At 71.9% G+C, this 53284-nt stretch carries 39 protein-coding genes, 1 tRNA gene and 2 pseudogenes; 25 read left to right on the plus strand and 17 right to left on the minus strand.

Annotated elements, in window-relative coordinates; all coding sequences use genetic code 11:
• Nucleotides 1-108 (plus strand): annotated as a pseudogene (locus tag ACFXG1_RS23060) (methionine ABC transporter ATP-binding protein); the annotation flags it as partial.
• Between the two features lie 22 nt (nucleotides 109-130).
• Here the strand turns inward: ACFXG1_RS23060 and ACFXG1_RS23065 are convergent.
• Nucleotides 131-430, minus strand: coding sequence for a hypothetical protein (locus ACFXG1_RS23065; protein ID WP_384744347.1), 300 nt, complete (start codon nucleotides 428-430; stop codon nucleotides 131-133).
• A gap of 389 nt (nucleotides 431-819) precedes the next feature.
• On the opposite strand from ACFXG1_RS23065, the gene pepN reads away from it, so the two are divergent.
• The 4 genes from pepN to pyk all read left to right on the plus strand — a co-directional run bounded on the left by pepN (nucleotide 820) and on the right by pyk (nucleotide 7640).
• Nucleotides 820-3381 (plus strand): aminopeptidase N, encoded by a 2562-nt coding sequence (gene pepN, locus ACFXG1_RS23070; protein WP_384744349.1) that lies wholly within the window; start codon nucleotides 820-822, stop codon nucleotides 3379-3381.
• Nucleotides 3382-3670: 289 nt separating this feature from the next.
• Nucleotides 3671-5101: a lysine N(6)-hydroxylase/L-ornithine N(5)-oxygenase family protein gene (locus ACFXG1_RS23075; RefSeq protein WP_384708884.1), complete on the plus strand. Its 1431-nt coding sequence runs from the start codon at nucleotides 3671-3673 to the stop codon at nucleotides 5099-5101.
• A 220-nt stretch (nucleotides 5102-5321) separates the two neighbouring features.
• Nucleotides 5322-6026, plus strand: coding sequence for an SIMPL domain-containing protein (locus tag ACFXG1_RS23080; RefSeq protein ID WP_384708881.1), 705 nt, complete (start codon nucleotides 5322-5324; stop codon nucleotides 6024-6026).
• Between the two features lie 180 nt (nucleotides 6027-6206).
• Entirely contained in the window at nucleotides 6207-7640 is a 1434-nt protein-coding gene (gene pyk, locus ACFXG1_RS23085) for a pyruvate kinase (protein WP_384708878.1), read from the plus strand.
• Between the two features lie 101 nt (nucleotides 7641-7741).
• Here the strand turns inward: pyk and ACFXG1_RS23090 are convergent.
• Nucleotides 7742-7814 (minus strand) — tRNA-Leu (locus ACFXG1_RS23090).
• Between the two features lie 99 nt (nucleotides 7815-7913).
• Between ACFXG1_RS23090 and ACFXG1_RS23095 the strand changes: the two genes are divergently transcribed.
• Nucleotides 7914-8570 carry an ANTAR domain-containing response regulator gene (locus ACFXG1_RS23095; RefSeq protein WP_384708875.1) on the plus strand — a complete coding sequence of 219 codons (657 nt, stop codon included), beginning with the start codon at nucleotides 7914-7916 and terminating at the stop codon, nucleotides 8568-8570.
• A 117-nt stretch (nucleotides 8571-8687) separates the two neighbouring features.
• On the opposite strand, the gene ACFXG1_RS23100 is transcribed toward ACFXG1_RS23095, so the two are convergent.
• The 7 genes from ACFXG1_RS23100 to ACFXG1_RS23130 all read right to left on the minus strand — a co-directional run bounded on the left by ACFXG1_RS23100 (nucleotide 8688) and on the right by ACFXG1_RS23130 (nucleotide 18244).
• On the minus strand, nucleotides 8688-9404 hold the full coding sequence (locus ACFXG1_RS23100) for an ABC transporter ATP-binding protein (RefSeq protein WP_384708872.1): 717 nt from the start codon (nucleotides 9402-9404) through the stop codon (nucleotides 8688-8690).
• Nucleotides 9401-10339 carry an ABC transporter ATP-binding protein gene (locus ACFXG1_RS23105; protein WP_384708869.1) on the minus strand — a complete coding sequence of 313 codons (939 nt, stop codon included), beginning with the start codon at nucleotides 10337-10339 and terminating at the stop codon, nucleotides 9401-9403. The genes ACFXG1_RS23100 and ACFXG1_RS23105 overlap by 4 nt, the downstream gene beginning before the upstream one ends.
• Before the next feature lie 5 nt (nucleotides 10340-10344).
• Nucleotides 10345-12081: a branched-chain amino acid ABC transporter permease gene (locus ACFXG1_RS23110; RefSeq protein WP_384744353.1), complete on the minus strand. Its 1737-nt coding sequence runs from the start codon at nucleotides 12079-12081 to the stop codon at nucleotides 10345-10347.
• Between the two features lie 5 nt (nucleotides 12082-12086).
• The gene (locus ACFXG1_RS23115) at nucleotides 12087-13019 is read right to left on the minus strand and encodes a branched-chain amino acid ABC transporter permease (RefSeq protein WP_384708863.1); all 933 of its coding nucleotides are present in this window, start codon (nucleotides 13017-13019) and stop codon (nucleotides 12087-12089) included.
• A gap of 101 nt (nucleotides 13020-13120) precedes the next feature.
• Entirely contained in the window at nucleotides 13121-14362 is a 1242-nt protein-coding gene (locus ACFXG1_RS23120; protein ID WP_384708860.1) for a branched-chain amino acid ABC transporter substrate-binding protein, read from the minus strand.
• Between the two features lie 977 nt (nucleotides 14363-15339).
• Nucleotides 15340-15801, minus strand: coding sequence for a hotdog fold thioesterase (locus ACFXG1_RS23125; RefSeq protein WP_384708857.1), 462 nt, complete (start codon nucleotides 15799-15801; stop codon nucleotides 15340-15342).
• 166 nt (nucleotides 15802-15967) lie between these two features.
• Nucleotides 15968-18244 carry an FdhF/YdeP family oxidoreductase gene (locus ACFXG1_RS23130; RefSeq protein WP_384744356.1) on the minus strand — a complete coding sequence of 759 codons (2277 nt, stop codon included), beginning with the start codon at nucleotides 18242-18244 and terminating at the stop codon, nucleotides 15968-15970.
• A 282-nt stretch (nucleotides 18245-18526) separates the two neighbouring features.
• On the opposite strand from ACFXG1_RS23130, the gene polA reads away from it, so the two are divergent.
• The 4 genes from polA (at nucleotide 18527) to ACFXG1_RS23150 (ending at nucleotide 24638) form a co-directional block, all read left to right on the plus strand.
• Nucleotides 18527-21262: a DNA polymerase I gene (gene polA / locus ACFXG1_RS23135; protein WP_384708851.1), complete on the plus strand. Its 2736-nt coding sequence runs from the start codon at nucleotides 18527-18529 to the stop codon at nucleotides 21260-21262.
• A 298-nt stretch (nucleotides 21263-21560) separates the two neighbouring features.
• Entirely contained in the window at nucleotides 21561-23330 is a 1770-nt protein-coding gene (locus ACFXG1_RS23140; protein WP_384708848.1) for a lytic transglycosylase domain-containing protein, read from the plus strand.
• Nucleotides 23331-23492: 162 nt separating this feature from the next.
• A complete protein-coding gene (locus tag ACFXG1_RS23145; RefSeq protein ID WP_384708845.1) occupies nucleotides 23493-23630 on the plus strand; it encodes an SPW_0924 family protein in 138 nt (45 codons plus the stop codon).
• A gap of 9 nt (nucleotides 23631-23639) precedes the next feature.
• Nucleotides 23640-24638, plus strand: coding sequence for a DUF3068 domain-containing protein (locus ACFXG1_RS23150; RefSeq protein WP_384708842.1), 999 nt, complete (start codon nucleotides 23640-23642; stop codon nucleotides 24636-24638).
• Between the two features lie 131 nt (nucleotides 24639-24769).
• Here the strand turns inward: ACFXG1_RS23150 and hrpB are convergent, their stop codons facing one another.
• Complete coding sequence (hrpB, locus tag ACFXG1_RS23155; RefSeq protein ID WP_384744359.1) at nucleotides 24770-27313, minus strand: ATP-dependent helicase HrpB; 2544 nt, start codon at nucleotides 27311-27313, stop codon at nucleotides 24770-24772.
• Between the two features lie 143 nt (nucleotides 27314-27456).
• Nucleotides 27457-28284 carry a class I SAM-dependent methyltransferase gene (locus ACFXG1_RS23160; protein WP_384719571.1) on the minus strand — a complete coding sequence of 276 codons (828 nt, stop codon included), beginning with the start codon at nucleotides 28282-28284 and terminating at the stop codon, nucleotides 27457-27459.
• A 531-nt stretch (nucleotides 28285-28815) separates the two neighbouring features.
• Here ACFXG1_RS23160 and rpsA point away from each other — a divergent pair.
• From rpsA to ACFXG1_RS23185, 5 genes are all read left to right on the plus strand, one after another.
• Nucleotides 28816-30306, plus strand: coding sequence for a 30S ribosomal protein S1 (gene rpsA, locus ACFXG1_RS23165; protein ID WP_384719569.1), 1491 nt, complete (start codon nucleotides 28816-28818; stop codon nucleotides 30304-30306).
• A gap of 243 nt (nucleotides 30307-30549) precedes the next feature.
• Nucleotides 30550-31488: a PAC2 family protein gene (locus tag ACFXG1_RS23170; protein ID WP_384718678.1), complete on the plus strand. Its 939-nt coding sequence runs from the start codon at nucleotides 30550-30552 to the stop codon at nucleotides 31486-31488.
• A gap of 56 nt (nucleotides 31489-31544) precedes the next feature.
• On the plus strand, nucleotides 31545-32153 hold the full coding sequence (gene coaE, locus ACFXG1_RS23175) for a dephospho-CoA kinase (protein ID WP_384718676.1): 609 nt from the start codon (nucleotides 31545-31547) through the stop codon (nucleotides 32151-32153).
• A gap of 81 nt (nucleotides 32154-32234) precedes the next feature.
• The gene (locus ACFXG1_RS23180; protein ID WP_384718674.1) at nucleotides 32235-32624 is read left to right on the plus strand and encodes a DUF3592 domain-containing protein; all 390 of its coding nucleotides are present in this window, start codon (nucleotides 32235-32237) and stop codon (nucleotides 32622-32624) included.
• A gap of 95 nt (nucleotides 32625-32719) precedes the next feature.
• The gene (locus tag ACFXG1_RS23185; RefSeq protein ID WP_384718672.1) at nucleotides 32720-33175 is read left to right on the plus strand and encodes a tetratricopeptide repeat protein; all 456 of its coding nucleotides are present in this window, start codon (nucleotides 32720-32722) and stop codon (nucleotides 33173-33175) included.
• A gap of 13 nt (nucleotides 33176-33188) precedes the next feature.
• Here ACFXG1_RS23185 and ACFXG1_RS23190 read toward each other — a convergent pair whose 3' ends face one another.
• Nucleotides 33189-33509, minus strand: a complete 321-nt coding sequence (locus tag ACFXG1_RS23190; RefSeq protein WP_384718670.1) for a DUF6343 family protein — start codon at nucleotides 33507-33509, stop codon at nucleotides 33189-33191.
• A 148-nt stretch (nucleotides 33510-33657) separates the two neighbouring features.
• Between ACFXG1_RS23190 and ACFXG1_RS23195 the strand changes: the two genes are divergently transcribed.
• The 4 genes from ACFXG1_RS23195 (at nucleotide 33658) to ACFXG1_RS23210 (ending at nucleotide 39830) form a co-directional block, all read left to right on the plus strand.
• A complete protein-coding gene (locus ACFXG1_RS23195) occupies nucleotides 33658-34344 on the plus strand; it encodes a class I SAM-dependent methyltransferase (protein ID WP_384718668.1) in 687 nt (228 codons plus the stop codon).
• A 138-nt stretch (nucleotides 34345-34482) separates the two neighbouring features.
• Nucleotides 34483-35451, plus strand: coding sequence for a slipin family protein (locus ACFXG1_RS23200; protein WP_384718666.1), 969 nt, complete (start codon nucleotides 34483-34485; stop codon nucleotides 35449-35451).
• Between the two features lie 171 nt (nucleotides 35452-35622).
• Nucleotides 35623-38526, plus strand: coding sequence for an SNF2-related protein (locus ACFXG1_RS23205; RefSeq protein WP_384744364.1), 2904 nt, complete (start codon nucleotides 35623-35625; stop codon nucleotides 38524-38526).
• Nucleotides 38523-39830 carry an SWIM zinc finger family protein gene (locus tag ACFXG1_RS23210; protein WP_384717170.1) on the plus strand — a complete coding sequence of 436 codons (1308 nt, stop codon included), beginning with the start codon at nucleotides 38523-38525 and terminating at the stop codon, nucleotides 39828-39830. Before ACFXG1_RS23205 ends, ACFXG1_RS23210 begins: the two co-directional genes overlap by 4 nt.
• Before the next feature lie 42 nt (nucleotides 39831-39872).
• On the opposite strand, the gene ACFXG1_RS23215 is transcribed toward ACFXG1_RS23210, so the two are convergent.
• Nucleotides 39873-40406 (minus strand): hypothetical protein, encoded by a 534-nt coding sequence (locus ACFXG1_RS23215; RefSeq protein WP_384717167.1) that lies wholly within the window; start codon nucleotides 40404-40406, stop codon nucleotides 39873-39875.
• Nucleotides 40407-40463: 57 nt separating this feature from the next.
• Between ACFXG1_RS23215 and ACFXG1_RS23220 the strand changes: the two genes are divergently transcribed.
• Nucleotides 40464-41117: a uridine kinase gene (locus tag ACFXG1_RS23220; protein ID WP_384717164.1), complete on the plus strand. Its 654-nt coding sequence runs from the start codon at nucleotides 40464-40466 to the stop codon at nucleotides 41115-41117.
• A gap of 6 nt (nucleotides 41118-41123) precedes the next feature.
• Here the strand turns inward: ACFXG1_RS23220 and ACFXG1_RS23225 are convergent, their stop codons facing one another.
• From ACFXG1_RS23225 to ACFXG1_RS23240, 4 genes are all read right to left on the minus strand, one after another.
• Nucleotides 41124-42101 (minus strand): carbohydrate kinase family protein, encoded by a 978-nt coding sequence (locus tag ACFXG1_RS23225; protein ID WP_384717161.1) that lies wholly within the window; start codon nucleotides 42099-42101, stop codon nucleotides 41124-41126.
• A 62-nt stretch (nucleotides 42102-42163) separates the two neighbouring features.
• Nucleotides 42164-43066: a pseudouridine-5'-phosphate glycosidase gene (locus ACFXG1_RS23230; protein WP_384744369.1), complete on the minus strand. Its 903-nt coding sequence runs from the start codon at nucleotides 43064-43066 to the stop codon at nucleotides 42164-42166.
• Nucleotides 43067-43136: 70 nt separating this feature from the next.
• Nucleotides 43137-44351: an MFS transporter gene (locus ACFXG1_RS23235; RefSeq protein ID WP_384744374.1), complete on the minus strand. Its 1215-nt coding sequence runs from the start codon at nucleotides 44349-44351 to the stop codon at nucleotides 43137-43139.
• A gap of 249 nt (nucleotides 44352-44600) precedes the next feature.
• Entirely contained in the window at nucleotides 44601-45158 is a 558-nt protein-coding gene (locus ACFXG1_RS23240; protein WP_384719452.1) for a methylated-DNA--[protein]-cysteine S-methyltransferase, read from the minus strand.
• 466 nt (nucleotides 45159-45624) lie between these two features.
• Between ACFXG1_RS23240 and ACFXG1_RS23245 the strand changes: the two are divergent.
• The 5 genes and pseudogenes from ACFXG1_RS23245 to ACFXG1_RS23265 all read left to right on the plus strand — a co-directional run.
• Nucleotides 45625-46458, plus strand: a pseudogene (locus tag ACFXG1_RS23245) (MHYT domain-containing protein); the annotation flags it as partial.
• A gap of 303 nt (nucleotides 46459-46761) precedes the next feature.
• Nucleotides 46762-48918 (plus strand): excinuclease ABC subunit UvrB, encoded by a 2157-nt coding sequence (uvrB, locus tag ACFXG1_RS23250; protein WP_384744371.1) that lies wholly within the window; start codon nucleotides 46762-46764, stop codon nucleotides 48916-48918.
• 144 nt (nucleotides 48919-49062) lie between these two features.
• Nucleotides 49063-49641: a TerD family protein gene (locus tag ACFXG1_RS23255; RefSeq protein ID WP_384719338.1), complete on the plus strand. Its 579-nt coding sequence runs from the start codon at nucleotides 49063-49065 to the stop codon at nucleotides 49639-49641.
• 215 nt (nucleotides 49642-49856) lie between these two features.
• Complete coding sequence (locus ACFXG1_RS23260; RefSeq protein WP_384719340.1) at nucleotides 49857-51893, plus strand: TerD family protein; 2037 nt, start codon at nucleotides 49857-49859, stop codon at nucleotides 51891-51893.
• 221 nt (nucleotides 51894-52114) lie between these two features.
• On the plus strand, nucleotides 52115-53182 hold the full coding sequence (locus ACFXG1_RS23265; RefSeq protein WP_384719342.1) for a TerC family protein: 1068 nt from the start codon (nucleotides 52115-52117) through the stop codon (nucleotides 53180-53182).
• Nucleotides 53183-53284 lie beyond the last annotated feature (102 nt).

Consider the following 53284-nt stretch of genomic DNA (forward strand, 5'->3'; position numbering starts at 1 on the left):
AGGGACGCCAAGAAGAAGGCGATCGAGCTGATGGACCGGGTGAAGATCCCGGCCGCGGCGGCGCGCGTCGACGACTACCCCGCGCACGGCGGAGAACAAGGCGTCCGGGGGAGCGGGTCGGCCGGCGGGCCTAGTAAATGTTGACGAAGCCCCACCAGCGCCCGTTGTAGCTCTGGCAGTAGCCGCTGGTCGCCGGGGTGACCGCGATGTTCCGCTCGACCCCCGCCTGGCACTGGGCCAGCGTCGTGTACGGCGACAGACAGCGGTAACCCGGCGACGCCGGGGGCTCACCGCCCGGACAGGACAGGATTCCCACATCGGGTACCGGCGCCGGCGCCTGCGCGGGCGCGGCCTGAGCCGGGGAGACCAGTACGCCGAAGGCGAGCACGGCACCGACTCCCGCACCCGCGAGCAGTTTGCGAACAGCCATGATGCTTTCTCCTTCTCGGAAAGGAAAGAAAAAAGGGGTAATCTGCGGCCATGAAAAGCGGGGAATGCCTCTTCTTCCCCCCGGCCTTTCGTGACCGGCGAAGACCTACCCGAGGCTTCTGAACATCAGTCTTATCCCCGCTTATCGCGACGCCGGCCACCATTACCGCGGGATAAGCCCGGGGATATGTTTGGCCCCCGTCCGGCGGCCGGGTTCCCGAGGCGCCGCCGCCGGTCGCACGGCCCGGCGCACCCCCGTCCCCCGTACCGCCCCCGGTCGCACGGTGCCGCGCCGACGGGCGCACCGCGGACGGCGCCGCGGGCCCCGTGCGCTCAGAGCGGAACCCCCACCCCGTGTGCGAACCGGCCCCCATCAGGCAGCATGGCTCCATGCCCGTACTGACGCGTGACGAAGCACAGAATCGAGCCCGGCTCCTCGACGTCCACCACTACACGATCGGTCTCGACCTGACCGCACGTGCCGCCGCGACCGGCACGGGGCAGTCGCCGGGAGCGGACGGCGGTGGCACCACCGACGAGGAGATCTTCGGATCGCGGACCGTCATACGGTTCACCGCCCGGGCCGACGGGGACACCTTCGTCGAGCTGAAGCCCGCCGTCCTGCGCTCGATCACCCTCGACGGCCGGTCCCTGGACCCGGCCGCGCTCGACGACAACCGGTACCCGCTGGCCGGGCTGACCGCCGGCGAGCACGAGCTGATCGTCGAGACGGACATGCGCTACTCCCGCACGGGCGAGGGCATGCACCGCTTCACCGACCCCAGCGACGGTGAGACGTACGTCTACACCCAGCTCTTCCTCGACGACGTCCAGCGCGTCTTCGCCGCCTTCGACCAGCCCGACCTCAAGGCGGTTTTCGAGGTCACCGTCGTCGCGCCGGAGCGCTGGACGGTCCTCGGCAACGGGATCGCCACCCACCGGGGCGACGGTGTCTGGACCTGCGCGCCCACCCCGCCGCTCGCCACCTACTTCGTCGCCGTCGCGGCCGGTCCCTGGCACTCCGTCCGTACCGAGCACGCGGGCCTCCCCTTCGGGCTGCACTGCCGCCGGTCCCTCGCCGAGCACCTCGACGCCGACACGGACGAGCTGTTCGAGATCACCCGTCAGTGCTTCGACCGGTACCACGAGAAGTTCGAGGAGCCGTACCCCTTCGACTCGTACGACCAGGCGTTCGTCCCCGAGTTCAACGCGGGCGCCATGGAGAACCCCGGACTGGTCACCTTCCGCGACGAGTTCGTCTACCGCTCCGCCGTCACCGACACCGAACGGCAGACCCGGGCCATGGTCGTCGCCCACGAGATGGCCCATATGTGGTTCGGCGACCTGGTCACCCTCACCTGGTGGGACGACATCTGGCTGAACGAGTCCTTCGCCGAGTACATGGGCTACCAGACCCTCACCGAGGCCACCCGCTTCACCGACACCTGGACCGACTTCGCGGCCAACCGCAAGCGCTGGGGTTACGACGCCGACCAGCGGCCCACCACCCACCCCGTGGCACCCGCCCCCGGCGCCGTCCCCGACACCGCGTCCGCGCTGCTCAATTTCGACGGCATCTCCTACGCCAAGGGCGCCTCGGCCCTGCGCCAGCTGGTGGCCTGGATGGGCGAGAAGGACTTCCTCGCCGGGATCAACATCCATTTCTCCCGCCACCGGTTCGGCAACGCCACCCTCGCCGACTTCATCGACTCCCTCGCCCGCGCCACCGACCGCGACGTCCACGCCTGGGCCGAGGCCTGGCTCGGCACCAGCGGCGTCGACACCCTGCGGCCGGCCGTCACCGACGAGGCCGGCAGCTGGACGCTCACCGTCGACCGCGACGGCGGCCGACCGCACCGCGTCGCCGTCGGCGCGTACGACACCGACCCCGTCGACCCCACCCGGCTCGTACCGCGGGGCCGCTTCGACATCGACGTACCGGCCGACGGCACCCCGGCCGAGCCCCGGCCCGGCCGGCGCCCGGCCCTGGTCGTCCTCAACGAGAACGACACCACCTACGCCAAGATCCGCTTCGACCGGGTCTCCTGGGAGACGGTCCGCGGCGCCCTGTCCTGTCTGCCCGAACCGCTGACCCGCGCCGTCGTGTGGAACGCGGCCCGCGACATGGTCCGCGACGGCGAGCTGGCACCCGCCGACTATCTGGAGACCGCGCGCACCCATCTGCCGCGCGAGAGCGATCTCGCGGTCGTCCAGAGCGTCCTCGTCTTCTGCCGGGTCCAGATCGCCGACCGGCTGCTGTCCGCGGCGGAGCGGCCCGCCGCGCTCGCCACGATCCGGGCCGTGTGCCGGGACATCCTCCGCAGGACCGAGGACGGCAGCGACAGCGGACTGCGTCTGATCGCGGTCCGCCAGATCATCGACGCCACCTCCCAGCCCGAGACGATCAAGGAGTGGCTCTCCGACGGCGCCGTCACCGGCGGCCCCGAACTCGACCCCGAACTCCGGTGGCGGATCCTGCACCGGCTGGCCGTCCTCGGCGCGGTCGGCGAGGACGAGATCGCCGCGGAACTGGTCGCCGACCCCAGCGCCACCGGCCGCGAAGGCGCGGCCCGCTGCCGGGCCGCCCTGCCGTCGCCCGAGGCCAAGGCCGCGGCCTGGGACCTCCTCTTCGGCTCCGACACCCTGTCGAACTACCTGTTCACCGCGGTCGCCCAGGGGTTCTGGCACCCGGAACAGGACGAGCTGGTACGGGAGTACGTGCCGCGCTTCTTCCACGACGTGGTGGCACTCGCCGCCCGCCGCGGCCCCGCGATCGCCGCCGCGGCGGGCCAGGACGCGTTCCCGGCGTACGCGGTCTCCCCCGAGACGCTCGCCCTCGGCCGGACGACCCTGGAGGACCCGGACCTGACCCCGTCCCTCCGCCGCCGCCTCGCCGACCAACTGGACGACCTCCACCGCGCCCTGACCCACCACCCCCGAGAGACCCGATAGCCCCGCAACTCCCCCCGCGCCCCGGAGTTCCAGGGGCGCGGGGAACTGCCCGACGAGCCACAACGCGCGCGCACCCGGCACACCACCGCCACCCCTCTGGCGCTCCCCGAACCCCTCTTCGGCACCCCACCCGTGAGGACAACCACACCGCCTTCCCGTCGTTGAACACCACGGCACCCCGCCAAGGGGACCGGCGCCCCCGCCCGGGGGACCGCTCCGGGGAACCGCCCGGACCCCGGACCCCGCCGGAGGCGAACCCGCCCCCGCCCGTGGAAGGCACACACCCACCATGACCGGCACCCCACCATCCGCCGACCACGACCGCGACCACCCCTTCGACCTCGTCGGAATCGGCGTCGGCCCGGCCAATCTCTCCCTCGCCGCCCTCGCCCACGGCGTCCCCGGCGGTCTGCGGACCGCCTTCTACGAGCAGCGCCACCACTTCGGCACCCCCACCGCCCCGCCCGCCGTCCCTCTCACCGACGGCGCCACCCGCCGGGTGCCCTTCCTCGCCGATCTGGTCAGCCTCGCCGACCCGGCGAGCCCGTGGAGCTTTCTGCGCTATCTCCACGCCCACGACCGCCTGTTCCCCTTCTGCGTGGCCGGAACGTTCCATATCGACCGCGCCGAGTACGACACCTACTGCCGCTGGGTCGCCGGGAACCTGCCCGGACTCCACTTCGGCCACCAGGTCGACGCGGTCCGCTGGAACCCCGAACGCGCGCTCTTCGAGGTCGACTTCACCCGGCTCGACGACAACGGCGACGCCGCCGCCCTCGGCCGTGCCCACACCCGTGCCGTCGCCGTCGGGATCGGTACCGAACCCCATGTGCCCGAGCCGCTGCGCCCGCTCGCCGACGCGCCCGCCGTCCCCGTCCTGCACTCCGCCGACTACCTCCGCCATCGCGACACCCTCCTCGCCGCGGAACACATCACCGTCGTCGGCTCCGGCCAGTCCGGCGCCGAGGTCTTCCTCGATCTGCTGCGGGCCCGCCCCGAAGGGCGCGAACGGCTCCACTGGATCGGCAGGACGGAGTCGTTCGCGCCGGCGGAGCACTCCAGGCTCGGTCTCGAACACCTCACCCCCGACCACGCCCGCTACCTCCACGCCCTCCCGCCGGAGGCCCGCGACGCCCTGGTGTCCCGTCAGCGCCGGCTCCACCGGGGCATCGACCCGGCCACCGTCGACGCCGTCCACGCCGAGCTGTACCGCCGCACCCTGAACGGCGGCGGGCCGGACGCCGTGCTCGTCCCCGGCGTCCGGGTCCGCACCGCGGGCCGTGTCGCCACCACCCGCGTCGAACTCCACCTCGAACACGTCCGCCAGGGCACCCGTTCCCGGCTCACCACCGACGCCGTCGTCCTCGCCACCGGCTACCGCGAACGCCCCGTCGGCCGGGTGCTCGCCGGTCTCGACCCGTATCTGCGCCGCGACCCCGAAGGACGGCCCAGGACCGACGAGTCCTACCGGCTGACGCTCGACCCCTCGGTGACCGGCGCGGTCTACGTGCAGGGCGGCGGGACCCGCACCCACGACATCGGCGCCCCCGGCCCCTGGCTCACGGCCTGGCGCGGCGCGACCGTCCTCAACGCCCTCACCGGCCGCGAGCCGTACCCGCTGCCGCGCCGTACCGCCTTCACCACCTTCGGCCTGGAACGGCCCGAGCCGCCCCACGTCCCCGGACAGGGCCGGCGACTGACCCCCCTGGCCCAGACCTGAGCGTCCGGGGCACCACCCGAGGGCCCACGGCACCACGGCGTACGGCGCCGGATCCGGCGCACCCGCGCCGTCACCCCGTACGGGATGGCAGAGTTGGCGTACACCGACCGCGCCCGCCGACCCCGACCCTGCGCCGTCCCCGACCCTGCGCCGTCCCCAACGCCCCGCCGCGCGCCCCGAGCGCGTCGCGCGCCGCGCCGCCCCGAAGGAGTCCGAGGCCATGACCGACGCGTCCCCCGCCCCGTTCCCGCCCCACGGCACCCCCGACGCGCCCCGGATCGCGGTCCGCGGCGAGGCCGTGCTGGAGGTCGATCCCGAGATCGCCCGGATCACCGTCGTCGTCCGGGCCCGCGGTACCGACCGGCGCGCGGCGCTGGAGGATCTGACCCGGCGCAACCAGGCCGCCCTCGACCTGGTCAAGTCCTACGGCGACGCGGTCGAGAAGCTGGAGACCGGGCTCTTCTCGATCACCCCCGAGCTGTCCCGGCGCGGCCGGGGAGAACAGGTGCGCGCCTACCACGGACAGGTCAACCTCGAAGCCGAGTTCTCCGACTTCACGGCCCTCGGCGAGCTGACCACCCGCCTCGCCGATCTGGACCTGACCTCCGTCGGCGGCCCCTGGTGGGCGCTGCGGCCCGCATCGCCCGCCTACGGCGAGGCCCGCCGCCGCGCGGTGCGGGAGGCGGTCAAACGGGCCCGGGAGTACGCGGAGGCGCTCGGCGCCAGGCCCGTCGCGCTGGTGGAGCTGTCCGACACGGGGGCGGACGCCGTCGAACCGTACGGCATGCCGCTCGCCGGCGCCCGGATGGGCGGGGGGTACGAGATGGCCGCCGACGCCGCCCCCGCACTGGATCTCGAACCCCGCCGCCAGACCGTCCGGGCACAGGTGAACGCCCGCTTCGTGATCACGCCGCCGGAGCTGTGAACGGCCCCGTGACGCCGCCCTCGAAACCCGCCCCCGAACCCGTCCCCGCACCCCGCCCGACCGCTCATCGGAGCAGCCGCTCGCACACTTCGCCGGTTGTCAACAGCCTTTCACGCAATGATTGTTGGGGAGTCATCCGGACGACAGGTGCTACCGATCGGTACGGCATAGGCTCGCCCCATGCGCCGAGCAAAGATCGTTTGTACCCTGGGCCCAGCCACCGACTCCTACGACCAGATCAAGGCGCTGGTCGAGGCCGGAATGGACGTGGCCCGCCTCAACCTCAGCCACGGCTCCTACGCCGAGCACGAGGAGCGTTACCACCGCGTTCGCAAGGCGTCCGACGAGACGGGACGCAGTGTCGGGATCCTCGTCGACCTCCAGGGACCGAAGATCCGGCTCGGCCGGTTCCGGGAGGGGCCCGTTCTGCTCGAACGCGGTGACGTCTTCACCATCACGGTCGAGGAGACGGCGGGCGACCGCCATCTCTGCGGCACCACTTACAGCGGGCTCGCCGCCGATGTCACCCCGGGGGAGCGCATCCTCGTCGACGACGGAAAGGTCGCCCTGGAGGTCACTTCGGTCGAAGGACCCCGGGTGTGCACCACCGTCGTCGAGGGCGGCATGGTCTCCGACAACAAGGGGCTGAACCTTCCCGGCGTCGCCGTCTCCGTGCCCGCGCTCTCCGAGAAGGACGTCGAGGACCTGCGCTGGGCGCTGCGTACCGGCGCCGATGTGATCGCCCTGTCCTTCGTCCGCGGCGGCGGGGACATCGAGGACGTCCACCGGATCATGGACGAGGAGGGCCGCCGCCTTCCGGTGATCGCCAAGATCGAGAAGCCGCAGGCGGTCGAGAACATCGAGGAGATCGTCGCCGCCTTCGACGGCATCATGGTGGCCCGGGGCGACCTCGGTGTGGAGATGCCGCTGGAGCAGGTCCCGATCGTCCAGAAGCGGGCGATCAAGCTGGCGAAGCGGAACGCCAAACCGGTCATCGTCGCCACCCAGATGCTGGACTCGATGATCGACAACTCCCGGCCCACCCGGGCCGAGGCGTCCGACGTGGCCAACGCCGTCATCGACGGCACCGACGCGGTGATGCTCTCGGGCGAGACCAGCGTCGGCAAGTACGCGGTGGAGACGGTCCGGACGATGAGCCGGATCGTCGCGGCGGCCGAGGAGGACGTCCTGGCCACCGGGCTGCCGCCGCTGACCGAGCGGAACAAGCCCCGTACCCAGGGCGGCGCGGTGGCCCGCGCGGCGGCCGAGATGGGCGACTTCCTCGGTGCCGAGTTCCTGGTCGCCTTCACCCAGTCCGGGGACACGGTGCGACGGCTCTCCCGCTATCGCTCCCCGATCCCGCTGCTGGCCTTCACGCCCGACCCGGCCACCCGCTCCCAGCTCACCCTCACCTGGGGGGTGGAGACCTTCCTCGGGCCCCGGGTGGAGTCGACCGACGCGATGGTGGCCCAGGTGGACGAGGAGCTGCTGAGGATCGGCCGCTGCCGGTCCGGGGACACCGTGGTGATCACCGCGGGCTCCCCGCCCGGAGTGTCCGGTTCGACCAATCTGGTCCGGGTCCATCACATCGGTGATGCCGTCAGCTCGTCCTGATCCCGCGGCGATCGGCGGGGTGCCGTACGACTCTCCGTACGACGCACTGAGGCCCCTCCGGGGAGGGGCCTCAGGTCGTGACCTTGGAATAGAAGGTAAAGTACCCCGGGTGGGATTCGAACCCACGCTGGATGGTGTTTGAGACCACTGCCTCTACCGCTGGGCTACCGGGGCTTCCTTGGAAACAAAGGACGGGCGCCACCCTTTGTGCCCCAACCATACAGGAGCTGGGTAGTCTCATGGGGAGCACCCTGCCTTGGAATGAGGAGTCCCGTGACCGCCCCCGACCAGCCGACACCCGCCCCCGACGACGACACCTCGCACATCCCGCCGCAGACGACCCGTGTGGTGATCGCTGAGGACGAGGCCCTCATCCGGCTCGACCTCAAGGAGATGCTGCAGGAGGAGGGTTACACCGTCGTCGGTGAGGCCGGGGACGGCCAGAAGGCCGTGGAACTCGCCCGTGAACACCGCCCGGACCTCGTCATCCTCGATGTGAAGATGCCCGTGCTCGACGGCATCTCCGCCGCCGAGAAGATCGCCGGGGAGTCCATCGCGCCCGTCCTGATGCTGACCGCCTTCTCCCAGCGCGATCTGGTCGAACGGGCCCGGGACGCCGGAGCGATGGCCTATCTCGTCAAGCCGTTCAGCAAGAGCGACGTGGTGCCCGCCATCGAGATGGCGGTCTCCCGGTTCGCCGAGCTGAAGGCGCTGGAGAAGGAGGTCGCCGACCTCTCCCAGCGTCTGGAGACCCGTAAGCTCGTCGACCGCGCCAAGAGCGTGCTCCAGACCGAGTACGGCCTCACCGAGCCCGCCGCCTTCCGCTGGATCCAGAAGACCTCCATGGACCGGCGGCTGTCGATGCAGCAGGTCGCCGAGGCCGTCATCGCGGACTCCGCCGAGAAGAAGGCGGCGAAGGGCGGCCAGTAGCCGACGCCGTACGAGCCCTCTGTACGGCCTTCTATACGGCCCTCGATACGAGCCCTGATACGTCCGGGGGCCCGCGTCCCTCACGGGAGGCGGGCCCCTGGGCCGTATCGCGGTCGCTCAGTCCTCGCCGAGGTACGCCTTGCGGACGGACTCGTCGTGGAGCAGCTCCTCGCCCGAGCCCGACAGCACCACCTTGCCGACCTCCATCACATGGCCGTGGTCGGCCAGCGACAGCGCCGCCTGGGCGTTCTGCTCGACCAGCAGGATCGTGGTGCCCTGCGACCGCAGCTCCGTGATCGTCGACATGATCTTCTGCATCATGATCGGCGACAGACCCATGGACGGCTCGTCCAGCATCAGCAGCTTCGGCCGGGACATCAGCGCCCGGCCCATGGCCAGCATCTGCTGCTCGCCGCCGGAGAGGGTGCCCGCGGCCTGCTTGCTCCGCTCCCGCAGGATCGGGAACAGCTCGTAGGCCCGCTCGATGTCCTGGGCGATCCCCGCCTTGTCCGACCGGAGAAACGCCCCGAGCTGGAGGTTCTCGGCGATCGAGAGACGCGGGAAGATATGCCGGCCCTCGGGGGAGTGGGCCAGCCCCAGCGCCACGATCTTATGGGCCGGGATGCCCGACAGCGGCTTGCCGTCGAAGACGATCCGCCCCCCGGCCGGCTTCAGCAGCCCGGACAGGGTCCGCAGGGTCGTCGTCTTGCCCGCGCCGTTGGTCCCGATGAGGGTGACGACCTGACCGGCCTCCACACTGAAGGAGATGCCCTTCACGGCCTCGATCTTGCCGTAGGCGACACGGAGGTCCTCGACCTCGAGCAGTGCGGTCACGGGGTGCCCCCTTCCGGGCCGGTGGTGCCGGTGGTGCCCTTGGTGCCGGAGTCCGGAGTGTCGACGACGGCCTCCGCCGCCTCCTCGGCGGCTTCCACCTCCGCCACCTCCTCGGCACCGGGAGCGCCCTCGAACGGCGTCCCCAGATACGCGGCGACCACCCGTTCGTCGCCCTGGACGACCTCGGGCGAGCCCTCCACGAGCTTCTCGCCCTGCACCAGACAGGCCACCCGGTCGCAGAGGTTGAAGATGAACCGCATGTCGTGCTCGATCACCAGGACCGCGATGCCCTGGTCCCTGATGGCGAAGATCAGGTCCTCGGCGGCCCTGGTCTCCTGCGGGTTCATCCCCGCCGTCGGCTCGTCGAGCAGCAGCAGCCCCGGATCGCTCGCCAGCGCGCGGGCGATCTCCAGCTTGCGCTGCTCGCCGTAGGGCAGGTTGCGCGCCAGATGGTCCGCCTTGGCGTCCAGACCGGTGAACGCGAGCAGCTCCATGGCCCGGCTACGGGACTCGGCCTCCGCCTTCTTGAAGCCGGGGCCGCGCAGCAGCGCCGACCACAGCCCCTCCTTGGTCCTGGTGTGCCGTCCGACGAGGACGTTCTCCAGGACCGTCATATTGGAGAAGAGCCGGATGTTCTGGAACGTCCGGGCGACTCCGGCCTGGGTGACCAGATGCGGTTTGGGCGGCAGTACGGTGCCCTTGTAGCTGACCCGACCCTCCGTGGGGATGTACAGCCCGGTCAGACAGTTGAAGAACGTGGTCTTCCCGGCGCCGTTGGGGCCGATCAGCCCGACGATCTCGCCGGAGTTGACCGTGAGGTCCACGGAGCGTACGGCCGTCAGACCGCCGAAGCGCATCGTCACGCCGCTGGCGTCCAGGACCGTCGTCGCCCCGGCCGGCGCGTCGTTCGGCGTGTCGGTTGTCGTGGTCGTCATATCGGTCACGCCCCCGCCTTGGTGAGGCCGACGCCGGGACCGGAGAGGCCCTTGTCGGACGGGTCGGACGCGTCGCCCTCGTGGTACTCCAGCTGGGCCCGTCGATTGGCGATCAGGCCCTCCGGGCGGAAGCGCATCAGCAGGATCAGCGCGATGCCGAAGCCGAGGAGCTGGTAGTCGGCGAGGAAGTCGAGCTTCGCCGGGATCATATAGAGCAGGGCGGCGCCGAGCAGCGGACCGCTGACCGTCCCCATACCGCCGAGGATGACCGCGGCCAGCAGGAACGCCGAGTTCGGCGGTACGGGACCGGCGAACTGGTACATCTCCGGGACGACGGTGTGCTGGACATGGGCCTGGACCGTACCGGCGAGACCGGCGAGGAAGGCACCGAGGGCGAAGGCGATCAGCTTCACCCGGAAGCCGTTGATGCCCATCGCGGTGGCCGCGGTCTCGTCCTCGCGGATCGCGACCCAGGCACGGCCGATCCGGGAGTCCTCGGACCGCTTGAAGACCGTCACCACGATCGCGGTGACCACCAGCATCAGCAGGTAGTAGTTGGCGTAGCTGCCCAGCTCGAAGCCGAGGACCGTATGCGGCTCGCCGAAGTTGAACCCGAAGAACTCCAGATCGGGGATGTTCGGCACACCGTTGGGGCCGTTGGTGATGTCGGGGCCCGAGTCGCCGTCGAGGTTGAGCATCGCGATCCGGAAGATCTCGCCGAAGCCCAGGGTCACGATGGCGAGGTAGTCGCCGCGCAGCCGCAGGGTCGGGGCGCCGATGATGACACCGAAGATCAACGAGACCACGCCACCGGTGATGACGGCGGCCCAGAACGGGAACTGGACGTCGAACGCGGAGGCCGTGGAGCCGGAGACCAGGGCCGCGGTGTACGCGCCGACGCCGAGGAAGGCGACGTAACCGAGGTCGAGCAGACCGGCGAGACCGACGACGATGTTCAGACCCAGCGCCACGGTCGCGAAGATCAGGATGTTGACCGCGATCAGGGTGTAGGTGTCGGCTTCCTGGGTGAACGGGAACGCCGCGGCGGCGGCGAACGCCGCGATGACGGTGATCTGCCGGTAGCGGGCGGTCAGGCCCGAGAGCCGGGCGAGCAGCCCCGCCTTGTTCAGCCCGGCCATCGCGAAGCCGACCAGGACCAGATAGCCCACGAACAGCTCGGCGTACTCGGTGTCGATGCCGTACGTGATCACGTAGAGACCGAGGCCGAAGACCGCGACGATGATCAGGATCTCCGCCCAGGACGGCAGCGGCCGGGGGCGGACCGCCGGCCGGGTGTCGTCGGGGAGCGCGAAGGCGGCCAGCGGCACGGCGGCGGCGACCAACGCCACGAACGCGCCGGGCTCCAGATGGACCAGGCCGTCCAGCTTCACGGCGATGGCGACGACGGTGTAGCCGGTGACGCCGAGCGCGCCGAGGGCGAGCATCCGCAGGGCACGGGTGGACCCGGCCGGGATCAGCCAGCCGAGGCCCTTCACGCCGAGGGACGCCAGGGCGAACAGGACGACCAGCGCGCCCGCGATCAGGCTGAGGATCTGGAGGCCGCCGGGGTAGCCGTAGACCGTGAGATCGCCCGGGAACTCGTCGGTGTAGGTCCAGGCGAGGAAGGTGCCGACGACGGTGGCCAGACCACCGGCGGCCGTCACCATCCGGAGCGTACGGGTACGGGACTCGGTGTCCACGGGCGTGGCGGAGCCGGTGGTGGGAGTGGTTTCTGTGGTCATCGCTCTCACGCCCGATCCGCGACGCGCTCGCCGAGCAGCCCCTGGGGCCGGACGAGGAGCACAAGGATGAGAAGGACGAAGGCCCAGACATTGGCCCAGGCACCGCCGCCCAACTGCTGCATGCCGGGGATCTCGGCGACGTACGCGATCGACAGCGACTCGGCCACGCCGAGCACGACACCGCCGACCATGGCGCCGTAGATATTGCCGATACCGCCGAGCACGGCCGCGGTGAAGGCCTTCAGTCCGAGGATGAAGCCCATCTCGAACTGGATCTGGCCCTTGTCGAGACCGTAGGCGACCGCCGCGATCGCGGCGAAGCCGGCGCCGATGGCGAAGGCCATCACGATGATGCGGTCGGTGTTGATCCCCATCAGCTTGGCCGTGTCCGGGTCCTGCGCGGTGGCCTGCATGGCCCGGCCGCTACGGCTCTTGGAGACGAACATCCCGAGCGCGAGCATGCACAGCGGGGCCAGGACCAGCACGAAGGCGTCCGCCCGCTGAAGGTGCAGATGCTCGGTGATCTGGAACGAGTCGCCGGGGAACTCGGGGAAGCTCCGGGCCTTCTTGGCGTCCGGGTACCAGGCCCAGACGATCTGCTGGAGGGCGATGGACAGGCCGATCGCGGTGATCAGCGGGGCCAGCCTGGGGGCACCTCGGAGAGGCCGATAGGCGAACCGTTCCGCCGCGGTCGCGACCGCGACCGCCGTGAGGGCTCCGCCGATGATCATGACGGGGATCGCGACGATCAGCGAACTCCCGTCGGGGAGGATCAGATAGGCGGTGAGGGCGCCGAAGCCCCCGATCATAAAGATCTCGCCGTGGGCGAAATTGATGAGCTGGACGATGCCGTAGACCATGGTGTACCCGATGGCTATGAGGCCGTAGAGGGCACCGAGGGCAAGGCCGTTCGCCAGCTGTTGCGGCAGTTCGTTCACCGCAGAGCCTCCGATGAGCGTGTCGGATATGACTCCGCGCGAGGGTGCTGTGGCACCCTCGCGCGGCTGGGGTCAGATGCTGCGGGGTCTGGCGGTGAGGCTCAGTCCTCGAAGGTCGCGTTCTTGATGGACTTCCACGCGCCCTTCTCGACGGTGTAGACCGTGAGCTGCTTGTTCGTGGTGTCGCCGAACTCGTCGAAGGAGACCTTGCCGGTCACACCTTCGAAGGAGACCTTGCTCAGGGCCTCGGTGACCTTGGCGCGGGCGTCGCTCGGGACCTTGCCGCCGTTCCCGTCGACGACCGCCTTCACGGCCTGGATGATGGCCCAGGCAGCGTCGTAGGAGTAGCCGCCGTAAGCCGCGTACGGGTCCTTGTAGCCACCCGCCTTGTAGTCCTCGATGAACTTCTTCGCGGTCGGCAGCATCTCGACCGGGTAGCCGACGGAGGTCGCCAGGTCACCGTCGTTCGACTGACCGGACGCCTTGATGAAGGCGGGGTCGTAGAGCGCGTCGCCGCCCATGGTGGGGATGTTGGCCCCGGCCTTCTTGATCTGGTCGGCGAGCAGACCGCCCTCGGGGTACTGGCCGCCGAAGAAGACCGAGTCGGCGCCGGACGCCTTGATCTTGTCGGCGGTGGGGGAGAAGTCGGTCTCCTTGACCGTCACCTTGTCGGTGCCCGCCACGGTGCCGCCGAGCTTCTTGAACTCGTCGGCGAAGATGGACGCGAGACCGGCGCCGTAGGTCTGCTTGTCGTCGACGACGAAGACCTTCTTCTTCTTGGCCTCGTTGAAGAGGTATTGCGCCGCGAACTTGCCCTGGATCACATCCGTGGTGGCGGTGCGGAAATACGTCTTGAAGGGCCGCTTCTTCTCGCCCGAACCCCACTTGTCGCCCTGCGACAGCGCCGGGTTGGTGTTGGCGGGCGAGATCTGCGCCAGGTCAGCCTTGGCGAAGTCGCCCTGCATCGACTGGGCGACACCCGAGTTCAGCGGGCCGACGACACCGAGGACGTTCTTGTTGGACACCAGCTTGATGGCGTTCTGCTGACCCGAGGCGGGCAGCGCCTGGTCGTCGTAGGCCTCGACCTTGAACTCGACGCCGGGGACGACGTTCTCCTTGTTCGCGGTCTTGGCCGCGAGGTCCACCGAGTTCTTGATGCCCTGGCCGAGCGCGGAGAGCGAACCGGTCAGCGGTGCGTCGATGCCGATGACCACGGTGGTTTTGTCACCGCCGCTGCTGTTGCTGTTGTCCTTCTTGTCATCGTCGCGCGATCCGCAGGCGGTGAGGGTGAGCGCTCCCGTGGTGACCACGGCGGTAAGTATGAGCAAGGAACGGTTTCGCACGATCTGTCCTTTCCCTGGCACGACACCTCCCCCTAGAGGTGTCGTTCGTCGCCGGGCCGTTCCGCAATGCGTGGTGTTGATATGCGCCCGGCGGCGCGGTGACTGGCGGTGACTCTAGGCGGAGGTGGTTGGACACGGCACTAGGGAAGTCAGGATGTGACGCTCTTGTTATCGAGGTCGGATATCGGTGCACCCGAATGAGGGCACATCGGGGCGTCCTTCCCCGCCTTCCGGCTGCTCACATGGTGAGAACGCCCTGTTCCGCTCAGGCCCTTGAGGCGATCTTGCTCCTGTCGGGACCCCTATCACGTTCCACGGGAACCGCCGACCACGGGGCGAGGGGAAACAGGGCGGAAGGGCTGCTTCCGCCACCTCTCGATGATTACTCTGTGTAAGAATTCGATCGGGGCGGGATATCTTATATGGCATATGCATTCATCTCCCCGCTACGGATGGCGGGGAACGGCCGGGCGATGTACGGGTGTTCGGGCGGGGGTTCGACGCGAGGGGCGAAGCCCGGCCGGAGGGTGGGGTATTGACCCGCGTAGACGCATCGCGACTGGTGAGATGTCCATGCCGCCACCGGCCCCCACCTGCCCGGCCCCGCGCGACGCCCTCCGAACGCCCGTACGATCCCCGGTGGGTTGCCCGCCCCCCGGGGATCGTCGGTGACCGCGGTGTGACACCTGTGTTTCACCCACCGGAAGCGCCCCTCCGCCCCCTCACCCCCGAAGATCACACAGAGTGCGTACCCGGCCACGACACCCCGCCCGGCTGATCCGCCCCCGCCGCCCGGCCGGGACTGGGCGATCAACCACTCACTGTGGCGCGCCCGACAACGATGCTGCTCGGGGCGGCCGACTCTCTCCGGCGACGGGAAGGCCGGCCGCCTAGGGGCGCGAGGAACTGCGCGACCAGCCACGGACGACGCGCGGTCGGCAACGCAACCGGACCTCATCCCCCGGGCCCCGCCGGGGCTACGCGGCCCCGACCTCCCGCAAAAGGCACGTCAGCCGTGCCGTGCACACCCGCTTCTCCTGCTCGTCCGTGATCACGATCTCGTACGTCGCCGTGGTCCGCCCCCGGTGCACCGGCGTCGCGACCCCGGTGACCAGGCCGGACCGTACGCCCCTGTGGTGCGTGCAGTTGAGGTCCACCCCCACCGCCATCTTGCCGCTGCGGCCGTGCAGCATCGCGCCCACCGACCCCAGGGTCTCCGCCAGTACCGCCGAAGCGCCGCCGTGCAGCAGCCCGTACGGCTGGGTGTTGCCCTCGACCGGCATCGTGCCGACGATCCGCTCGGCCGACGCCTCCAGGATCCGTACGCCCATCCGATCGCCCAGGTGCCCCGCCGAGAAGAGCGCGGGGAGGTCCACCCCCAGCGCCGCGTACTCGTCGACGATGTCCTGCGTGAACTTCACGGTGTGCTGCTCGCCCATGGGGCCGGCTCCGATCTCGGTCGTTCCAGTGCGTTGTTGCGTGCTTGCTGCACCGTCATATCAGATGCCTGAGCGCACGCTTAGGCTGCCGACAGTGCCGTGGCGCACACTCGCACCCCCGGCCCGCACCCCCGGCCCGCAACCCGCCCGCGCCGCGCGGCGCCCGTCAGTCGCACCGCTCCAACCGCACCACCACCGACTTGCTGGCGGGCGTGTTGCTGGTGTCCGCCGTCGAGTCCAGCGGCACCAGCACATTGGTCTCGGGGTAGTACGCCGCGGCGCACCCCCGCGCGGTCGGGTAGTGCACCACACGGAATCCCGGCGCGCGTCGCTCCACCCCGTCCTTCCACTCGCCCACCAGATCCGCGTACGACCCGTCCGGCAACCCCAGTTCGCGGGCGTCCTCCGGATGCACCAGCACCACACGGCGGCCGCCCCGCACCCCCCGGTAACGGTCGTCGAGGCCGTACACCGTCGTGTTGTACTGGTCGTGCGAGCGCAGCGTCTGGAGCAGCAGCCGCCCCCGCGGCACCCGGGGGTACTCCACCGGCGCCGCCGTGAAGTTCGCCCGGCCCGTCGCGGTGGGGAACCGCCGCTCGTCCCTCGGCGCGTGCGGCAGGACGAAACCGCTCGGCCGCGCCGCCTTCTCGTTGAAGTCCTCGAAACCGGGCACGACCCGCGCGATCCGGTCCCGGACCGCCCCGTAGTCCCGTTCGAACTCCTCCCACGGGGTGCGCGACCCGTCGCCCAGGACCGCGCGGGCCAGCCGCGCCACGATCGCCGGCTCGGACAGCAGCGCCGGGCTCGCGGGCGGCAGATTGCCGCGCGACGCGTGCACCATCCCCATCGAGTCCTCGACGGTCACGAACTGGCGCCCGCCCGCCTGGACGTCCCGGTCGGTACGCCCCAGCGTCGGCAGGATCAGTGCCCGGCGGCCGGTCACCACATGGGACCGGTTCAGCTTCGTCGACACCTGTACCGTCAACCGGGCCCGGCGCATCGCGTCCTCGGTCACGGCCGTGTCCGGCGAGGCGGCCACGAAATTGCCGCCCATGGCGAAGAACACCTTCGCGTCGCCGTCGCGCAGCGCCCGGATCGCCCGGACCACGTCGTACCCGTGCCGACGCGGCGGCGCGAAGCCGAACTCCTTCTCCAGCGCGTCCAGGAACGCGGGCGCGGGCCGCTCGAAGATGCCCATCGTCCGGTCGCCCTGCACATTGGAGTGGCCCCGGACCGGGCAGACCCCGGCGCCCGGACGGCCCACGGCCCCGCGCAGCAGCAGCAGATTGACCACCTCGCGGATCGTCGCCACCGCGTGCTTGTGCTGGGTCAGTCCCATCGCCCAGCACACCACGGTCCGCTCCGACGCCAGCAGCATCGCGGCCGCCCGCTCGATCTCCGCCCGCTCGAGACCGGTGGCCGCCAGGGTCTCGTCCCACTCCGCCGCCCGCGCCACCGCCGCGAACTCCTCGAAGCCATGGGTGTGGGTGCGGACGAACTCCTCGTCCACGCCCCCGTCGGCTTCGAGGACCAGTCGGTTCCACATCCGGAACAGCGCCTGGTCCCCGCCGATCCGGATCTGGAGGAACAGATCGGCCAGCGCCGTGCCGCGCAGCAGTCCGCGCGCCGTCTGCGGATTCCGGAACCGTTCGAGGCCGGCCTCCGGCAGCGGGTTCACCGAGATGATCCGCGCCCCGGCGGCCTTCGCCTTCTCCAGGGCGCTCAGCATCCGGGGGTGGTTGGTGCCGGGATTCTGCCCGGCGACCACGATCAGATCGGCCCGGTGGAGATCCTCCAGGGACACACTGCCCTTGCCGACGCCGAGCGTCTCCGTCAGCGCCGAGCCCGACGACTCGTGGCACATATTCGAGCAGTCCGGCAGATTGTTCGTCCCGAACTCCCGCACGAACAGCTGGAACAGGAACGCCGCCTCGTTGCTCGTCCGCCCCGAGGTGTAGAACACCGCCTCGTCGGGCGAGTCCAGCGCGCGCAACTCCTCGGCCACGATCGCGAACGCCCGCTCCCAGCTCACCGGCTCGTAACGGTCGCCGCCCTCCGGCAGATACACGGGCTCCGTGATCCGGCCCTGCTGCCCCAGCCAGTAACCGCTGCGGCCGGCCAGGTCGGACAGCGGATGGGCGGCGAAGAACTCCGGTGTCACCCGGCGCAGCGTCGCCTCCTCGGCGACCGCCTTCGCCCCGTTCTCGCAGAACTCCGCGAGATGCCGCTTCTCGGCGTCCTCGGGCCAGGCGCAGCCCGGGCAGTCGAAGCCGTCCTTCTGGTTGACCTTGAGGAGCGTCCGTACGGAACGGGCCACGCCCATCTGCTCCCGGGCCACCTTGAGGGTGTGCGCGACGGCCGGGAACCCGGCGGCCGTGCGCCCGGGCGGGCCGACCTCCGGGGCGTCCTGCGCCGGGTCGTCCGCGGGCGGTCTCGTGGCCATCGTGCTCCCCTTTCGCCGGGACCGGACGGCACCGGACAACCGGTCCGCACCCGGCCCGCCGCGCCGACGGGCTGTGACGTACGCCATCCTGCCACGCCCCACCGACACCGCCGCCGCGCGCGCCGGCCGGCCCACGGGCACGCCCAGGGCCGCGCCGGGGCGACCCGATGGGCTCCCGGGCGTCACCGCCGGGGATCCGTGCGCGGCCCTTCTTCCGAGGCCCCTCTTACGAGCGAACCGGCCGTGGACGTCATTGTCAGTGGGGCGTGGCAGGATCGTCCCGTGGCCGAGACAGCATCGAAGAAGACCCCAGCCGACACCCGCGACGGCCGTCGGGAGCGACCGCGCCTGCTCCTCATGGACGGGCACTCCCTGGCGTACCGGGCGTTCTTCGCGCTGCCCGCGGAGAACTTCACCACCGGGAGCGGCCAGACGACCAATGCCGTCTACGGCTTCGCGTCGATGCTGGCGAACACCCTGCGTGACGAGGCGCCCACGCATTTCGCGGTCGCGTTCGACGTGTCCCGCAAGACATGGCGTTCGAAGGACTATCCGGAGTACAAGGCGAACCGCTCCGCCACCCCCGACGAGTTCAAGGGGCAGGTGGAGCTGATCGGCGAGCTGCTGGACACGATGAACGCCGTCCGGTTCGCCGTCGACGGGTTCGAGGCCGACGACATCATCGCCACGCTCGCGACCCGGGCCGAGGCCGCCGGATTCGAGGTGCTCATCGTCACCGGCGACCGGGACTCCTTCCAGCTGGTCTCCGAGCACACCACCGTGCTGTACCCCACCAAGGGCGTCTCGGAGCTGACCCGCTTCACCCCGGAGAAGGTCCAGGAGAAATACGGGCTGACCCCCGGGCAGTATCCGGACTTCGCGGCCCTGCGGGGCGACCCGTCCGACAACCTCCCCGGCATCCCCGGCGTCGGCGAGAAGACCGCGACCAAGTGGATCAACCAGTTCGGTTCCTTCGCCGAGCTGGTCGAGCGCGCCGACGAGGTCAAGGGGAAGGTCGGCCAGTCCCTCCGGGACCACCTCGACGCCGTCAAGCTCAACCGCCATCTGACCGAGCTGGTCCGCGATGTGGAGCTGCCCCGGGCCGTCGGCGAGCTGGAGCGCGCGCCTTACGACCGGACGGCCCTCCAGGGCTTCCTCGAAGTGCTGGAGATCCGCAACCCCAGCCTCCGCGAGCGCCTCCTGGCCGTCGACCCCGGAGCCGCCGAGGAAGCGGCCCCGGCCCCCGCGGCGGGTATCGAGCTGGACGGCGCCGCCCTCGGCACCGGTGAGGTCGCCCCCTGGCTCGCCGCCCACGGCGGACAGCCCCTCGGTGTGGCCACCGTCGCCCGCTGGAGCCTCGGCACCGGTGAGGTCACCGAGATCGCCCTCGCCGCCGCCGACGGCAAGGCCGCCTGGATCGACCCCACCCGCCTCGACGAGGCCGACGAGCGCGCCTTCGCCGACTGGGCCGCCGACCCCGCCCGCCCCAAGGTGCTCCACGGCGCCAAGGAGGCCCTCCGCGTCTTCCCCGAGCGGGGCTGGCGGCTCGACGGCATCACCATGGACACGGCGCTCGCCGCCTATCTGGTGAAGCCCGGCCGCCGCTCGTTCGCCCTCGACGCCCTCTCCGTCGAATATCTGGGCCGTGAGCTGGCCCCGCCGGCCGCCGACGGCCAGCTCGCCTTCGGCACCGACGAGGACGAGCACGCCGAGGCCGACGCCCTGATGGCGCAGGCCCGAGCCGTCCTCGACCTCGGCGACGCCCTCGGCGCCCGGCTGGCCGAGGTCGGCGCCACCGACCTCCTCCACGACATGGAGCTGCCGACGTCGCTCCTCCTCGCCCGGATGGAACGCCACGGCATCGCCGCCGACCGCGCCCATCTGGAAGCCATGGAGCAGCTGTTCGCCGGAGCCGTCCAGCAGGCCGTCAAGGAGGCCCACGCCGCGGTCGGCCACGAGTTCAACCTCGGCTCGCCCAAGCAGCTCCAGGAAGTCTTCTTCGGGGAGCTGAACCTCCCCAAGACCAAGAAGACCAAGACGGGCTACACGACGGACGCCGACGCCCTCGCGTGGCTCGCCGGACAGACCGATCACGAACTGCCCGTGATCATGCTCCGCCACCGGGAGCAGGCCAGGCTGCGCTCCACCGTCGAGGGCCTCATCAAGACGGTCGCCGCCGACGGCCGGATCCACACCACCTTCAGCCAGACGGTGGCCGCGACGGGACGGCTCTCCTCCACCGACCCCAATCTGCAGAACGTGCCGGTCCGCACCGACGAAGGCCGGGCGATCCGCCGCGGCTTCGTCGTCGGCGAGGGCTTCGCGTCCCTCATGACCGCCGACTACAGCCAGATCGAACTCCGGGTGATGGCCCACCTCTCCCAGGACGAGGGCCTCATCCGGGCGTTCACCTCCGGCGAGGACCTGCACAACACCGTCGCCTCCCAGGTCTTCGGCGTCGCCACCTCCGATGTCGACGCCGAGATGCGCCGCAAGATCAAGGCCATGTCGTACGGCCTGGCGTACGGGCTCTCCGCCTTCGGGCTCTCCCAGCAGCTGAACATCGATGCGGGCGAGGCCCGGGCCCTGATGGACACCTACTTCGAGCGGTTCGGCGGCGTCCGGGACTATCTCCACGATGTGGTCGAGGAGGCCCGCGCCACCGGCTACACGGCCACCATGTTCGGCCGCCGCCGCTATCTGCCCGACCTCACCAGCGACAATCGTCAGCGTCGCGAGGCCGCCGAGCGGATGGCGCTCAACGCCCCGATCCAGGGCACTGCCGCGGATATCGTCAAGATCGCCATGCTGCGGGTGGACGACGCGCTCCGGGACGCCGGACACACCTCGCGGCTGCTGCTCCAGGTCCACGACGAAATCGTGCTGGAGATCTCGCCCGGCGAGCGCGCCGCTGTGGAGGCCCTGGTGCGCCGGGAGATGTCCGGCGCGGCCGAACTCACCGCCCCCCTGGACGTATCGGTCGGCGTCGGCGCCGACTGGGAGTCCGCCGCCCACTGACCCGTTCGCACCCCGGCCCCCGGCCGTGCCGCCCGCGTCGGCCGGCCGGAGGCCGTTTCCCGCCGCTCCGGCATACCGGTACGCAGGTGAAGGCCCCGGCCTCCGGGTGCGTACGGCCGTCGTCGTCCGTTCCCGAAGGGCCCGGCCGGTGGAGCCGGTCCGACTCCCCGGCCATCACGAGGTGGCGAAGTGGTGAAAAACGGTCAGGCGCTCCTGCCCCGTGGCGCCCGGTGACGTAAGGTCGGCCGGGTCGAGGCACTTGGGGAGCGGGGAGAACCGCCGCGGGAGGGGACACTACATGGGAGCGCGATTCGGTCGTCGGCTGCGCAGAGGAGCGACCACCACGGCCGTGGCGGCCGCCGCCGTCGCCGCGCTCTCGGCGTCCCAGGCACCCGGTGTCACACAGGCGATATCGGGGGACAGCCAGTCGACCCCGGACGAACTCTCCGACGGCGTCACCCCACCACCCGGCACCCCCGTCAGCGGTGACTCCCCCTACTACACGGATCTGCCGCCCCTGAAGTCCCCCACGCCCACCGGCTCCAACGGCGCCCCGGGCCCCGCGGGACAGGCGGAGTCGGGTATCCCCGCGACGGTCCTCGCCGCCTACAAGCGCGCAGAGGAGACCATCGCCACCTCCGACCCGGGCTGCAAGGTCCCCTGGCAGTTGCTCGCCGCCATCGGCAAGGTCGAGTCCGGCCAGGCGCGCGGCGGCCGGGTCGACGCCAACGGCACCACCATCTCCCCGATCCGGGGACCGGTCCTCAACGGTGTCGGCTTCGCCAACATCCCCGACACCGACGACGGCGCCTACGACGGCGACACCGTCTACGACCGTGCCGTCGGCCCCATGCAGTTCATCCCGTCCACCTGGGCCACCTGGGGCCAGGACGCCAACGGCGACGGGCGCAAGGACCCCAACAACATCTACGACGCGGCGCTCGCGGCCGGACGCTACCTCTGCGCCAACGACCGCGACCTCACCCAGCCGCGCGATCTCGAACGGGCCATACTCGGCTACAACCGGTCCCGGGAGTATCTGAACACCGTCCTGTCCTGGTTCGAGTACTACAAGCGGGGCACCCACACCGTCCCCGACGGCACCGGAGTCCTCCCCGGCACGGGCACCCCCGACAGCAACCGGGGGAGCGGCAGCGGTAGTGCCGGTGGCACCGGCGGCACCGGTGGCGGTGGCTCCACCACCCCGCCCACCACCGAGCCCGGACCGCCGCAGAAGCCGGGGCCGGGGCAGAACCCGTCGCCCGGCGGCGGCACCAACAAGCCGCCCCAGAGGCCGAAGCCCCAAGTCCCGCCGACCCTGCCGCCCCTCAACCCCGCGCCCGTCGGCTCCATCGTGAACGCCGGCACCGGTCCGCTGACCGTCATGGCCGGCCGGGACGCCGAAGAGCGCGTCACCGTCCGGGTCAGGAGCGGCGTGGGCCGCCCGGTCGCCGGACAGGAGGTCCGCTTCGACATCTCCGGCCTCACCGGCACCGTCTTCGCCGGAGGCAAGAAGACGGTCACCCTGCGCACCGCCGCCGACGGCACGGTCACCGCGCCCGTCATCGAGGCAGGCGACCGGACCGGCGCCTTCACCGTGCGCGCCGCGGTCGTCGGGCACACCGTGTCCCCCATCACCTTCGCCGGGAAGGTCACCCAGCGCGCCGCCGACAAGGCCGTGTGGACCGACGGCAAGGACATGACGGCGGCCCCCGGCGCGGAGTTCGCCCACACCGTCGTCGTCAAGGCCACCTACCGCGACACCGACGCGCCCGAGGTGGCCGCCCGGGTCGTCGTCGAGGAGGCCACCGCGGACGGCACGTGGGTTCCCGCGGAGACGGGCCCCTACTTCAAGGGCGCCGACGAGGCCCCGGTGCGGACCCTCGACGGGCTGACCACCGACTCCAAGGGACTCCTCACCCTCCCCAAGCTCCACGCCGACGACCGGACCGGCACCTTCCGCCTCCGGGTGGAGCTGGTGGGCGGCGCGGTCGCCCACATCGACCTCGAGGTCGCCGCGTCCATCGCACCCACCCCGTCCTCCTCGGCCACGGGAACGGCCGGCTGACCCGGCCCCGCGGCATCGCACCGCCCCCGCGCCACCACCCGGCGCGGGGGCGGTGCCGTATCCCGGCTCCGCGCGGGTTCTCATCTCCGCCCCCGGTTGCTACGGTGCCCCGGCCCTGACGCACCATCAGATGCAGGGGATCCGAACCCCGGGAGGCCGACCATGCGCGCCCTCGTCGCCGCCGCCGTCGGACTGGCCGCCGCCTTCGCCCTCGTCCTCACCGCGACCGCGATCGGCGCGCCACCGGGCGAGACCTCCCCGAAACCCCTGCTGACGACCGTGCCGGGCCCCAAGAAGTAGGGGGCGGAGATGCAGCGCCGAGCCGGTCTCGTCCTCCTCGCCCTCGCCGTCTTCTTCGCGACCCTCGCGCCCCTGCTGCGCTTCTACGCCTTCCCCCGGCTCGCCAAGGTCCCCCCGAGCCAGTACCAGGAAGTCGTCCTGGAGGCCCGGCCCGCGACCCTGCTGAACTACGGCACCCTCCAGGCGGAGGAAGTCGAGAAGATCACCATCGTCCAGACCCTCAAGGGGAACGTGGCGGAGTCCGAACGGATCGAACGCGACGCGGGCCGCGACGTCGTCGTCTGGGACGCCCTCAGCCATATCCAGGGGCCGGACGGCAAGATGGTCTCCCAGATCCCCGAGCGCTATATCTTCGACGCCCACAGCCAGGCCCCCGTCCACGCCACCGGCGAATCCGTCGACGGCGAACCGGTCCGCCGCGAAGGCATCGAGTACAAGTGGCCCTTCCTCACCGAGAAACGGGACTACCAGTACTTCGACGCCCAGACCCGTACCTCCGCCCCCATCCACTACCGGGGCACCCGCACCTTCCGCGGGCTGGAGGTCTACTACTTCGAACAGACCATCCCCTGGACCAAGGTCCCCTTCCCGAAGAAGATGCCCATCCCCGGTGTCGACGCCACGACCCTGGAGAAGCAGACCGGCACCACCCGCTGGTACACCACCCGGCGGATGTTCTGGGTCGACCCCGTCACCGGAGCCCCCGTCAACGGCGAGGAGATCCACAAGGAGGAACTCCGCGGCGGCACCCTCCTCGGCGGCCGGGACCGCGTCACCGCCTTCGAGGGCCATGTGAAGATGCGCCCCGACTACCTCGAACACACCGTCGAGCTGGTGAAGTCCCAGCGTCTGCTGGTTCTGCTGATGACCTCCTATCTGCCCCGGGGCTTCCTCGGTCTGGCGGTGGTCCTGCTGGCCCTGGCGCTCTGGCTGGAAGCCCGCGGCCGCCCCGCCGACGCGCCACCACCCCGCCCCCTCCGGACCCCGGCCGCCGCTTCCCGCCCCTGATCCCCGACCCCGGCCCCGGCTGGCGCCCGGCCGGTGCTGGTCCATCTGCTCTCCCCGCCATGGCCCGACCCGACCCGACCCGACCCGGCCCGCGCCTGCCCGCCCGTGGCACCGGCACCGCCGGCCGGTCCTCATCTCCCCCCGGCCGCGCGCGCCCGGGTATGACGGGTGGGCTCGGCCGTCGACGGATCCTCCGGCCAGGGGTGCCGGGGATAGCGGCCGCGCAACTCCGCGCGGACGGAGCGATAGCCGTCCCGCCAGAAGGAGGCCAGATCGGCGGTGACGGCGGCCGGTCTCCCGGCCGGGGAGAGCAGATGGATCAGCACCGGCACCCCCGCCACCTCGGGCGTCTCCCGCAGCCCGAACAACTCCTGGAGCTTCACCGCCAGCACCGGCTGCTCCCCGCCGTACTCCACCCGGATCCGGGAGCCGCTCGGCACCTCGATCCGCTCCGGCGCCAACTCCTCCAGACGGGCCGCGTCGCCGGTCGCCCAGGGCAGCAGCCGCCGCAGACCCGTCCCGGCGTGGATACGGCCCAGATCCGCCGTCCGCCGCACCCGGGACAGCTCCGGCTCCAGCCACTCCCCGGCCCGCTCCACCAGCGCCGTGTCCGCCATGTCCGGCCAGGGATCACCCACCGCGCGGTGCAGAAAGGCCAGCCGGTCCCTGAGCTCCCGGGCCTCCCGCGTCCAGTGCAGCAGTTCGAGTCCCTCCCGGCGGATACCGTCGAGCACCGCGGCCCGCACCAGCGCCGGATCCGGCTTCGCCAGCGGCCGGACCGACAGCTCCACCGCCCCCAGCCGCCGCACCGCGCGGGCGATCAGCGCACCGTCCTCCCAGCGCACCTCCTCATCCGAGGCCAGCAGATGACCGGCGGCCGATACGGCGGTCGCCTCGTCGACCGGTGCCGCCAGCCGGATCCGGGCCGAAGCCGCCGACACCGGCCGGTCCGCCACGGCCACCGCCAGCCAGGGGGCACCCCGCACCGCGGATCCCTCACCCACCTCGCCCCGGGTGCCCGACGCCATCAGGAACGAGCCCTCACCACGGGCCCGCGCCACCCGCTCCGGATAGGCCAGCGCCGTGACGAGTCCCGTCACCGCATCGTCCGGGAGATCCCGGCCCGCCCCGGCCCCCGGCCCGTCCGGTTCGACCGCACGGAGCGCCGCCGCCAGCCGCCGGGTCTCCGTACGCCAGCGCGCCGCGTAGCCGTCCCCGCCGCGCCGGGCGGCGCGCAGCACCGCGGGGAGATCGTCGCCGTACTCCCGGGGCGGCTCCTCACTCAACAGCGCCACCACGGCCGCCGCCCGGTCGGCGCCGACCCGCCGGGCGCCGTCCAGCAGGGCCCGGGCCAGCCGCGGGTGCACCCCCAGCCGGGCCATCCGGGTGCCGCGCTCCGTCGCCCGGCCCTCGCCGTCCACCGCCCCCACCGCCCGCAGCACGGAGACCGCCGCGGCCATCGCCCCGCCCGGCGGCGCGTCCAGCAGTGCGAGACCCCGCGCCGATGGATCACCCCAGCACGCCACGCGCAGGGCGAACGCGGTCAGATCCGCGACCCGGATCTCGGGCGCGGGAAAGCGGGCCCGCCGGGTGTCGTCCGCCTCCGCCCAGCAGCGGTAGACCGTGCCCGGGGCCTCCCGGCCGGCCCGGCCCAGCCGCTGCGCCGCCCCCGCCATGGATACGGGGACCGTGGCCAGCGACCCCAGGCCGCGGGCGTGATCCGTCCGCGGCTCGCGGGCCAGCCCCGAATCGACGACGATCCGGACGCCCGGCACGGTCAGGCTCGACTCCGCGACCGAGGTCGACAGGACCACCCGCCGGCGCTCCCCGCCACCGCGCAGCACCGCGTCCTGCACGGACGCCGGAGCCCGCCCGTGGAGCTGGAGCACCTCCGCTTCCCCATCGCCCAGCAGGGCGGCGGTCCTGGCGATCTCCCCGGTGCCGGGGAGGAAGCACAGCACATCGCCCTCGTGCCGGGCGAGCGCCGTCCGGACGGTCGCCGCGACATGGCGGAGCAGCGCCGGATCCACCCGGGTCCCGTGCGCGGGCCGGATCCCGGCGGGCGGCGGCGCGAAGTGGACCGTACAGCCGAAGCCCTCGCCCGATGCGCGGACCACGGGCGCGGGTCCGGAGCCGTCCACCGAGGTGAGCAACGCGGACCAGGCGTCCGAATCGCTGGTCGCGGACGCCGCCACCAGCCGCAGCTCCGGCCTCAGGGCGGCGCGTACGTCGACGAGGAAGGCGAGTGCCGTATCGGCGTCGAGATGGCGCTCGTGACACTCGTCGAGCAGCACGACATCCACCCCGGGAAGCTCGGGATCGCGCTGCAGCCGCTGGAGCAGCACCCCGGTCGTGACCACCTCGACCCGGGTCGACGGCCCGGCCCGGCGGTCGCCGCGGACCGTGTAGCCGACCACGTCGCCGACCTCCTGACCCAGCAGCCAGGCCATCCGGCGGGCCGCCGCGCGTACCGCCATCCGGCGGGGCTCGGCCACCAGGACCCTCCGGCCGGGACCGGTCCCGGTCAGCCCGGCCAGCGCCAGCGGTACCAGCGTCGTCTTGCCCGTGCCCGGCGGGGCGTGCAGCACTGCCGTGCCGCGGGATTCGAGCGCGGCCAGCAGCTCGGGTACGCAGGCACGGACCGGGAGCCGGTCGAGCGCGTCGGTTCGGATCATGCGTTCAGTGTCACCCGCTCCCGCGAGCCGGGGCGCCGGTTGTCCACACTCACGATCTGTTCATCGGTTCATATGAAGAATGGGGGGCGCGGTCGGATCCCGCGCCCCCCTTCTCCCTTCGCCCGGCTCGTCCCGGGCGGCGTTCAGTCCCGGATACAGACGAAGATCGCCGTGCCGGGGATCAGATTCCCCCGCAGCGGGGACCAGCCGCCCCACTCCTGGGCGTTCCACGCGGGCCACTCCGGCTCCACCAGGTCCACCAGGCGGAAGCCGCCCGCCACCACGTCCCGCACCCGGTCGCCGAGGGTCCGGTGGTGCTCCACGTACACCGCGCGCCCCTCCTCGTCCTGCTCGACGTACGGCGTGCGGTCGAAGTAGGAGGCGGCGACGCTCAGCCCCTCCGGGCCGGGCTCGTCGGGAAACGCCCAGCGGATCGGATGGGTCACCGAGAAGACCCACCGCCCGCCCGGCCGCAGCACCCGGCGGATCTCGGCGAAGACCGCGACCGGGTCCGCGACGAACGGAATCGCCCCGTAGGCGGAGCACGCCAGGTCGAAGGAGCCGTCACGGAAGGGCAGCGCCCCCGCGTCCGCCTCGACCAGCGGCAGCCCGTCGCCGATCCGCAGCGCGTGCTGCAACTGGCGGTGCGAGAGGTCGAGCGCCACCGGGCGCGCGCCCCGCGCCGCGAGCCAGCGGGAGCACTGCGCCGCGCCCGCCCCGATCTCCAGGACGTCGAGCCCCTTCAACGACTCCGGCGGCCCGAGCAGCGCCGCGTCCTCCTCGTCGAGCCCCTCGGGCCCCCAGACGAAACGGTCGTCCCCCAGGAACGCGCCGTGGTCGTGCTGGTACTCGTCGGCGTTCCGGTCCCACCAGCCCCGGTTCGCCCGGCTGCTCTCGGCCGTCCCGGCCGTACGGCGGGTGGCCTCGGCCTCGGTCTCCGCCGGGTCCGTACTGTCCGTCGTGTGCGTCATACCTACCGTGTCTATGGGGTCTGCCGGGGCTGCTGTGTCCGCTGCGCCTGCTGGTTCTACTGGGGCCGCCGCGTCCCCCGTGGGGGACACGTGCCGTGCGGGCGGGCCGGGAGAGCGCTCCGGGGGTCGGACGTCTTGGCTCATCTTCACCGTCGTTGTAGTTTGCGTTCAGCGTGACCACCGGCGGCCATGATGGCCTCCGCAAACCTCAGTTGTGCCGGGTATGGGGCGTTCCGCCCCCGGTAGGCGTCTTCGCGCATTGACCGTCCTCGGCTGCCCCCGTATGCTACAAGTTGCGCTGCGGGCCTGCGTGCCTCAGACAGAGCAGGCCGCGCTCGCATCTGTGATGTATGTCCCCTCGGTTCACGAGGCGCCTCCGGACGGAGTCGTTCTCCGAGGAGCTCGAAAGAGCCCCTCGGTGATCGTCCGGGCTGGTGCCTCCTAGGCTGTCCGGCTTATTGCAGCTGCGATACGGGCTCTCGGCGTAGCAGTACCTACGACTTCAATGTCCGTACCGGAGCCCTTTCCCACATGACGAGCAGCACCGAGACCACCGCCACTCCGCAGGTAGCGGTCAACGACATCGGTAACGAGGAAGCCTTCCTCGCCGCGATCGACGAGACGATCAAGTACTTCAACGACGGCGACATCGTCGACGGCGTCATCGTGAAGGTCGACCGGGACGAGGTCCTGCTCGACATCGGTTACAAGACCGAAGGTGTCATCCCGAGCCGCGAGCTCTCGATCAAGCACGACGTCGACCCGAACGAGGTCGTCAAGGTCGGCGACGAGATCGAGGCCCTTGTCCTTCAGAAGGAGGACAAGGAAGGCCGCCTGATCCTCTCGAAGAAGCGCGCCCAGTACGAGCGTGCCTGGGGCACCATCGAGAAGATCAAGGAAGAAGACGGGATCGTCACCGGTACCGTCATCGAGGTCGTCAAGGGTGGTCTCATCCTCGACATCGGCCTCCGCGGCTTCCTCCCGGCCTCCCTGGTCGAGATGCGCCGTGTTCGCGACCTCCAGCCGTACGTCGGCAAGGAGCTCGAGGCGAAGATCATCGAGCTGGACAAGAACCGCAACAACGTGGTCCTGTCCCGCCGTGCCTGGCTGGAGCAGACCCAGTCCGAGGTCCGCCAGACCTTCCTCACCACCCTCCAGAAGGGCCAGGTGCGGTCCGGTGTGGTGTCCTCGATCGTCAACTTCGGTGCCTTCGTGGACCTGGGTGGCGTCGACGGTCTGGTCCACGTCTCCGAGCTTTCCTGGAAGCACATCGACCACCCCTCCGAGGTCGTCGAGGTCGGCCAGGAGGTCACGGTCGAGGTCCTCGACGTCGACATGGACCGCGAGCGCGTCTCCCTGTCGCTGAAGGCGACCCAGGAAGACCCGTGGCAGCAGTTCGCCCGGACGCACCAGATCGGCCAGGTCGTTCCCGGCAAGGTCACCAAGCTGGTTCCGTTCGGTGCGTTCGTCCGCGTGGACGAGGGCATCGAGGGTCTGGTCCACATCTCCGAGCTGGCCGAGCGCCACGTGGAGATCCCGGAGCAGGTCGTCCAGGTCAACGACGAGATCTTCGTCAAGGTCATCGACATCGACCTCGAGCGTCGCCGGATCTCCCTGTCGCTGAAGCAGGCCAACGAGTCCTTCGGTGCCGACCCGGCGTCGGTCGAGTTCGACCCGACCCTGTACGGCATGGCCGCGTCCTACGACGACCAGGGGAACTACATCTACCCCGAGGGCTTCGACCCGGAGACCAACGACTGGCTGCCGGGCTTCGAGACCCAGCGCGAGGCGTGGGAGACCCAGTACGCCGAGGCGCAGCAGCGCTTCGAGCAGCACCAGGCCCAGGTCATCAAGTCCCGCGAGGCCGACGAGGCCGCCGCTGCCGAGGGTGGCACCGCCGCTCCGGCCGCCGCGCCGACCGGTGGTTCGTACTCCTCGGAGTCGGACGACAACTCCGGCGCCCTGGCGTCGGACGAGGCCCTCGCCGCCCTGCGTGAGAAGCTGGCCGGCGGCCAGAGCTGACGCTCTGACCTGCTGACCGACGGCTGAGACATCGGGCCCACCCCTCCGGGGGTGGGCCCGATGTCGTTTCCCTCCGTTTCCCGTGCCCTCCCCGCGGATCCGCTCCCGGCGCCCTGTGCCCCCTGCGGCCCCTGTGGCGCCCGTGTCCGTCGTCCGGGTGGCCGGCCGCCGACCACGGGGGGCGGGGAATGCCGCGCCGTCACTCCGTGTTCTTGTGTGAGAACACGAGGAGGAGCGGTAATCGTGGCTGATCCGCAGGATTTGTACACATGGGACCCCAAGGGCCTCGCCGTTGTCGACATGGCGCTCGCACAGGAGTCGGCCGGTCTGGTGATGCTCTACCACTTCGACGGCTACATCGACGCGGGCGAGACCGGTGAGCAGATCGTCGACCATCTCCTGGCCACCCTGCCGCATCAGCCGGTGGCGGTCTTCGACCACGACCGGCTGGTGGACTACCGCGCCCGCCGCCCCCTGCTGACGTTCCGGCGCGACCGCTGGACGGCGTACGAGACGCCCGCCATCGAGGTCCGGCTCGTCCAGGACGCCACCGGCGCCCCGTTCCTGCTGCTGTCCGGCCCCGAGCCCGATGTCGAGTGGGAGCTGTTCGCCGCCGCCGTCGCCCAGATCGTGAAGCGCCTCGGCGTCCGGCTCTCCGTCAACTTCCACGGCATTCCCATGGGCGTACCGCACACCCGCCCGGTGGGTCTGACCCCGCACGGCAATCGCACCGATCTGATGCCGGGCCACCGCAGCCCCTTCGACGAGGCCCAGGTGCCGGGCAGCGCCGAGTCCCTCATCGAATACCGGCTGATGAAAGCCGGACGGGACGTGCTCGGGGTCGCCGCCCATGTGCCGCATTACGTCGCCCGCTCCGCCTACCCCGACGCGGCGCTGACCTCCCTGGAGGCGATCACGGCAGCCACCGGGCTCGTGCTCCCCGGAGTCGCCCACGCCCTGCGGACCGCCGCCCACCGCACACAGAACGAGATCGAGCGCCAGATCGGCGAGGGCGACGAAGAGCTGACGGCCCTCGTCCAGGGGCTGGAGCACCAGTACGACGCGGTGGCGGGTGCCGAGACCAGGGGCAATCTCGTCGCCGAGCCGGTGGATCTGCCGTCCGCCGACGAGATCGGGCTGGAGTTCGAGCGCTTTCTCGCGGAACGCGAGGGCGACGGCTGACCGGGGTCCTCGGGCCCGCCCCGCCCCCCGGCCGGCAAGGGCCTAAGCTGCTGCCCATGCTGTCAGTGGGTCTGACCGGTGGAATCGGCGCCGGCAAAAGTGAGATCGCCCGGATGCTGGAGTCGTACGGAGCGGTGCGCATCGACGCCGACCGGATCGCCCGTGAGGTCGTCGAGCCCGGCACCGAGGGGTTCGCCGCGGTCGTCGCCGAGTTCGGCGACGGCATCCTCCGCCCCGACGGCACGCTGGACCGGCCCAAGCTGGGCTCCGTGGTCTTCGCCGATCCCGAGCGCCTCGCCGCCCTCAACGCCATCGTCCACCCCCTGGTGCGGGCCCGGTCGGCGGAGCTGGCGGCGGCGGCCGACCCGGACGCCATCGTCGTCCACGAAGTCCCCCTGCTCACCGAGAACGGACTCGCGCCGCTCTACGACCTCGTCGTCGTGGTCGACGCCGACCCCGCGACCCAGTTGGACCGGCTGATCCGCCACCGGGGCATGACCGAGCCCGAGGCGACGGCCCGGATGGCGGCCCAGGCCACCCGGGAGGAGCGGCGCGCCGTCGCCGATCTGATCATCGACAACGACGGCCCGCTGGAGGATCTCGAACCCAGGGTCCGCACGGTCTGGGCCGAGCTGAACCGCCGCGCCGCCACGGCTGCCCGCTGACGGCCCGCCTCCGGGGCGTTTTCGCGTCAGGGTCCCGTCAAACGGCCCGCCCCGCCGATTGCCACCACTAGCATCGGCGCGATGCAGACCGTCTTCGCCTCCTTCACCGTCCTCGGAGGGCTGATCGCCGTTCTCGCGGGCGCTCATGGGCTGCGCAGGACCCGGCGGATCCGCCACTTCGGCCGGACCGCGGGAGCGCTGGTGAAACCCCCGCCACCGGGGGCCGACCGCGAGCTCCTGGAGTACGAGACGGGAGACGGCCGCGTCGTGGAGATCCCGTCCCCGGTGCCGCTGGCCGCCGTACCGGCCGGAGGTACGGTCGCGATCTCCTACGACCCCGCCGACCCCCGGGACGTCGTGGTCCGGGGCCGTGAGCGGACCGGCCTGGACCGGGCGTTCGTCGTCGCCGGGCTGCTGCTCATAGCCGCCGGCCCGGTGGTGACGGCCCTTCCGGCACCGGCCGGGGGCTGACCCCCGCCCCCACCGGGATCACATGTTGTCCCAGGCGGGGAAGAGCGGTGGTGGTACCGGTGTTGGAACCGTGTGTCGAGGGGAAGGATGCGACCGTGCCCACAAGTGATCCGCACACCCATGTCGTCGACTACCGCGCGGCGGAGCGACTGCTCGCCGCGAGGGATCCGCGTGGCGCCGTGAAGCTGCTGGACTCGGTCATCGCGGCCCACCCCGAGAACACGGCGGCGCGGTTGCTGCGCGCCAGAGCGTTCTTCGCCGCCGCCCAACTGCGTCCGGCGGAGCTCGAATTCGAACTCGTCCTGGAACGCGAACCCGACAACGCCTTCGCCCACTTCGCCCTCGCCCGTACCTTCGAGCGCTCCGGCCGGCCGGAGCAGGCGAAACGACACTTCCGGCTGGCCGCAGCCCTCGATCCGAAGCCCGAGTATCTGCGGGCGGCCCGGTTCGACACCCGGCCCGGCACCACGACCGGCACCACGACCGGTACCGACGCCGATCACGAACGAGGCGGCCCGGCGCACGGGGAGCCGGGGGACGGCGGAGCCTGAACCGTCCGGCGGGTCACCGCGCGGGCGGCCCGGCCCCCGGAGGCGGCCGTCCGTCCGGATCCGGACGTGTCCGGTGCTCCTCGCGCACGGGCTCGTAAGGCGGTATGTCCCGTCCCGGCTGGAAGTGCGGACCCTGGCGGATGTGCCGTACCACCACGACCAGGTCCACCAGGACGATCAGCAGCAGGGCCCCGCAGAAGGCCGCCCATCCCGGGTGCGACGTCAGCAGGAACACCGCCGTGCCGCCACCGGCCCAGATCAGCCCCCACACACCCAGCCAGAACCGCATGCGCAGCGGACTGCGCGCGGTCACCGGCTCACTACCCGTACGCATGGTCGTCGCTCCTTCCCCTCCAGCATGCACCCGTGCCGGCGCGAGAGGAGGATCCCCGGCCGGGGCCACCGTAAAGACCGGTGGCGAGAAGGCGCCGTCGGGGAACGGCCCCGGCGGGGGCGTTCGTTGACCGGGTATGACCGAACAGATGCGTGAGGGATACGAAGGAACAGGCCCGGGACCGATCACTCCGGACGGCTGCGCCGTCGATATGTACGACCGGATGCCCGAAGGGGGCGAACCGGACATCATCGAAGCCGCCGTGCCTCCGGGCGCCTCCATCCTCGAGCTCGGCTCGGGAGCGGGCCGGGTGACCCATCCGCTCGTCGCCAGGGGCTTCGCCGTCACGGCCGTGGACGAGTCGGCCGATATGCTCGCCAGGATCCGCGGGGCGCGCCGTACCGTCCGGTCCTCGATCGAGGACCTCGACCTCGACGAGCGGTTCGACGTCGTCATGCTGGCGTCGTTCCTCGTCCACACCGGCGACCCCGCCGTACGGCGGGGCATGCTGCGCGCCTGTCGCAAGCACCTCAAGGAGGGCGGCCGGGTCCTCATCCAGCGCGAGGGCGCGGACTGGCATACCAACGTCCCCCGCGAGCGGGCCGACCCGTCGGGCTACCGGGTCCGCATCGTCTCCTCGGAGCCGGTCGGCGACGGTGTGCACTCCGTGCACGGGGAGTACACCTTTGAGGACGCGACCTGGACCCAGACGTTCCGCTCCCGGCCCATGACCCCCGCTGAGCTGGAGGAGTGCCTGGTCGAGGCGGGTCTCGAGACGGAGGAGGTACTGACGGACGACGGCACCTGGATCAAGGTCCGTCCGCTGGCGGCCTGATTCCCCGACGGGATTCCCCGACGGGCGGCACCGGAGCCCTTCCCGGCCGGGAGGGCTCCGGCGGGCCCTCGCCCGCGGGCGGCGGCGGGCATACCGTGGAGTGGGGCGTACCGGCCCGGACGGAAGGGGGTGCCCCCCATGGTCGAGGAGCTGGTGGTCGCCGGTCTGGCGGCAGTGTCCGGAATAGCGGTGTACACGGCCGCCGCAGCCAAGGTCGTCAAACAGTTCGAACGCGGTGTGGTCTTCCGGCTCGGCCGGCTGCACGGAGGGATCAGGCCGGCCGGCTTCACCATGATCCTTCCGCTGGTGGACCGGCTGCAGAAGGTCAATATGCAGATCGTGACCATGCCTGTGCCCGCCCAGGAGGGCATCACCCGGGACAATGTCACGGTCCGGGTCGACGCGGTCGTCTACTTCCGGGTGGTGGAGCCGGCGGCCGCCCTCATCGCGGTCGAGGACTACCGCTTCGCGGTCTCGCAGATGGCGCAGACCTCCCTCCGCTCCATCATCGGCAAGAGCGACCTCGACGATCTGCTCTCCAACCGCGAGAAGCTCAACGAGGGACTGGAGCTGATGATCGACAGCCCGGCCATGGGATGGGGCGTTCAGATCGACCGGGTGGAGATCAAGGACGTATCGCTGCCCGAGGCGATGAAGCGTTCCATGGCGCGGCAGGCGGAGGCCGACCGTGAGCGCCGTGCCCGGGTGATCAACGCGGACGCCGAACTCCAGGCGTCCAAGAAGCTGGCCGAGGCCGCCAAGGCGATGTCGGTGGAGCCGGCGGCGCTGCAACTCCGGCTGCTCCAGACCGTCGTCGCCGTGGCCGCCGAGAAGAACTCCACCCTGGTACTCCCGTTCCCCGTGGAGTTGTTGCGCTTCCTGGAGCGGGCCGCGCCCACAGCTCCGCCCGTCCCGCCACCGGACCCCCGGGCCGGGGCCGGACGGCCCGCGCAGCCGCCCGTCGAGGCGGCGCCGGGACCGGCCGCCGAGGTGGCGCCGCCGGAGCCCGCCGAGGAACCGCCGTCCGCCCTGGAACCGGGCGGCACCGGCGCCGGGCAGGACCCGGAGCAGGACCCGGAGCAGGACCGTCCGCCGTCCGCCGCCTGAACGCTCCTGGAGGCACTCCGGAGGCCGGGGACACGCACCGGCCGGTCACGCCGGAAGCCGTGCCGCCGCACGTTGTCAGACCCCGCCCGTATCGTCGTGGACACAGATACTCCGACGACTCCGGCTGTCTCGACCACTCCGACAGACGGCGAACCCGGCGGGAGGTGACCCATGACGCCCACGACATCCCTGACGCCGCCGACGACGGCGACCGCCCCGGCACCCGCGGCACCGCCCCCGGTGCCCTCGCCCGCATGGGCGGCGGTCTTCCTGCCCGCCGCACTGCCGCGCGAAGGGAGGATGGCGTTCTGGGCGCCCGGCGGCGGCCTTCCGTACGACACCGGTGACACCATCACCGTCGTCGAGCCCGGCCCACCGCCCGCCTCCGGCGCCGTCGCGCGTACCGTCCCCGCGCTGCTGCTCCCCGTCGCGGACGCCCTGCCCGCCCTCGTCCGGGCGCGCGGCCAAGCCGTCGCGCATCCCGCCGCCGCCTGCTGGGGAGCGGCGGCGCTGCACGCCCTGCATCTGGTGGCCCGCGGCCGGCTGCTGCCCGGCCTGACCGCGGACGATCACGACACCTGGCGGGCCGGACCGCTCGACGCCGATGACATCGCCCAACTGAGGGCCGTCGCCGCCGCCATGCCGTACGAGGCGTACGGCACGGTCGTGCCCGGCCCCGGCCCCCTGGCGGTGCCCGAGCCGGAAGCCCTCGTCCGGGCCTTCCTCGACGCCGTCGCCGACACCCTGCCCAGGACACCCGCCGCCGCACACGCGGCGGGCGCGCCCTTCGCCGCTCCCGGAGCACACCACCTGCCCCGGGCCCGTGCCTGGGCCGAGCGCGCCGCCGCGGGCATGGACGCCGGGGTACGGATCTCCCTCCGGCTGGATCTGTCGGCCCTGACGCTGTTCGACACCCCGGACACCAGCGACACCCCCGACGGGGACGACACCCCGGACGGCGATTCGCGGGAGCGCCGGGCGGGTGCCGCCCTGGTCCAGGTGCACAGCATCGCCGACCCGACGCTCGTCATCGACGCCGCCCGGCTGTGGGCGGGGGACGGCGAGTCCGACTTCGGGCCCCGCGCCCGGGTCGACGCCCTCCTCGCGCTGCGGCGGGCCGCCCGGGTCTGGCCGCCCCTCGCCGCACTGCTCGACCGGGACGTTCCCGATGTCCTCGCCCTCACCGAGGAGGAGCTGTACGACCTGCTGGGGCCCGCGGCGGCCCGGCTGGACGCGGCGGGCGTCACCCTGCACTGGCCCAAGGAGCTCGCCCGCGGCCTGACGGCCACCGCCGTCGTCCGGCCCGCGCCCGGTTCGGCGACCGACGGGACACCGTTCTTCGACAGCGCCGAACTGCTCCGCTTCGGCTGGCGGATCGCCCTCGGCGGCGACCCGCTGACGGAGCGGGAGCTGGACGCCCTGGCCGAGGCCCACCGACCGGTCGTGCGCCTGCGCGACCAGTGGGTGGTCGTCGACCCGGACCTCGTCCGCAAGGCCCGCAAGCGGGAACTGGGCCTGCTGAGCCCGGCCGACGCCCTGAACGCCGCGCTCACCGGCACCGCCGAGATCGACGGCGAGACCGTCGAAGCCGTCCCCGTGGAGGCCCTCGCCGCCCTCCGTGACCGGATCACCGCGGGCCCGGCGCCCGTCCCGGCACCCCCGGGGCTGACCGCGACCCTGCGCGACTACCAGCTCCACGGCCTGGCCTGGCTCGACGGGATGACCCGCCTCGGCCTCGGCGGCTGCCTCGCCGACGACATGGGCCTGGGCAAGACCGTCACGGTCATCGCGCTCCATCTGCACCGGGCCAGGACCGAACCCACCCTGGTGGTCTGCCCCGCGTCCCTCCTCGGCAACTGGCAGCGGGAGATCACCCGCTTCGCGCCCGGCACCCCCGTCCACCGCTTCCACGGCACGGAGAAACACCTGCCGGACGGCGGGGGCGGCTTCGTCCTCACCACCTACGGCACGATGCGCACCGGTGCGGAACGGCTCGCCGGACACCCCTGGGGCCTGGTCGTCGCCGACGAGGCCCAGCACGTCAAGAATCCGTACTCCGCCACCGCCAAGGCCCTGCGGACCATCCCCGCGCCCGCCCGGGTGGCCCTCACCGGCACCCCCGTCGAGAACAACCTCTCCGAGCTGTGGGCCCTGCTGGACTGGACGACCCCCGGCCTCCTCGGTCCCCTCAAGGCGTTCCGGGCCCGCCACGCCCGCCCGGTCGAACTCGGTGAGGAGGACGGCGCGGCGGAGCGGTTGTCCCGCCTCGTGCGGCCCTTTCTGCTGCGCCGCCGTAAATCCGACCCCGGCATCGTGCCCGAACTGCCGCCCAAGACGGAGTCCGACCACGTCGTCGCGCTCACCCGCGAACAGACGTCCCTCTACGAGGCCGTGGTGCGGGAGGCGATGGCGGTCATCGAGTCCTCCGAGGGCATCGCCCGCCGGGGCCTGGTGATGAAGCTGCTCACCGACCTCAAGCAGATCTGCAACCATCCGGCGCAGTATCTGAAGGAGTACGGCGGACCCGGCCCCGTCCGGCTCGCAGGCCGCTCCGGGAAGCTGGCCCTCCTCGACGAACTGCTGGACACGATCGTCGCCGAGGACGACTCGGTCCTCGTCTTCACCCAGTACGTGTCCATGGCCCGGCTGCTGACCCGGCATCTGACCGCCCGCGGGGTCCCCTCGACGCTGCTGCACGGCGGCACCCCGGTCGCCGAGCGCCAGCGCATGGTCGACCACTTCCAGTCCGGCGGCACACCCGTCTTCGTCCTCTCCCTCAAGGCCGCGGGCACCGGCCTCAATCTGACCCGGGCCGGACACGTCGTCCACTTCGACCGCTGGTGGAACCCGGCCGTCGAGGAGCAGGCCACGGACCGCGCCTACCGCATCGGCCAGACCCGGCCCGTCCAGGTCCACCGGCTGATCACCGAGGGCACCGTCGAGGACCGCATCGCCGAGATGCTCGCCGCCAAACGGGCCCTCGCGGACGCCGTCCTGGGCTCCGGGGAAACGGCCCTCACCGAACTGACCGACCGCGAGCTGGCCGATCTCGTATCCCTGCGGAGGAGCGCATGACGCCGCCGCCCGACCGCGGCCGTCCGACGCCGGCCCGGACCCGACGCTCCCGGCCGTCCGCCGCCGGGCACGAGGACCGCAGGCGCACCTTTCCCGCCGTCCCGCCCCGGACCGGTGAGGAGACGGCGGCCAGTTGGTGGGGAGCCGCCTGGGTACGGGCGCTGGAGGAGAGCGCCCTCGATCCCGCCCGGCTGGCCCGCGGCCGGGCGTACGCGCGCCGCGGCCTGGTCGACGCGATCACCGTCACCCCCGGCCTGATCACCGCCTACGTCCACGGCAGCCGCCCCCGCCCCTACCGCACCAGGATCCGACTGCGGGTCCTCGGCGACGGCGAATGGGACGACCTGCTGACCGCCGCGGCGGGGCCCGAACACATCGCCGCCCTCCTCGACAAGGACATCCCCCGGGCACTGGCCGCCACCGCCGATCTGCTGCCGGGCTCCGGCGACCTGGTCCCGGACTGCTCCTGTCCCGACGACGGATTCCCCTGCAAGCACGCGGCGGCCCTCTGCTACCAGGCCGCGCGCCTGCTGGACGAGGACCCGTTCGCGCTGTTCCTGCTCCGCGGCCGGGGGGAGCGGGAGATCCTGGACGCCCTCACCCGGCGCGACCCGGGCATGCCCGCCCTCCCCGGCGCCCCCGCGGCGGGGGAGACCGCCGGGAGCCTCCGTCTGCCGACGGTTCCGGCGGACACGGCGCTGGCCGCCGCCCGGGGGACGGGTGTGCTGCCGCCGCCGTTCCCCGTGCCCGCGCGTCCCGGCAGACCGCCCGCCGGGATCGAGGAGCCCGGCGCCCCCGATCCGCTCGCCATCGACCTGCTGGCCACCGAGGCCGCCCAGCGCGCCCACGCCCTGCTGACCACCGGAGTCGATCCCGTCGCCGGGCTGACGGTCTGGGAGGACACCGTCCGGCTGGCCGCCGCCCACCCCGGCGCCGGACTGACCGCGTCCACCCGGGCGCTCTACCGCGACCTCGCCGGAGCCGTCGGCCGTACCGCCGTCGACCTCGCCCGTGCCGTCGCCGCCTGGCACCAGGGCGGCCGGGCCGCCCTGGCCGTCCTGGAGGAGCCCTGGGACCCGCCCGCGGGACCCTTCGACCGGGCCGGTCCGGCTCTCACCGCCGCGGGTCTCCCCGGCTTCCGCCCGCTGCGCAACCGGCTGTCCACCCCGGCCGTCCAGCTCAGACTCGGCCGGGACGGACGGTGGTACGGCTATGAATCGGACCCGGGCCGTGACGAGTGGTGGCCCCGCGGCACACCCGACACCGATCCCGTGGGCGCGGCCACCGCCCTCCTCGGCCCCTGACGCGACCCGCCCGGGTTCCCGCCGCCGGGGCGCGGGTTCCGTTCACAGGGTGGCGGCCCAGGAGCGGAGCTGCGCGAAGTCGGCCTCCCGCAACCCCCATCGGGGCGATATCCGCATCAACAGCGCCGGGGCGTCATGGTGCTCCGCGACATGGGCGGCGTCCTCGGCCGTCACCATGTCGTCCACCCAGGCGAACGGCCGCCCCGCCGCCCAGCGCAGCAGCGGACGGGTCTTCCAGCACAGCCCGTCCGGATCGGCGCCCGCCGGTGTCGGCCACTCCACCACCGGCAGGTCGCCCGGCAGCCCGATCCTGGGCGAGACCAGGGCGTTGGCCTCGTGCGACCAGGCGGTGGCCCAGGCCAGGGCGAACGGCAGCCCCGTGAGGCGCTCCCCGTGCGAGGCGTTGAGCCGGACCCGCAGCCCCCGCCGGTGACGGCGCGACCCGGGCACCTGGCGCGACAGCCACACCTCGGGGCGGAGCCGGTGGGTGGTGTAGCCGCGCAACCGGGGACACCGTGCCGCGAACGGGTTCAGCGGGCCGTCGATGTCGAGAAGCAGCAGCGGGCGGTCTGTCATGAGGGAGAACTCTCCCATCCCCGAACCGGATACGGCACCTGCGGCGATGATGAACCGGTGAGACTCGAACCGATCACCTGGGAGCGGCTGACCGAAGCCGTCGCCGACCGGGCCCTGGCGGCAGGGGCCACGACCGACGGAGCGGAGGGCGACGGCTCCCGGGTACGTATCGGGATCGACGGAGCCCCCGCCGCGCGGTCCGGGGAGTTCGCCGCCCTGGTCGAGGACGCGCTGCGGCTGCGCGGGCGGCCCGGACTCGTCGTCGGCACCGGCGGATTCCTGCGCCCCGCGTCGCTGCGGTACGAGTACGGGCGCGAGGACCCCGACACGTACTACGACGACTGGTTCGACACGGGTGCCCTGTGGCGGGAGGTCATCGGGCCCTTGGACGAGGGCGGCACGGGCCGGGTACTGCCCGATCTGTGGGATCCGGTGACCGACCGGGCGACCCGCAGCCCGGCGGTGCGGCTGCCGCGTGGCGGAGTGCTGCTGCTCTACGGCCCGTTCCTGCTGGGGCGGGGGTTCCCGTTCGATCTGACCGTGCATCTGCGGCTCTCCCCGGCCGCGCTGAGACGGCGCACCCGACAGGACGAGCAGTGGACGCTGCCCGCGTTCCGGCGGTACGAGGACGAGGTGGGTCCGGAGGAGACGGCCGATGTCGTCGTCCGGGTCGACGACCCGCGACACCCCGCGTGGGGCGTCCCGGGCTGAACGGTCTCACCCGGGTGGGCCGTACGGCGGTTCAGGGGTACGGGGCCGGCCGCCGGTCAGGGTCACCGCCTCGGCACCCGCCCGGCAGCCCTCGACGGCCGCGGTGGCGGGGTCGGCGCCCGCCGTCCAGGCGCTGAGAAAGGCACCGGTGAAGGCGTCGCCGGCGCCGGTGGTGTCCACGGCGTCGGCCGCGTGAGCCGGGACACGGGCCGTGACCCCGCCCGACTCGGCGACCACGGCACCGCCGGGACCCAGGGTGACCACGGCCAGGGGAAAGCGCCGGCTGAGCGCGGCGGCGGCCGCCGCCGCGTCCGTCACCCCGGTCAGCAGCCCGGCCTCGTCGGCGTTGGGGACGAGGAGGTCGACACCGTCGAGCGCGGCCAGCACCGGCTCGACGCCCCGCCGGGCGATGAACCCCGCCGACGCCGGGTCCACGCTCACCGTGACGCCCCTGGCCCGGGCCGACTCCAGGGCCAGCCGTATGAACCGGCAACTGGAGTCGGAGAAGAGGAGGTAGCCGGAGAGGTGGAGATGCCGTACGCCGTCCAGCAGGTCGGGCGACCAGTCGTCGGGCCCGATCCGCAGCACCGCCCCGCTGTCGGTGAGGAAGGTCCGCTCACCGCCCGCACCGGCGTCGACGAGCGCGACGACGACCGCCGTCGGAGCGGAGTCGTCCGGGATCAGCAGCGGTCGCACTCCCGCCGCCCGCAGCTGTTCGGCATGCCGGTCCGCGTCGGCTCGCCCCACCCGGCCCAGGAGGCGTATGTCGGGGCCGGTACCCCGGCCGTCCCGGGAACGGGCCGCCCAGCAGGCCGCATTGGCCCCGGCGCCGCCGGGCAGGATCCGGATCCGGGCCGCGGTGTCGGTGCCGGGCACGAGCGGGGTGGTGTGCCGGACCACGACATCCGTCACGACATCGCCGACGACGAGGAGCGCGCCGCTTCCCGCGGGCGAACCACCGGAGCGGTCCGCGGCGGGCTCCACCGGCGGTCCTGGGACGCGCGTGCCCGCCGGCGGGCCGGGGCGTCGGGTCACAGGGCGTCGGGTCACAGGGCGGCCGCGATCAGGGACGCGAGGCGGACATTGCCCCGTACCGCCGCCACATTCGCCTCCAAGGACGCGCCGTCGGTGTGCCGGGAGAGATAGTCCAGCAGGAACGGCGTGACCGCCTGGCCCACGATGCCGTGCTCCGCGCACGCGTCGAGTGCCGCGCCCAGGACCCGGTCGTGGAGGTCCGGGTCGAGCTGTGCCGACTCGGGGACGGGGTTCGCCACGATCAGCGCCGACGCGGGGCCGCCGAGCCGTTCACGGGCGCGGATCACCGCCGCGGCTTCCTCGGGGGAGCCCACGGTCCAGTCCACCGGCTCGCCCGACGAAGTGAGGTAGAACCCGGGGAAGCGGTCGGTGCCGTAGCCGACGACGCCGACCCCGAGGGTCTCCAGCCGCTGGAGCGTCGCCGGGACGTCCAGGACGGACTTCACCCCCGCGCACACCACCGCGATCCCGGTTCGTGCCAGCTCCGGCAGGTCCGCCGACTCGTCCTGGGAGTGCGTCCAGTCCCGGTGCACCCCGCCGAGCCCGCCCGTGGCGAAGACCCGGATCCCGGCCCGCGCGGCCAGAAAGGCCGTCGCGGAGACGGTCGTCGCGCCGTCGGCACCGGTCGCGAGTGCGGGCGCCAGATCCCGGCGGCCCAGCTTGCGGATGCCGTCGCCGCCGGCGATCCGGGCCAGTCGGGCGGCGTCGAGCCCGACGCGGGCCCGGCCGTCGAGTACGGCGATCGTGGCGGGGACGGCGCCCAGGGACCGTACGATCTCCTCCAACTCGACGGCCACGTCGAGATTGCGCGGCCGGGGCAGACCATGAGCGATGATCGTGGACTCCAGGGCGACGACCGGCCGCCCGGTGGCGAGGGCGTCGCGAACTTCCTCGGAAACCTCCGTGAGCACCATGTCCCCATCCCTGGCACCGGGAACACCCGCGCAAACACCCCGACCCGGCGGGTGGCGCGGGCAGCGGTGTTCAGGCGCGGGCGATCGAGCTCCGGACCGCCAGCGCGGCCAGCGGCAGAAGCATCAGGGCGCCGATCAGATTGAGGGTGCCGTAGCCCAGTTGCGACACCACCAGTCCCGAGAGGGCGCCGCCGATGCCGGCCGAGGCGTTCATGGCCAGGTCGGACAGTCCCTGGACGGGAGCCCGCGCGGCCTGCGGGACCGAGTCCGTCAGCAGCGCCGAACCGGCGACCACCCCGGCCGACCAGCCGAGCCCCAGGACGAACAGTCCGGCGGCGACCAGGGAATGACTGTCCCCGGCCGTCCCGGCGAGCAGGGCGGCCACCGCCAGCAGCGCGACCGCGAGCCCGATCACGCTCACCCTCCCGTAACGGTCCGCCAGCCAGCCCATCACCGGCGAGAAGGCGTACATCCCCGCGATATGGCCGCTGATCACCAGGCCGATCAGCTCGATCCCGGCGCCGTGGTGCTTCAGCGCCACCGGGGTCATCGACATGATCGACACCATCACGGTGTGCGAGACGGCGATGGCCACCAGGGCGAGCAGCGCCGCCGGGGACTCCCGTACGACCCGGACGGCCGTCCGCAGGGAGCCGTCCGCGGCGCCCTCGGACTCCTGGGCCAGGGCTCTGGCCGTCAGCAGAGGGTCGGGCCTCAGCATCACCTGGAGCACCACCGCCGACACCAGGAACACCCCGCCCGCCCAGATGAAGGGGCCCGCCTCGGCGGGGACGCCGAGCCCGGAGACGCTGCGGCCCGCGGGCGCGGCGATGTTCGGGCCCAGTACGGCCCCGATCGTGGTCGCCCACACCACGAGGGAGATCGCCCGGCCCCGCCGCTCGGGCGGGGCGAGGTCGGCGGCGGCGAACCGGGCCTGGAGGTTCGCCGAACTCCCGGCGCCGAACGCCGCCAGCCCCACCAGGAGCAGCGGGAAGTTGTCGGCGACCGCGCCCAGCACCACCACACCCGCGCCGACGGTTCCGATCCCGTAGGCCAGGACGAGCCCGGCCCGTCGCCCGCGTGCCGTCATCAGCGCCGCCAGCGGTACCGACAGCAGGGCCGTGCCCACCACGGACGCCGTGGAGGCGAGCCCGGAGAGCGCGTCCGTACCACTGACCTCCTGGGCCAGTACCGCCGCCAGCGCGACCCCGGTCGCGATCCCGAGCCCGCCGAGGATCTGGCTGATGACCAGGGCGATGGTGATCCGCCGCCGCAGGGCGGGCAGTTCGGCCTCCGAGACCGCCGGGGCGGGCGGTGACCCGACCGGCCGGGGCGCGGGGACGACGGTGGTGTCGGCGTCGGCGCCGGAACCGGTCGCGGCTATCGCAGATATGTCGGACTGATCAGGGGTGGGGGTCACTGACGCAGTGTGCCAGCTCACCCCCGGCCGCGAAACCGCTTCCCACCCCTCTCACCTGCGGATCCGATCACACCCCTGACACACCCCGGCACACCCCCTGACACCGGGCACGGCCTAGAACAACGGTTGTGGAAGGACGCCTTCCAAGGCCAGCAGCCGCCGCTTGGTCTCCAGCCCGCCGCCGAAGCCGCCGAGCCCGCCGCCCGTCTCCACCACCCGGTGGCACGCCACGACCACCGGCAGCGGGTTCGACCCCATGGCCGCCCCCACGGCCTGCGCGGCGCCCGGCTGGCCCACCCGGGCCGCAAGATCGCCGTAGCCGACGACCGAGCCGTACGGGACGTCTTCGTCCAGCCGCTTCAGCACCTCCCGGTTGAAGCCCCCGGAGAGCGACCAGTCCAGTGGCAGTGAGAACGTCGTCAGATCGCCCGCGAAATACGCCGTGAGCTGGCGTATCGGCTCGGCGAGACGGCCCGGTGCCGCGCCGGAGACCTCGACGGGCTCCGCCCCGAACCGCCCGGTGAGCCGGCGCAGGGCGGAGGGCCGTATCCGCTCGTCGGCGTGGAAGACGACATTCACCAGCCCCCGCTCGGTCGCGGCCAGGAGCAGGGGGCCGATGTCCGTGTCCAGGACGGTCCACTCGACGGTGCTCGCCCGTTCGGCGGTGCCCACCCGGCCGGGCGCGCCAAGCCGGTTGGGCGCGTCCACGGGGCCGGCGGGGCTCGCTTGGCCGGTGGTCTTCGAGCGGTCCGCGGTGTTCGTACCGTCGGTGTCGACGGCGTTCGTACGGCTCATACCGCCCACCGTACGACCGGCCACCGACAACGGGCCCGCCGTCGCGCACCCCGGCCCCCGGAACCGGCCCTCACCGGCCCCTCCCCGGCCGTTGCCCCGGGCTCCGACGGAAGACGGAAACGCTCACGAACCAACGCCGACATGCGACTCCTCGGCCCGAAAAAGCAACTGAACGCACAGAATGCGGCATGCGTATGCCTCCGGACCGATAAAGCGACCCCTCGTGTTCTGCGCCGGCGCGGCAGGTCATACCCTCGGCCCCTGGACATGTACAGACGTTCCACCGGGGGATCGCGGATCACACCAGGGGATCGCGCGAGAGCTGGGAGCAAGGACGCACGCCATGCAGGGAACCATCGACGGATTCAGCTATGGGATCGTCACACCGCTGGCCGCCTATGTGATGGCGTGCCTGGGTGCCGCCCTCGGTCTGCGCTGCACCACACGGTCGCTCCGCAACACCCACTCGTTCAAGGCGGGCTGGCTCGCCATGGGAGCGACGGCGATCGGTTCCGGCATCTGGACGATGCACTTCATCGCCATGATCGGTTTCTCGGTCGACGGCGCCCCGATCACCTATGACCCGATGATCACCTTCGCCAGCCTCGGGGTGGCGATCGTCATGGTCGGTATCGGGATCTTCATCGTCGGCTATCGCGGCGCCACCGCCATGTCCCTGGTCACCGGCGGGACGATCACCGGGCTCGGCGTCGCCTCCATGCACTATCTCGGGATGGCCGGGATGCGGCTCCGGGGCACCCTGGCGTACGACACCGTGACCGTCGGCCTCTCCGTGATCATCGCCGTGGTCGCCGCCACCGCCGCCCTGTGGGCCGCCGTCTCCATCCACGGCTTCCTCGCCAGCCTCGGCGCGAGCCTGGTGATGGGCATCGCGGTGACCGGTATGCACTACACGGGTATGGCCGCCGTCAGCGTCCATCTGCACGGCGCGTCCGGCGCGGCGCGGGGCGGTGAGTCGGCGGCGACCCTGCTCCTGCCCCTGCTGATCGGACCGCTGGCCTTCCTGCTCATCGCCGGTGTGGTGGTGATGTTCGACCCGCTGCTGGTGATGGGCGATGAGCGGGAGTGGCAGGGCTCCCGGCCGGGCACCGAGCCCGCGCCGGGCATCCCGGCCGACACCGCGTGGCGTACGACGGGCGCGGGGACCGCGGGCGCCGGACACCACCACGGGCACGGGCACGGACCCGCGTACGGACAGGAGCCGGGGCAAGGGCACGGGCACGGATCCGGCTACGGCGAGGGATCCGCGGCCGGATACGGATCCGGAGCCGGGTACGGATACGGGTTCGGCGATCCCGGCGGAGCGCCCGAGGCGGGTCGGGCCTCCGGCGACGGCGCCCCGCGCCCGCGCTCGCAGCAGTACGACGGCTGGTGATCCCGGGCGGTCGCGGCACGCGCCGTGACCGTACCGCGCCGGTCCGTGGCCCCGATTGTCAGTGGGGGGTCGTACGGTGGATCCATGCGGCCCGTTTCCGATATCGAACGTACGGTGGCGCCTTTCGAGGTCGTCAGCCCCTTCAGCCCCAGTGGTGACCAGCCCACGGCCATCGCCGACCTGGAGCGGCGCATTCGCGCGGGGGAGAAGGACGTCGTCCTGCTCGGTGCCACCGGCACCGGCAAGTCCGCCACCACCGCGTGGATGATCGAAAAGCTCCAGCGCCCGACCCTGGTCATGGCGCCGAACAAGACCCTGGCCGCCCAGCTCGCCAACGAGTTCCGCGAGCTGCTGCCGAACAACGCCGTCGAGTACTTCGTCTCGTACTACGACTACTACCAGCCCGAGGCGTACGTCCCGCAGTCCGACACCTACATCGAGAAGGACTCCTCGATCAACGAGGAGGTCGAGCGGCTGCGCCACTCCGCGACGAACTCCCTGCTCACCCGGCGCGATGTGATCGTCGTCGCCTCCGTGTCCTGCATCTACGGCCTCGGCACCCCGCAGGAGTACGTCGACCGGATGGTGCAGCTCCGCGTCGGTGAGGAGATCGACCGCGACCAGCTGCTCCGCCGCTTCGTCGACATCCAGTACACGCGCAACGACGCGGCGTTCGCCCGGGGCACGTTCCGGGTCCGCGGCGACACCATCGAGATCTTCCCGGTCTACGAGGAGCTGGCGGTCCGGATCGAGATGTTCGGCGACGAGATCGAGGCCCTCTCCACCCTCCATCCCCTCACCGGCGAGATCATCGACGACCACCGGTCGCTCCATGTCTTCCCCGCCACCCACTACGTGGCCGGACCCGAGCGGCTGGAGAAGGCGGTCACCGGGATCGAGGCCGAGCTGGAGTCGCGCCTCGCCGAGCTGGACAAGCAGGGCAAGCTGCTGGAGGCGCAGCGGCTGCGGATGCGCACGACGTACGACATCGAGATGATGCGCCAGATCGGCTCCTGCTCCGGCATCGAGAACTACTCCATGCACTTCGACGACCGGGAGCCCGGCACACCGCCCAACACCCTCCTCGACTACTTCCCCGAGGACTTCCTGCTGGTCATCGACGAGTCCCATGTCACCGTCCCGCAGATCGGCGCGATGTACGAGGGCGACGCCTCCCGTAAGCGGACCCTGGTGGACCACGGCTTCAGGCTGCCGTCGGCCCTCGACAACCGGCCCCTGAAGTGGGAGGAGTTCACCGAGCGCATCGGTCAGACGGTCTATCTGTCGGCCACCCCGGGGGCGTACGAGCTCGCCCGCTCCGACGGTTTCGTGGAGCAGATCATCCGCCCCACCGGGCTCGTCGACCCCGAGGTCGTCATCAAGCCCACCGAGGGCCAGATCGACGACCTGGTCCACGAGATCAGGCTGCGTACCGAGCGGGACGAGCGGGTGCTGGTCACGACCCTCACCAAGAAGATGGCCGAGGACCTGACGGACTACTTCCTGGAGATGGGCATCCAGGTCCGCTATCTCCACAGCGACGTCGACACCCTGCGCCGGGTCGAGCTGCTGCGCGAACTGCGCGCCGGTGAGTACGACGTCCTCGTCGGCATCAACCTGCTGCGGGAGGGCCTCGACCTGCCCGAGGTGTCCCTGGTGGCGATCCTCGACGCCGACAAGGAGGGCTTCCTGCGCTCCGGTACGTCCCTGATCCAGACCATCGGCCGCGCGGCGCGCAATGTCTCCGGCCAGGTCCATATGTACGCGGACAAGATCACACCGGCGATGGAGAAGGCCATCGACGAGACCAATCGCCGCCGTGAGAAGCAGGTCGCGTACAACACCGAGAAGGGCATCGACCCCCAGCCGCTCCGCAAGAAGATCAACGACATCGTCGCCACCATCGCGCGCGAGGAGATCGACACCGAGGAGCTGCTCGGGACGGGCTATCGCTCGGGCAAGGACGGAAAGGGCGGCAAGGCGCCCGTGCCCGCTCTGCGGAGCGCCGCGACCGCCGGGGCGGGACCGGACGGCGCCACGGGCCGCAAGGGGCGGGGGAAGACCCCCGCGCCGGTCACCGACCGGCCCGGCGCCGAGCTGTCCGCGATCATCGAGGAGATGACCGCCCGGATGCGCGCCGCCGCCGCCGACCTCCAGTTCGAGGTGGCGGCCCGGCTCCGTGACGAGGTGGGGGAGCTGAAGAAGGAGCTGCGCCAGATGAAGGAGGCGGGGGTGGCGTGAGCCCGCGGGACGGCGGGCGCACGGGCTGTGTTGCAAGACCGACACAATAATCGGTTGATCGGGTCACGTGGTTGACGAGACTGCGTAGGGTGCAGGGCAGCCGCTCAAGGGGGCGGCGGCACTTCAGTGAGAAGGGGACAGCGCGTGACGGTCAATATGACCAAGGGTCAGGCCATCAGCCTGCAGAAGAAGGACGGGGCCACCCTCACGGCTGTGCGGATGGGACTCGGCTGGCAGGCGGCCGCCCGCCGCGGCCTGTTCGGCTCGCGGACCAAGGAGATCGACCTGGACGCGTCGGCGGTGCTCTTCGCCGACAAGCAGCCCGTGGACGTGGTGTTCTTCCGCCACCTCGTCAGCGACGACGGCTCCGTCCGGCACACCGGTGACAACCTGGTCGGCGGCGCCGGCTCGGGCGGCGACGACGAGGCCGTCCTCGTCGACCTGGCCCGGGTCCCGGTCCACATCGACCAGATCGTCTTCACGGTGAACTCCTTCACCGGTCAGACGTTCCAGGAGGTGAAGAACGCCTTCTGCCGGATCGTCGACGAGACCAACGGCGAGGAGATGGCCCGCTACACGCTGGACGGCGGCGGCAACTACACCGCGCAGATCATGGCGAAGGTGCACCGCGTCGGCGACGGCTGGAAGATGACGGCCCTCGGGAACCCGGCCAACGGCCGGACGTTCCAGGATCTGATGCCCGCGATCCTTCCGCACCTGTAGACGTCGCCTTTAGACGTCACCCGTTGACGTCACCTGTAGACGTCATTTGTAGGCGTCAGCCGTAGACGTCCGGCACCGGACCACGACGGACACCACAGCTCCCGGCAGCGGACGGCCGGGGGCTGTACCGCTTGCCATCCGCGGGCACCGCGCGGCGCACTCGCTGTCACCGCGCGGCACCCGCCCGACGACAGCAGAACCGAGGGGACGAGGCGATGACGGCCGAGCTGGTCCGAGGGCAGAACCATCCGCTGCCCGAGACCCTGCTGGAGGTGCGGGTCTCCGCCGGTCACCCCGTGGTGGCCTGTGCCGTCGGCGCCGACGAGGGCGGTACCGTACGCGACGCCTGGCTCGCGCACCCCGGAGCACGGCGACCGCTGCCCGGGCTCGACGTACCCGCCGAGCCCACCACGACCCCCCGCTTCGGCGTCGACCTCGGAGCCGTACCTGACGCCGTCCACCGGGTGCATCTGCTGATCTCCCTCCCCGAGGGCGCCGGGGGCCCGGCCCACTTCGGGGCCACCGCGGCGCCCTTCCTCACCGTCGTCGGCCGCCGGGACGGTACCGAGATCGCCGGCTTCACCGTGACCGGCCTCGACGCCGAGACCGCGGTGGTCGCCCTGGAGCTCTACCGCCGCCAGGGCGCGTGGAAGGTCCGGGCCGTCGGCCAGGGCTATGCGGGCGGTCTCGCCCAGCTCCTCGCCGACCACGGACTCGACGGCGCACGTGAGCGGGCCGCCGAGATCGCCGGGGCGGTCGGCCGCCCGGCGCAGCGGGCCGAGCCCGCCCGGCTGCGCCCCCGGACCGCGACCGACGGCGCCCCGCCGCTCGGCCCGGCTTCCCCGCCCGGCCCCGCCGACGCCCCGCACGGCCCCGGGGCGGTCGCCGGGCCCGGCACCCACCCGCTCCGGCCACCGGCGGCCCCCGCGGCCGCGAGCGGCGACGCCACGGTCCCCGGCGCCCCCGCCGTACCGTCCGGCCCCGCCGATGTCCCGCGGGACTCGGGGACCGGTGCCCCCACCGTCCCGGGCGGCCGGATCGACTACGCGCATCCGCGCCGCGGCCCGGCGCCGCCGTCCCCGCCGCCCGCCGCACCGGCCGCGGCCCCCGGGGACGCCGCCCTGCCCGTCGCCGGGGACGCCACCGGCTGGTCCATGGAGGAGCGGCTCTACAACCAGATCTGGGGCATGTTCGAGGACCTGGCCCGTACCGTCGCCGCTTATCGCAGCGCCGTCGAGTTCGCCGAGTCCCGTCTCGACCAGGAGCTGGACCAGGCCCTCTCCGATCCGCGCAGCCGGATCGGCGGCGCCGGTGACGCCGCCCGCGACGCGGCCCGGGCCAAGTGCGAGCAGCTGACGGACCGGGCCCGGCAGTCCCTCGACCGCGACCTGGCCCAGCTCTCCGCCGAGTCCGATGTGGTCGAGCCCGCCCTGCCGCCCGCGTACGCCCGCTGGGACAACCCCGTCTGGCACGCCTACCGGGTGCCGATGGAGAACCCGATGGCGGTCCGGCTGGGGGACCTCCAGCTCCCCGAGAGCCCGGAGCTGCGGATCCCGTTCCTGATCCGGCTGCCGCTGGAACGGGGGCTGTGGGTGGACAGCGGCAGGTCCGGATCCGATACGGCCCTCGTGCTGGACGAGGCCCGGCTGCGGAAGCTGGCCCTGGACTGCGCGGTCTCCCACGCGGCGCGGCTGGTGGCGGTCCATCCCCCCGGTGACTTCGCCGTGCAGGTGATCGACCCGGCGGGGACCGGCGCCCCGTCGCTGGCACCGCTGGTCGAGTCGGGGGTGCTGGCGGCGCCGCCGGCCACCGGGGCCCAGGGGGTCGCCGCCACCCTCGCCCGGCTGACCCAGCGGGTGGATCTGGTCACCATGGCGGTACGCGGCGGTGCCCCCGACGCGCTTCCGCCCGACCTCGACACCTCCGAGCAGCTGCTGATCGTCAACGACTTCCCGCACGGCTTCGACGACCGGGCCGTCACCCAGCTGCGGTATCTGGCCGACGAGGGCCCCCAGGTCGGGGTCCATCTGCTGATGGTGGCCGACCGTGAGGACGCGCGTGCGTACGGTCCCGTACTGGATCCGCTCTGGCGGTCCCTGCTGCGGATCACTCCGGTCCCGGACGACCATTTGGCGGATCCCTGGGTACGGCATTCCTGGACATACCAGCCGCCGGTGGTTCCACCGGGCAGTGCGGTTCTGCGCCAAGTGCTGGGTCAGGTGGCCGAAGCGCGTCGGTCATGGGACCGCTGACCAGCCATTTTGAACTTTCTTTACCAAGTGCTTTACCCGTGCTTTGGTACTCCTGTACGCTCGCTCTGAAGCGGAGGGGAGTACTCCCGACTGCGGCGTGCCCGTCAGTACGGACCCTCAGGTCCCGGGGCGCCGGCCCGAGTGTGGCGAGGCCACCCGGGTGGAGGAGACCTCCGGCAGCGACGACGCTGATCAAGTAGCCGTACGACGCCGGAGGCGCAGTGGACATCTCGTTTACTTTGTGGTTGTTGACCATTCTCGGTCTGTCAGCCCTGATCGCGGTCGACTTCTTCATCGGGCGCAAGCCCCATGATGTGTCGATCAAGGAAGCCGGAATCTGGACGATCGTCTGGATCGTGCTGGCGGTGCTCTTCGGCATCGGCCTCGCGATCTGGGGCAGCGGCCAGGCGTCCGGTGAGTTCTTCGCCGGATTCATCACCGAGAAGTCGCTCAGCGTCGACAATCTCTTCGTCTTCGTCCTGATCATGGCGAAGTTCTCGGTGCCCTCCCACCTCCAGCAGCGGGTGCTGCTGATCGGTGTGCTGATCGCCCTGGTCCTGCGTGCGATCTTCATCGCCGCCGGTGCCGCGATCATCGCCAGTTTCTCCTGGGTCTTCTACATCTTCGGCGCGTTCCTGATCTACACCGCGTGGAAGCTCATCCAGGAGGCGCGCGCCGACGAGGACGAGGAGGACTGGGAGGAGAACAAGCTCCTCAAGTCCGTCGAGAAGCGGTTCGGCGTGGCCGACCAGTACCACGGCACCAAGCTCTTCATCGTGAAGAACGGCAAGCGCATCCTGACCCCGCTGATGGTGGTCATGCTCGCCATCGGTACCACGGACATCCTGTTCGCCCTGGACTCGATCCCCGCGATCTTCGGTCTGACCCAGGACCCGTACATCGTCTTCACCGCCAACGCCTTCGCCCTGATGGGTCTGCGTCAGCTGTACTTCCTGATCGGCGGCCTGCTGAAGAAGCTGGTCCACCTCAGCTACGGCCTGTCGGTGATCCTCGGCTTCATCGGTGTGAAGCTGGTGCTGCACGCACTGCACGAGAGCGGCGTCAGCGTCCCCGAGATCTCCATCCCGTTCTCGCTCTCCGTCATCGGCGGTGTGCTGGTCATCACCACGATCACCAGCCTCATCGCCTCGAAGAAGCAGGCGCAGCGCGAGGCCGCCGAGGCCGCGGCAGCCGGCACCGGCGACGGTGACTCCGACGGGACCGGGACCGGGACCGACGGTCCCGGAACCGACGGCTCCGGCTCCGCGAAGGACAGTGTGGACGCCTGACACCAGGCCGTGTCCTGAGGACCTACGGCTCAGGGGTTGCCGATGGTGAAGGCGAGCCGTCGCGAGGGCGGGGCGCCGAAGAACACCAGGACGCCGGAGTCC

Source organism: Streptomyces sp. NPDC059248 (assembly GCF_042753905.1).
GTDB lineage: Bacteria > Actinomycetota > Actinomycetes > Streptomycetales > Streptomycetaceae > Streptomyces.

Excerpts from the sequence above, each read along its gene's own strand:
- ACFXG1_RS23065 (WP_384744347.1), bottom strand. The coding sequence starts at position 430 with ATGGCTGTTCGCAAACTGCTCGCGGGTGCGGGAGTCGGTGCCGTGCTC.
- pepN (WP_384744349.1), top strand. The coding sequence starts at position 820 with ATGCCCGTACTGACGCGTGACGAAGCACAGAATCGAGCCCGGCTCCTC.
- ACFXG1_RS23075 (WP_384708884.1), top strand. The coding sequence starts at position 3,671 with ATGACCGGCACCCCACCATCCGCCGACCACGACCGCGACCACCCCTTC.
- ACFXG1_RS23080 (WP_384708881.1), top strand. The coding sequence starts at position 5,322 with ATGACCGACGCGTCCCCCGCCCCGTTCCCGCCCCACGGCACCCCCGAC.
- pyk (WP_384708878.1), top strand. The coding sequence starts at position 6,207 with ATGCGCCGAGCAAAGATCGTTTGTACCCTGGGCCCAGCCACCGACTCC.
- ACFXG1_RS23105 (WP_384708869.1), bottom strand. The coding sequence starts at position 10,339 with ATGACGACCACGACAACCGACACGCCGAACGACGCGCCGGCCGGGGCG.
- ACFXG1_RS23110 (WP_384744353.1), bottom strand. The coding sequence starts at position 12,081 with ATGACCACAGAAACCACTCCCACCACCGGCTCCGCCACGCCCGTGGAC.
- ACFXG1_RS23125 (WP_384708857.1), bottom strand. The coding sequence starts at position 15,801 with ATGGGCGAGCAGCACACCGTGAAGTTCACGCAGGACATCGTCGACGAG.
- ACFXG1_RS23130 (WP_384744356.1), bottom strand. The coding sequence starts at position 18,244 with ATGGCCACGAGACCGCCCGCGGACGACCCGGCGCAGGACGCCCCGGAG.
- ACFXG1_RS23140 (WP_384708848.1), top strand. The coding sequence starts at position 21,561 with ATGGGAGCGCGATTCGGTCGTCGGCTGCGCAGAGGAGCGACCACCACG.
- ACFXG1_RS23145 (WP_384708845.1), top strand. The coding sequence starts at position 23,493 with ATGCGCGCCCTCGTCGCCGCCGCCGTCGGACTGGCCGCCGCCTTCGCC.
- ACFXG1_RS23150 (WP_384708842.1), top strand. The coding sequence starts at position 23,640 with ATGCAGCGCCGAGCCGGTCTCGTCCTCCTCGCCCTCGCCGTCTTCTTC.
- hrpB (WP_384744359.1), bottom strand. The coding sequence starts at position 27,313 with ATGATCCGAACCGACGCGCTCGACCGGCTCCCGGTCCGTGCCTGCGTA.
- ACFXG1_RS23160 (WP_384719571.1), bottom strand. The coding sequence starts at position 28,284 with ATGACGCACACGACGGACAGTACGGACCCGGCGGAGACCGAGGCCGAG.
- rpsA (WP_384719569.1), top strand. The coding sequence starts at position 28,816 with ATGACGAGCAGCACCGAGACCACCGCCACTCCGCAGGTAGCGGTCAAC.
- coaE (WP_384718676.1), top strand. The coding sequence starts at position 31,545 with ATGCTGTCAGTGGGTCTGACCGGTGGAATCGGCGCCGGCAAAAGTGAG.
- ACFXG1_RS23180 (WP_384718674.1), top strand. The coding sequence starts at position 32,235 with ATGCAGACCGTCTTCGCCTCCTTCACCGTCCTCGGAGGGCTGATCGCC.
- ACFXG1_RS23190 (WP_384718670.1), bottom strand. The coding sequence starts at position 33,509 with ATGCGTACGGGTAGTGAGCCGGTGACCGCGCGCAGTCCGCTGCGCATG.
- ACFXG1_RS23195 (WP_384718668.1), top strand. The coding sequence starts at position 33,658 with ATGCGTGAGGGATACGAAGGAACAGGCCCGGGACCGATCACTCCGGAC.
- ACFXG1_RS23200 (WP_384718666.1), top strand. The coding sequence starts at position 34,483 with ATGGTCGAGGAGCTGGTGGTCGCCGGTCTGGCGGCAGTGTCCGGAATA.
- ACFXG1_RS23205 (WP_384744364.1), top strand. The coding sequence starts at position 35,623 with ATGACGCCCACGACATCCCTGACGCCGCCGACGACGGCGACCGCCCCG.
- ACFXG1_RS23210 (WP_384717170.1), top strand. The coding sequence starts at position 38,523 with ATGACGCCGCCGCCCGACCGCGGCCGTCCGACGCCGGCCCGGACCCGA.
- ACFXG1_RS23215 (WP_384717167.1), bottom strand. The coding sequence starts at position 40,406 with ATGACAGACCGCCCGCTGCTGCTTCTCGACATCGACGGCCCGCTGAAC.
- ACFXG1_RS23230 (WP_384744369.1), bottom strand. The coding sequence starts at position 43,066 with ATGGTGCTCACGGAGGTTTCCGAGGAAGTTCGCGACGCCCTCGCCACC.
- uvrB (WP_384744371.1), top strand. The coding sequence starts at position 46,762 with ATGCGGCCCGTTTCCGATATCGAACGTACGGTGGCGCCTTTCGAGGTC.
- ACFXG1_RS23260 (WP_384719340.1), top strand. The coding sequence starts at position 49,857 with ATGACGGCCGAGCTGGTCCGAGGGCAGAACCATCCGCTGCCCGAGACC.